The sequence below is a fragment of the Aeromonas sp. FDAARGOS 1411 genome, from assembly GCF_019047125.1.
Lineage (GTDB): Bacteria > Pseudomonadota > Gammaproteobacteria > Enterobacterales > Aeromonadaceae > Aeromonas > Aeromonas veronii.
The window spans coordinates 288,358-345,466 of sequence record NZ_CP077214.1; the positions used below are offsets into that span (position 1 = coordinate 288,358).

A 57,109-nucleotide genomic window follows, 5' to 3' on the forward strand; every position below is an offset into this window, starting at 1 on the left:
GCGTCGCCCTGGTTGGGGGGCGACCTGTTTGCCCAGCACTCCTCCTACAACGCAGAGGTGACCGGCGGCGTTAATCTGGAGAGCGTGGTGGCACTGGGGCAGGAAGGGAATCTGGCGCTCGGTTCCCGCGATATGGGCGGCATGGGCAATGAGGCTGCGATGATCCTCGATATCGATGCTGATAACGAGGCGGCGCGGATCAGGGTCAGCGACGATCTGGGCAGCGTACAGACCCTTGGGCCCGGTCGCCATCTGGTCTCGGTGCCTGCCTTGCAAAGTGGCGCCTTGCAACTGGAGATGGCTGACCACGAGGGGACGCCGCTCACCATCAAGCCCACCGTGCTCCCTTACCACCTTAATCGCGGTGGAGTGGGTTATGGCCAGGTGAATGCCATTAGCACCGTTACAGTGATTGGTCGCCTGCTCGACGAGCAAAATAGGCCGCTGCGTGGTGCCATGGTCAGCAACCCCATAGGGCGGGCGTTTACCGAAAACGATGGCTTCTTTGCGCTGGAGGCGAGTCGACGGCAGCCGGAATTTAGCGTGGAACATAATGGCACTCTCCGTTGCAACAACTCGTCAGGAGAGCAGAGCCACACGGATGCATCGGAGATTATTATGTTGGGAGAGTTAATATGTTCATCTGGTGTGACTGTAAAAAATGAAAAGCATTAAAATATTAGTTCTATTGATGTTTAGTCACTCTTCTTTGGCTGATGTGATTGATATTACGGCAGACTATAAACCGGAGAGTTATGAAGTGAGTGGTGGGCGTTTTATAAACACCACTCCGTGCGATGTCGGCCAACCAAATTCATATTGTGATCCACAGAAGCCTCTAGAGTCATCGGTTATAGTAAAACTCCCGGCGTCGGTAGAAAAAACAATAAATTCGACGAAGGGTAAACAGAACTACCTAAGTTACTATCGACTTTCTGGCCCTAAAAAAGTGACGTTGACGAACAGCAACAATGGAGAACGTCATGAATTAACCTTTATTCCTACCAATATAGGGGCAAAGGTAATCAAAATGACATATCCACTTGTCGATGGTAAAAAGTGGCCCATGGGTGCTATTAGTGGTGACTGTTATAATAGTTTTACAACTTGGGGCTGGTCGTCAGGGTCTGTAGTAACGGGGCAGCTTTTTTTATACTCTGTTAATGATGTGGCTCAAAATGGTCCGTCTGAGTGTTACTACAATAGCCAACTTGGTGATGGAACATCATTAATTACCGATTGGATAAATTATGGTTTTCGCATCAAAGCGCCTAATCCATTGACTATGTCAAACGGAAAGTATACCGGTAGTTTAAAAATAATGGTTGGTCGTAATAAGGATATTGATCTGGGTGATGCAACCTATTCTAGGGGAACAGAGCATGAGCTTAAATTTACACTGACAGTCCGTCACCAATTAAAAGTTGATTTTCCCAAAGGGGATAGCGATGGTCATAGCCAAGTAACCTTGTTGCCACCAGGTGGGTGGATTAATTGGGTCCATAGTGGAAAACGAGAGCCAAATATATTGCAGCAAGACCTTCCTTTTCGGATATGGTTTAGTGCCCCGTTTACAGTCGCACTGCGTTGCCAATATCAATGGAGCGCCAGTAGTGAATGTGCATTAAAAGATAACAAGGGGCGAACAGTGCCATTAAAAACATACTATGTTAACGGACTGAACGACATGATTATGTTGACCACAAACCAACACAGATTTGCACCTCCTGCACAAGCAAAACCATCTATTAATGTGGCCAGAGCAATTCGATTTCAGATTGTGGGTGGGACTGTCTCCGAGATGATGAAATATCCTGGCTCCTCTTTTAAAGGCGATGTCACCCTGATATTTGATGCGGCTATCGATTAGCAGAGCCCGCTGTTTTTGGCATAGTCAAAGAGTGCGCTATCGCTGCTAATGCCCAGTCGAGTCATAGCACTCTTTTTCTGGGTGCTGATGGTTTTGACGCTGCGATGAAGGTAGTCGGCAACCTGAGTGACCGACATGCCACTGGCAAGCAGGCGTACTACTTCACTCTCCTTGGGCGTCAGCGGGTTGTTATTGCCTTGCCCGGAGATACCGGCACTTTCCAGCAGCATCCGTACTGTCGGGCCAATATAGCGATGGCCGAGCAATATCTGGCGAATGGCATCAGCCAATTCATTAATAACCGATTTCTTTAGTATCAGACCCTTTACTCCAACCTGAATAAGGGATTGCAAGATGGCACTGTTCTGGATTTGGGTCAGCACGATAATGGGCAGATTGGGATAATCCCGGCGCAACTGCTGGATCATGACCATGCCATCGCTACGGGTATCTCCCGGCATGCTGAAATCGGTGATCAACAGATCACAATGATGTTGCTGCAGTAAGTTCAGCAAGTCAGATACCTGATATGCCTCGGCGATCACTTCACAATGGGGGGTTATCTGGTCAATCAGGCTGCGGATCCCGGTCAGAATCAAGGGATGGTCATCGGCAAGAATAATCTTGAAGGACATGGATGAGCCTCTTATAAAACGGTGAGTAATATTCAGGCTATCAAAGCTAACATTTCTGTACTACCGTGCGCACCCCATTTTTTAGGAGCATATATCTTTTGACAAATATATGTGAATCGTTATGTCTATGTATTGTTTGCTTATGTCATTAATCAAACGATTCATAATTATTGTCTCTGTTTTTTTCTTGACGCCTGCCGTATTTGCGGCAAAGGGGCCTTCTGTACCCACGATTGAAGTAGGCATATTGGTCGGAGGGTGGGGCCCGTTTCAGCAGTGGGACGGCAAGGTCGCCGCCGGCTTTAGCGTTGAATTGATGGAACAATTAGCCAAAAAGCTGGACTACCGGATTGCCTGGCAGGTCTACCCTGACTGGGAAGCCATGTATACCGATGCCTGCCATGGCAAGCTGGATATCCTGCTCGATGCCTTTAACTCTGAGGTGCGTCAGTGTGTCACCTATAGCCTGCCTTACTACACTTCGCCGACCGTGGTGGTGGTGCGCCAGGACAGCCCCCTGTTTCGGGATGTGAGCCGGTTGCAGTCCGCAAGCATTGCCATCGAAAAAGGCTTTCTGACCGAGAAGCTGGTCAAGCTGCATTATCCCAATGTCACACCGCGACTTTTTGTCGATACGCACCGTGCATTGCAGGCGGTTGAGCAAGGTCGGGCGGATGCCTACATCGGCAATCTCCATGTGGCCAATCTGTTTATCGAGCGTCATCCGGCGTTGGCGGTGGTTGCCCAGTCTCCCTTGTTGATGGAAACCCTGCATCTTGGCGTCGCCAGCCAGAAACACACTCTTGCCATCCGGCTTGATACTGCCATTCAGTCGCTAACGGTCGAGGCGCGCAGTGAACTGGAGAAACGCTGGTTGGGGGAGAGCCTGGAGCCCAACTTTATGGGGCACAGCAATTTCTTGCTTCGGCCTGATGAGCGTGGCTGGCTCTCGACGTTGCCGCCACTCAAGCTGGGGTTGATCCCCGGCTGGGTGCCCTTCTCTTATCACGATCAGGAGGGCAATTCGGTCGGCTTGATAGCGGATTATCTGAAGGTGTTGCAAGAGAAGCTGGGGCTGGCATACAGCAGCGTCCCTCTACAGAGCTGGCCGGAACTGCAACAACTGCTGCTGCATCATGATGTGGATCTGGCGGTATTACCCGCTCGCATTATCGAGCGGCTGGTGGGTTGGCATGCCAGCGAACCCTTCGCATCATTCCCGATGGTGCTGGTGACGGCGCGCGGTAGTATTCCGATCGGGGATCTCTCCGATCTGGCCGGTAAAAAGCTGTTGCTGACCGACAGCATGCTGATCCCCCAGCTGAGGGCAATGGTGCCTGACCTTAAGTTGATCACGACCAAGAGCGCTGGCGAGGGACTCACCCGTGTTGCCGCAGGTGAGGGAGATGCCTATATCGGTAATCTGGTGGTGGTCTCCCGTCTTGTCACCGAGCAGTTTGATGACCGGCTTCATATTGCCGCCCCCACCCCCTTCAAAGATGAGTTGGCCGTTGCGGTGCGTGAGCCTTACGTCCCCTTGTTGCCCCTGGTCAACCGGGTGCTTGCCAGCATGAGCGACAAGGAGAAGCGCCAGATACGCAACAGTTGGCTGGCGCTCAATTACAGCGAAGGTATCCCCAGAGCGAAACTGGTGCGAACCCTGCTGCCCGCCGGGATGGCGATCACGCTCTTTATTCTGGTGCTATCGGTGGCTTACTGGCGGCTGCGTCAGGAGATAGTCCGTCGTCATCAGGTTGAGGCAGCACTCGCCAGAGCCAAGACCAAGGCGGAGTCTGCCGCCACGCAGAAAGGGGAGTTTCTGGCCACCATGAGCCACGAAATTCGCACGCCTATGAATGGCATTATCGGTATGGCGGAACAGCTCACCTTTACCGAATTGACTCAGGATCAGCGCCAGATGGTGGAGGTTATCAACCGCGGTGCCCAGGGGTTGCATGCGCTGATCGACAACGTGCTCGACTTCGCCAAGCTGGAGGCGGGCAAGATGCAGCTCGAAGAGGCCCCTTTTCTCATCCGTGAATTGATCGACAGCGTGCTGACCATGACGGTGAGCGAAGTACATCGCAAGGGATTGCGCGTCTATCTCTGGGCGGATGCCGGTGTGGCGGCTCGGGTTAGTGGTGATGCGCTGCGTCTGCGCCAGATCCTCTTCAACTTTGTCAGCAATGCCATCAAATTTACCGAGCGGGGCTTTATCGAGATCTCGGTGCAACTGCTGTCGCAGGGGGAGGGGCAACAGCAATTGTGCTTCGGTGTGCGCGACAGCGGCATCGGTATGAGCCCAGAGGCGCTTGGCCGGATCTTCAATGCCTTTGAACAGGCAGAGAGCTCCACCACCCGCAGTTATGGTGGTACCGGCTTGGGCCTGAGTATCTGCCAGACCCTGGCCGCCTTGATGGGTGGCGAGATCCGGCTGGAGAGTGCCCCTGGGCTGGGCACTTTCATCAGCCTGACGGTCACGTTGCCAGTGCTGGCACAGCGAGAGCCGGATCTCCGTCTCAATGGCGTGCAAGCCCATATCGATCTCCATGACGAGAAGCTGTGCCACACCCTGCTGTTGCATCTTGATGCCTTGGGGGTAACACGAACGTTGGAGTCTGGTGATGCTCATTTGCGTTTCACAGACCATGAGTTGGCGGGCAACGGGCTTATCCGGGTGCTGCCGCTGGCAACCCCTCTCGGTTATCGTTGTGATGAGGAGGGTTACATCCTCAACAGCAATCCCATGACCTGGCATGCGGTGCGGGAAGTTTGCTATCGCCAGCTTGGCTTGAGCGATGGGACGGCAACGAAAGCGATGCGAAAGAGCGCACCCATGCAGCCCTGCCGGGTATTGCTGGTGGAGGATAATCCCCTCAACCAGTCGCTGGTGATACGCCAGCTCAGGCAACTTGGGATGAACTGCGATGTGGCAGAGCATGGCCAGCAGGCTCTCGAGATGGTCGCGCAGCATCCCTATGAGCTAGTGCTCTGTGACTGTCAGATGCCGGTGATGGATGGTTACGAGTTCACCCGCAGGATACGGGCTGCAGAGAAAGGCGAGCGGCAGCTGATCATCGCCATGACGGCCAATGTGTTACCAGAGCAGGCTCAGCGCTGTTTTGCCGCGGGCATGGACGATCTGTTGGGCAAACCGGTGCTGCTGGATACTCTGCGCCAGATGTTGCAGAAGTGGCGAATCTTACCCGCGCCAACCTTGATTGATATTGCGGCCATGGAGGCATTTTTTGGTCATGGTGACAAGTTGCAGCAGATGTTTCCGCTTTTTCGCCAGGAGCTTGAACAGTCGATGGTGCAGGAGCCACTTGATGACAGTGCATTGGCCAATTGGGTGCATCGTCAGGCGGGGACCATCAGCATGATGATGGCGCCGGAATTGGCTGAACAGGCATGGCGATTGGAAGAAAAAATCCGTCAGTTTGGATCGCCAGCTTGTACCGATGAGCTGACACGCTTTCGTACCCAATTACAGCAAATCATCGATGAATTGACGTTATTGAGCGAAAGAGAGGGGCATTCAGTTATCGAGGGAGAGCTGGAGTAAGGGGAACTGTTCGCTCATAAGATTGCGGGGGCTGTGGCCATTGCCTGCGCTGGCCAGCCATTCCCTGCGCTGGCCAGCCATTCCCAATCCAGTTTTGGCGAGCCCGCTTTGAAGCGTTGATAGGCAACGCCCTGATGAATGGTCAGAAAGAGGGTCGTGGGGAGTCCCAGCTTGTTGCTGTAGCGCACCATCAGATCACCCTGATAGTCGTTGCTGATTCTGACTTTGAGCGCCTGCAATGTCAGACCGGTGGCGTGACCATGCTCGTCCCAGACTTCAAACATGATGTGAACACTCTGATGTCGATGATGCCACGATGAGCAAGATGGGATGCAATTGCAACTGTCAGATCTGACAATGCCGAAAAAGTGTGGGGGGGATAGCAGAAAGCGAAAACCCGGCGCGAGGCCGGGTTTTCTTGAATGATGGTGGAGGGAGAAGGATTCGAACCTTCGAAGGCAGAGCCGTCAGATTTACAGTCTGATCCCTTTGGCCGCTCGGGAACCCCTCCACAGGGGCAAAGCAAATTGTATTCAGCCATTGCAATCAGGGAAATGGTGGAGGGAGAAGGATTCGAACCTTCGAAGGCAGAGCCGTCAGATTTACAGTCTGATCCCTTTGGCCGCTCGGGAACCCCTCCACGGGGTATTTCCTGATTGTCACTACTTTGCACTTGAATGGTGGAGGGAGAAGGATTCGAACCTTCGAAGGCAGAGCCGTCAGATTTACAGTCTGATCCCTTTGGCCGCTCGGGAACCCCTCCCCAAGTGCGAGGCGCATACTATCAGATCCAGAGGCTTTGTGAACCCCTTGATCAGGCATCTGGCAGTAAAAAATGACTGTTCGTCGATTTTTTGATACATCCAGCTCAAAATTCAAGCTTATCAGCAAGTTGTGCGCTGCTTTTCTGCACAAAACAGCATCTGTGCAATTTGACGATCGTGGCGAATACAAGAGAGATAGCAGAAGACCGCCAGTGTCGGCGGTCTTCTCGGGCATCACATCTAGCGCTGGAACGGGTAGACCGAACCCAGTTTCAGGATCTGGGTCAGCTCGTCCAGCGCGCTGCGGGACTCCTGCACCAGTGCCGGATCCCGCAGGTCACCGAGGGTCAGCCGGTCACGGTAGTGGCGATCCACCCAGCCATCGAGGCGGGCAAACTGGCTGTCGTTGATGAGGCAGGCCGGATTGACCGCTGCGAGTTCCTGATCGTTCATGGCAACCCGCAGTCGCAGGCAGGCCGGGCCGCCACCATTGCGCATGCTCTGTTTCACATCCATATAGTGCACCGCCTTGATCGGGGTCTCCTGCGTCAGCAGCTTGTTCAGGTACGCTGACACTGCCGGATTATCGCGGCACTCGGTGGGGGCGATGATGGCCATCTCACCGCTCGGCAGGGTGAGGATCTGGGTGTTGAACAGGTAGGATTTCACCGCATCCAGCACGGATACCTCGGCGGTCGGCACTTCGATAAAGTGCAAATCCCCCTCGCCAAACTTGCCGCGGATTTCGGTCAGCACCGCTTCGGTGTTGAGGAATGCTTGTTGGTGGAAGAAGAGCAGGTTCTGGTTGCCCACCGCGATCACGTCGTTGTGGAATACTCCCTGATCGATCACCTCCGGATTTTGCTGAATAAACACCACGTTCTCCTCGCCAAGGCCATGAAGGCGGGCGATGGCCTGGCTTGCCTCTAGGGTCTGGCGGGCCGGATAGCGCTTCGGCGCCGGGCGGGAGTAGTCAAAGGCACTGCGGCCATAGACAAACAGCTCGACCCCTGCCTCGCCATAGGCGCGGCAGAGGCGGGTGTGGTTGGCTGCCCCCTCGTCGCCGAAGTGGTCATTCTCCGGCAGATGGAGGTGGTGGCTGAAGTGGCGATCATTGTTGAACACGGCTCGCAGGATACGGCCCGTGACGTCGGGCTCCAGAGAGCGGTGAAACTTGTTGGTCAGGTTGGCGGGGGTGAAGTGAATGCGGCCATCCTGGGTATCGGCACTGGGAGAGACGGTGGCGGCATTGGCTGTCCACATGCTGGAGGCCGAATAGCAGGCAGCCAGTACGGCGGGAGCCTGTTTGGCGGCCTGTTCCAGCACTCTGGCATCGTTGCCGGTGAAGCCGAGGCGGCGCAGGGTGGCGAGGTCGGGACGCTCTTGTGGCGCCAGTACCCCCTGGGTCATGCCAAGCTCGGTCAGCGCCTTCATCTTGCGCAGCCCCTGTTTGGCGGCCTCTTTCGGATTGGAAGCCTCATGGGCATTGCTCTGGGAGGCAACGTTGCCGTAGGAGAGGCCAGCATAGTTATGAGTCGGGCCGACCAGACCGTCGAAATTGACCTCGAAGTGCTTCATTGAGTACATCCTTTCGATTTTTATGATGGGTAGCGGTTCCTTCCGCGCACAATGCGTCGGGGTTAGGCCATTATAAAGAGATTTTATGTTTTTGTAACAAGCCGGTAACCAGCAGACGTTTTTATGTCGTTTCAGATATAAAAAGAGGGGCGGTATGGCAGAAAATTGAAAAAGCGGTTGCGTCCGGCCTGTTGCCTTCGCATTAATAAATAAAGAAGCAATAAAAGAAGCCGTGTGGTTCGGGCTGGTCAGGCAAATTTGCTCACAAGATTGCTTTTTCGCGCCAAATCTCTTATACAGCCCCACAAAACCGCACACCAACCCCGTCGGGTGCAATGAGGATAATAGTTACAGCATGGGCAAATCACTGGTCATAGTGGAGTCTCCGGCCAAGGCCAAGACGATCAACAAATATCTGGGCAAGGACTACGTGGTGAAATCCAGCGTTGGTCATGTTCGCGATCTGCCCACCAGCGGCAGCGCCAGCACCGAGCCCAAGAAACCTGTCATTCGCGGCATCAAGTTGAGCGAATCCGAGAAGGCTGCCAAGGATCGCAAGGCCCTGTTTGCCCGGATGGGTATCAATCCGACCGCTGGCTGGAAGGCTAACTACCAGATTTTGCCCGGCAAGGAGAAGGTGGTCAGCGAGTTGCAAAGTCTGGCCGAGAAAGCCGACACCATCTATCTCGCAACCGACTTGGATAGAGAAGGAGAGGCGATCGCCTGGCACCTGCGCGAGATCATCGGTGGCGACGACAGCCGCTACAAGCGCGTGGTGTTTAACGAAATCACCAAGAGCGCCATCAAGGAGGCGTTCGCCCAGCCGTCCGAACTCAATATTGACCGCGTCAATGCCCAGCAGGCCCGTCGTTTCCTCGACCGCGTAGTGGGTTACATGGTCTCCCCACTGCTGTGGAAGAAACTGGCCCGCGGTCTCTCCGCCGGTCGGGTGCAGTCCGTTGCGGTGCGTCTCATCGTCGATAAAGAGCGCGAAATCAAGGCGTTCGTTCCGGTCGAGTTCTGGGATCTCAATGCCGACCTGCTGACTGCCGACAAGAGCGATCTGCGGATGGAAGTGGTCAGCCGCAACGGGGCTGACTTCAAGCCGGTGACCCAGGCCGAGACCTTTGCCGCTGTCGCAGCCCTGGAAGGGGTCGACTACAAGGTGGTGAACCGGGAAGACAAGCCGACCGGCTCCAAACCGTCCGCGCCGTTTATCACCTCCACCCTGCAGCAGGCGGCCTCTACCCGTCTGAGCTTCGGGGTCAAGAAGACCATGATGATGGCCCAGCGTCTCTATGAAGCGGGTTACATCACCTATATGCGTACCGATTCCACCAACCTCAGCAAAGAGGCGGTTGAGGCGGTGCGTGAATATATCGGCGAGCAGTATGGCGCGGCCTATCTGCCAGCCGAGCCGAATTTGTATGGCGCCAAGGCCAATGCCCAGGAAGCGCACGAAGCGATCCGTCCCTCCAACGTACAGGTGACTGCCGAGATGCTGGAAGGGATGGAGCCGGATGCCATGCGTCTGTACGATCTCATCTGGCGTCAGTTCGTTGCTTGCCAGATGACCCCGGCTCAATACGACGCCTCCACTCTGACCGTCAAGGCGGGTGAGTTCGAGCTCAAGGCCCGTGGCCGTACCCTGCGCTTCGCCGGTTGGACCAAGGCACTACCGCCTATGGGTCGCAAGGGCGAAGATAGCCAGCTGCCTGCGGTGACCGTTGGCGAGGTGCTGAAACTGGTCAAGCTGGATCCGCGCCAGCACTTCACCAAGCCGCCTGCCCGTTTCACCGAAGCGGCGCTGGTGCGCGAGCTGGAAAAACGCGGCATCGGCCGTCCGTCTACCTACGCCTCCATCATCTCCACCATCGTCGATCGCGGCTATGTGCGGGTCGAGAGCCGCCGTTTCTTCGCCGAGAAGATGGGCGAGATTGTCACCGATCGTCTGGTGGAGAACTTCGTCGAGCTGATGAACTACGAGTTCACCGCCAAGATGGAAGACAAGCTCGATGGCATCGCCGAAGGGAGCCTTGAGTGGAAGAAGGTGCTGGACGCCTTCTACGCCGAGTTTACCCAGGAGCTGGAGAAGGCTGACAAGGCGCCCGAAGAGGGCGGCATGCGTGCCAACCAGATGGTGATGACCGACATCGACTGCCCGGATTGCGGCCGCAAGATGGGGATTCGTACCGCCACCACCGGCGTGTTCCTCGGCTGCTCCGGTTATGCTTTGCCGCCCAAAGAGCGCTGCAAGAAGACCATCAACCTGGTCTCTGCCGACGAATTTGTCTCCGCCACTGACGGTGAAGAGGCGGAAACCGAAGCGCTGCGCGCCAAGCACCGCTGCGGTGTCTGTGGCACTGCGATGGATGCCTACATCATCGATGACAGCCGCAAGCTGCACGTCTGTGGTCGCAACCCGGACTGCGATGGCTACGAGATCGAGAAGGGCCAGTTCAAGCTCAAGGGCTACGAAGGGCCGAGCATCGAGTGCGACCGTTGCGGAGCCGAGATGCAGCTCAAGAACGGCCGTTTCGGCAAGTACATGGGCTGCACCAACGAGACCTGCAAGAACACCCGCAAGATCCTGAAAAACGGCGACATCGCGCCGCCGAAGGAGGATCCGGTGCCGCTGCCGGAACTCAAGTGCACCCAGTCCGATGCTCACTTTGTGCTGCGCGACGGGGCTGCTGGTCTGTTCCTGGCGGCCAGCAACTTCCCCAAATCCCGCGAGACCCGCGCGCCGCTGGTGGAAGAGCTCAAGCGCTTCAAGGATCGCATCTCCGCCAAGCACAAGTATCTGGCCGGTGCCCCGCTCACCGATCCGGACGGCAACCCCGCCATCGTGCGCTTCAGTCGCAAGACCAAGGAGCAGTACGTGATGAGCGAGGTCAACGGCAAGGCGACCGGTTGGACCGCTCACTACGACAACGGTACCTGGCAAGAGAGTTTGCCAAAGGCTAAAAAAGCGTGATGAAAAGAGGCCCCGACAAGGGGCCTCTTTGCTTATGGATAGCGGTATACTGAGACAGCTGCAAGGAGTGCAGCAGTCGTCAATCGCGAAGTAGACAAGGAGGTTGAGATGGAGATTAACGAGATCCGGCCAGGCATGAGCTGCATGACCCGGGAAGGGGCGGCCTATGTGCTGGAGGTTGACCGGCAGAGCCTGCTGGTGCTGCTGCAGCGAGCGGATGAGACCATACCGGTGCAGGTGCGCAGCGACGAGATCCTGGCGCCGCTGGAGTGATCCGGCTGTGCTCTCCTCAAAACGGCAGTAGAAAAAGCAGCTCGGCCAGATCGGGCTGCCATTGCCACTCCTTCATTCTGACCCTTCCACCAATCACGGGCACGCCCTCTTCCTGCAGCAATCCCGCCTGTCTGTCGAAGTCAGCCGACCCTTTCGGTAACGAGATGGTGCCCGCTGCGCCCAGCACCCGATGCCACGGCAGTACCTTGTCGGTTTCCCGCAGCACCTTGCCCACCAGTCTTGCCCGTCCGGGCAGCCCCGCCAGATCGGCCACCTGACCGTAACTGACCACCCGGCCTGCCGGGATCAGGGCGATGATCGCTTCGATACGGGCTGTTTTGTTCAATGGGGATGGACTTGGTTCAATGCTCATAGACCCGATTCGTCAAAAACAACAGAAGCGCCATTGTGGCGCTTCTGTCATGGGGCTGGCAATGATTCAGCCGAAGGTCTGGCTAAGCCCCTTCAGTTGCTTGGCCCGTTCCAGCAGAGCCTGACTTGAGTGATCGACATCCAGCATCTTCTGACTGTTGGCGTGGGAGTACTCGGAGATCTGGTGGATGCTGCGGCTGATCTCCTCCACGACCGCTTGTTGCTGCTCAGCAGCGGTGGCGATCTGAGTGGAGTGTTCGGTGACCAGCTCTATCTCTGCCAGCACGGTATGGAGGCTGCTGGCGCCCTGGCGGGTCATCTCGGCACATGCGCGGGTCTGTTGCAGGTTCTCCTGCATCATCCCCTTCCAACGTCCCAGCGTGTGCTGGATCTGCTTGATGCTGCCCTGGATCTGCTCGGTCGCTTTGTGGGTGCGGGTCGATAGAGTACGCACCTCGTCTGCGACCACTGCAAAACCACGGCCCTGCTCCCCGGCGCGAGCCGCTTCGATGGCAGCGTTGAGGGCCAGCAGGTTAGTCTGCTCGGCGATGCCCTGGATCTCGCCCATGACACTGCCAATCCGTTCGGATTCACTGGCGAGCTCTACCGCCGAGTTGAACGCCAGCTCAGCCTGTTTGGCGAGCTGTTCGATCTGTTGCTCGGTTTGGTTCAACTGCTGGTTGGTTTGTTCACAACGATTGCGAGCTTCGTTGACCTGACCGTTGGAGTCTTGAATGTTGCGGGCGATCTCGTGAGCTGTGTTGGCCATTTGAGTCATCGCTGTAGCCATCTGCTGGGTCTGGGCATCTTGCTCGTTGATATCGAGACAGGCTTGATGAGAGGCCTGCTTCAGATTGATGGCCAGGGTTTGCAGAGGTGCCGTGGCATCGTTGATCCGCCCCAACACGGTTCGTATGCGGGCCTGCAGCATCTTGATATGAAAATCGGCAATGGCGCCGGGGTTGTCACCGGAGTAGACCAGCCGGGTCAGACTGTCATATTCACGGCCCAGTTGCTGCAGATAGTGGGGCAGGGCAAAGATCTCGCGCCAGTAGGCTCCGCCAAGAAGCAACAGGGGCAGCAGCATCATCAGGACGGTTATGGCCCCTTGGCTGGCGAAGGCCCAGCCCATCATGCCGAGCAGCAGCAGGGTAATGGCCGGGGTGCGCACTCTGGCAAGAGAGGGAAGGTTGCTGCTGTTGCCGCGCTCGGCCTTGAGCAGGGCTTGGTAGGTCTGAGCGGCGATGCGCTTGAATTGGGGCTCGGGCTTGCAGCGTACCGACTGGTAGCCGCTGATCCTGTTGCCTTCATAGATGGGGGTCACATAGGCATCTACCCAGTAGTAACGACCATCCTTGCAGCGATTTTTGACGATGCCGCGCCAGGGTTTGCCCTCCTTGAGGCGGGCCCAGAGATCGGCGAAGGCGGCCTTGGGCATGTCGGGGTGGCGTACCAGATTGTGGTTGTGACCGACCAGCTCGTCGGCGCTATAGCCGGCGATGGTGCAAAAAGCCGGATTGGCGTAGGTGATCACCCCGCGCAGGTCAGTGGTGGAGACCAGTTGTACGTCGGCAGGAAACTCCACTTCGCTGTCCAGGGTATGGACGTCTCTGCGGGTCATAGGAATACGCTCCGATGTTCTTGTTGATAATGTTGTCGTTGTTATTGTGGCAGATCTAGAGGTGGCCGCAGGCTCGCGCCAGCAGGAGGCAGATCAGCTTCGTTGGGGGCTGGATTTTGCCAATAATGGCGGATGAATGGTAGGGGGGAAGTTGATGTTTTGTTGGCTAATCGTAAAAAAGGCGGCCGATTGGCCGCCAAAGTAGAGACAACATTACCTCTGTGGCATCCGGTAGCGCACCTGCAACTGATCGAGGATCTGCAGCTGACCCGGCAGGCGGGCGGCGAAGTGCTCCCAGCCCTTGTGGGCGGGATCGCTCCAGGCCACCTCGGCCGTGGCCAGCATACGCGGGAACAACATGTAGTCGAGACGATCACGGCTGGTGATCAATTCTGACCACAAGGGGCTCAGCACCCCGAGGATGTTATCGTTGGCATGGAAATCGGCTGGGGCAGGGTCACACGAGTAGATCTGCTCCAGATTGAGGGTACCCGCCCAGTAGAGGCCGGGTTCATGAATATCGGCGCTCCAGGCGAGATCCAGATAGAGGAACTGGGCGGGCGCCATTACCACTGGATAACCGGCTGCGGCAGCATCCAGCCCCGCCTGAAAGCTGGTCCAGGCACAGATGGCCGCTTTGCGGCTCACCTTGTCGCCATGCAGGATCTCCTCCCAGCCGATCATCTGTTTGCCTCTGGCGGCCAGATAGCGCTGGCAATGGCGCAGCAGATGGCCCTGCAGCTCACGGCAGTCGGCGTAGCCCTGCTCGGTCATCAGCTGCTGGCAAGTGGGGCTGTCGGTCCAGACCCCGGTCGGCACCTCGTCACCCCCCATGTGGATCTGCGGGCCGGGGAAGAGCTCGCATACCTCGTCCAGCACGGCCTCCAGAAAGCGGTAGGTGCCGGGCAGGGCGGGGTTGAGCACGTTGTCATCGAAATGCTGAACCGAGCGGTAGCGGGAGTGATCCGCCGTTTCGATCAGCAGCTCGGGCAGCGCCTTGATGGCGGCGTGGCAATGGCCCGGAATGTCGATCTCGGGAATGACGGTGATGCCGAGCTCACTGGCATAGCTCACCAGCTCCTTCACCTCGCTCTGGGTGTAGTAGCCGCCATAGGGTTCGGCACCGCCGCTGAGCTGGGGGCCGATCGCCAGATCGTGGCCGCGCCAGGCACCCACGTCGGTCAGCTCTGGGAAGACTTTTATCTCGAGCCGCCACCCCTCGTCATCGGTCAGATGCCAGTGGAAGCGGTTGAACTTGTAGAGGCTCATCAGTTTGAGCAGACGCTTGATGGTGGCCGGGGTGTGGAAGTGGCGGGCGCAGTCGAGAAAAATGCCGCGAAAGCCAAAGCGCGGGGCATCCTCCAGCGTGACGCAGGGCAGGCTCTCCCCATGTTGCAGATACCACTGGGCTAGCGTCACCAGCCCATGGCGCCAGCCCGTTTCGTCGGCGGCGGCAATCACCACCTCCTGCGGCGTGATGGTGAGTTGGTAGGCTTCGGGTGCCAGTTTGGCCTCGGTCAGCCGGATTTCAGCGTCGTGATCCTGCTCCAGCGCCAGCGACGTCAGCTCGTTGAAGTGGGCCAGCAGTTTCGGCACATCGCGGGGAGCGCTGACATGAGCCCGCTCGGCCAGCCGGAAGTTCCCCTCCAGCTGCACCAGATGGGCCGGTTGCGGCACTATGCCGGGCAGGGACTCGACATCCGGCAGGTCGGGGCGGGTTACCGGCGGGTTCTCCAGTCCGAGATCCTGAGCTGCCAGCGTCACCGGCAGCAGTTGGGCACCCGTGGTCGCCTCCGGCAAGCTGAGGAAAAAGCCCTGCGGCATGTCGGAGAGCTTCTTGATGGGCGTCTGGCGGCAGCAAAAGCGCAGCTCGCAGCTGTCAGCGTTCGGGACAATCACCTTGTAGCTGCCGCTCTGGCGCTCCAGCTCGCCCCCTTGCAAGGAGTCGGGGTCGATATGGCGAGCCAGACAGAAGTGCAGCTTCCACCGGGTATCCGGCATGCGGGATAGGGTGAAGGTGAACCAGACATCCTCGCCGTCACGTCGGGCGACCTGGGTGTGGATCAGGGGTGTAGACATGGAAAATCCTCTGATTGGGCAAACAGGATGGCGCCATCGAGCGCATCTGCCTGGGGGGGGATCAGGTTGAGCTGGCCGAGACGGGGAGCGAGGCGGGTGCCAATCCCCCCCAGCAGGGCGATCTGTCTGGCACCGAGCTGGGTCATTCCCTCCAGCAGGATCCGCAGCTGTTCGCAGGTTTCGTCCAGCAGCTGGTTGGCGAGCTCGTCGCCATCGCTGGCGGCATCGAATACCCAGGGGGCAAAGTGGCCATAGTCCGCCGGAATGGCGCGGGCGGCCCAGCGTACCACCTCGGCCTGATCCCGCTTGAAGCGGTCCATCAGGCGGATGGCGAGGGTGCTGGGGGGCAGAATGCCGTCGTGGCAGAGCAGGGATTGCTGGATGGCGCGCAGCCCCAGCCAGGCGCCGCTGCCTATGTCTGAAATGGGGAAGCCGCGGCCGGAGCAGGTGCGGATCTGCCCCTCCTGATAGACCAGCCCCACCGAGCCGGTACCTGCGATCAGAATGGCACCCTCACGGCCGCCAAAGGCGCCGAGGCAGGCACCGAAGGCATCAGAGGTGAGCCTGACGCTGGCAAAGGGGAAGGGCATCTCGAGCAGGGCGTGATAGCAGTCGGCCAGCTCGGCAGAGGCGAGCGCCAGTCCGACCCCCATCTGCTGTTCACTCTCGATGTCGAGCCCGGCGGCAAGGCGGGCGCTGGCGATGGCGGCCAGCACATTGGCGTGGGCATGGGGAATGCCCAGCTCCAGATTGGAGCCGGCCGCGCGCCCCTCGCCGAGCAGCTTGCCCGCCCGATCCCGAATGCGGGCGCGGGTGTGGGTGCCACCGCCATCGACCCCGACCCAGTACTCAATCATGGCGACCTCCTGCGGCATTTTGCCAGCTGATGGCCAGGGTAAACCAGGCGGCGTGGGGGATCCACTGCTCGCCCCAGCGCCAGTTCTGATCCAGCCGTTCCCTGTACTCCTCCGGAATAAAGGCCACCTCATTTTCGTCATCAAACCCTGAGGTGATGCCGTTGCAGATGCCCCCTTGCGCATTGGGATACCCGGCGGTATAGGCGGGATTGTTGATGCCGTGGCCCGCCAGCATGCAGGCGTTGAAGGGGTTTTGCCCGAGGATCCAGTCGAGTTGGCGCTGGCCATAAGTGAGCAGCGGCTGGCTCTGGCGGGGGAAGTGGCGGGCGCCAGCAAAGGCCATGGTCGCCAGAGATGCGAGGCGGGCGTTCTCCCCCTGCCACCAGTAACCGGATTCGTTGTTGTGGGGCATAAAGAAGCTGACGCGCGGCGCTTCATCCACCCCTTTGACATATTGGCGGGCGAGGGAGAAGGGGTTGCCCGCGCGGGCGCAGAGCGCCAGCTCGGCGGCCAGCGCCTGCTCCACCACGGTTTGTACCCTGGCCTTGTATTCCTGATCCGGCTCTACGCCCAGATATTCCAGCAGCGCCAGTACCGGCAGACCCGCCTCAGCGGCGTGGTAGTAGGGGCGCGAGCCATCCTCGTTGGCCGACCAGTAGTGACCCAGCTCAGGATGAGGGCGCTGGCGGGCACAGAGCTTGCTGGCACGGACTCTCGCTTCATTCAGCCACTCGTTGCCGAAGGTGCGGGTCAGCTCCACCGCTGCCAGCAGGGCGCAGTAGTCGTCGATGATGTTCTCGATCCCGTCATCCAGATAGGAGAGGTTGTGTTCACGCAGATGCAGGTAGCCGCGTTTGGCGGCCTCGGCGTAGCGGCTGGCATCGAAGTTGCCGCTGACGCTCTCGCGGGCGGCGCGGGCCAGCGCGGCGATAGCCATGCCGCCCCCTTGGCGAAAACCCGCCTGCCAGTTGGCGGACTTGAGCCCCTGCTGGGTGGCATAGGCGCACAGCTCGCGCTGGGCAGGGTCCTTGCTCCACTTGTCGAACAGGGTTATGTAGAAGAAGCCCGACTCATCCTGCATCCGGCAGAGGAAATCGGCGCCGTGCAGCGCCTCGTCATTGAGCCGCTTGCAGAGGTTCACCCCGTCGATATCGCGGCGCGGGGCCAGCAGTTCCCGGCACTTGAGCAGGGCCCACACCACCATGGGGGTCTGCTGGGGGTTGAGGTAGTTGGCGTAGGAGAGGTGGCTCAGGTACTTGCTCATGTCGCCGCTGGCATCGAACCAACCGCCGTGTACATCTTTGTGCTGGTCGGTGCCAAACAGGCGGGCGTTGCGGTCGGCCCGATCGAAGGTGCCGCTGGCGCGCTGCCCCTTGAAGTAGTGAATGACATCGGAGAGGCAGCGGCTGGCCAGCAGATCCTGGCCGATGGCAAAGCGGGTGGAGCGGACTATGCGCTGCTCTGTAGCGGCTGCGCCTATGGGGACAGTGATCGCCTCCAGCCGATAGTGGCCGGGCTCCTTGAAGGCGGAGAAGTCGGCACGCCAGTAAGCGCGGCCCTGCCAGCCGGGGACGCTGCCAGCCGGTTGCAGCGGGGTTTCAAACAGGATCTGGCCATCATCAAGGCGTTGCAGCCTGACATAGCCGCCGAGATCAGGGGCGGGGGAGGTTTGCAACAGGGCGACCTTGTGTCCGTCGCACTCGTAGCCCACCTGATTGATCAAGAGTTCCATCAAGGTATTACTCCTGTGGTTCACCGCCGGGCGGTGAGGCACATCACGGGGCTGTGGCCGCCCCGTATCGAGGCATGGCCGGACAGGGTTGTCCGGCCGGTATCGGGTTCACCTTCACTCGTAGAGGTAGCAGCGCACGAAGTGGTTGTCGGCAAGCTTGGTGATAGGGGGGAGCGCCTCCTTGCAGCGGGGCATTGCCTGATTGCAGCGCCCGGCAAAGGGGCAACCGCAGGACTCCGGCGTCCAGAGCGGGATCTCCCCCTTGCGGCCGCCCTCAAGCTCGGCGTGGATGCTCTTCTCCGGATCGGGCACCGCCGAGATGAGCAGCTGGGTGTAGGGGTGCTGCGGGTGGTGCAGGATCTCGTCCACCTCGCCCCACTCCACCATGTGACCCACATACATGACTGCCAGATCTTCCGCCACATAGCGGGCGGTGGCGATGTCGTGGGTGATGTAGAGCATGGAGACGCCGAGCTCGTTCTTCATCTGCTCCATCAGGTTGAGGATGCCGATACGAATGGAGACGTCGAGCATGGAAGTCGGCTCGTCCGCCAGCACCACTTCAGCCTCCACCGCCAGATTGCGGGCGATGTTGACCCGTTGGCGCTGGCCGCCGGAGAGCTGGTGCGGATATTTGGCTGCGGTGGCCTTGGCGGGGGTCAGGCCGACCTTCTCCAGCAGGGCGTGGACCATGTCGGGCAAGTCTTTCTTGTCGATCACCTTGCTGTGCAGCAGCAGGGGGCGGGCGATGTGGTGATAGATGGTGTGGGTCGGGTTCAATGAACCGAACGGATCTTGCCACACCATCTGCACGCTCTGGCGATAGTCCAGCAGGGCGGTGCCCTTGTTGAACTCCTCCAGATCGTGGCCGCGATAGAGAATGCGCCCGGCACTGAGTTTGTACATCTTGGCGATGATCTTGGCGATGGTACTCTTGCCGGAGCCCGACTCCCCGACCACCGCCAGGGCGCGGCCCCGGTGCAGGTTGAAGGTGATGTCGGAGAGTGCCCGCATCTTGCCACTCTTGATGGCATTGGAGTTGATGGGGAAGTCCTTGTAGAGGTGCTGGACTTCGATGATGGGTGCATCGGTTTTGGCGATTTGCATGACAGACATCCTTAACAGCCAGCGGCCTTGTCCAGATAGATCACGGAATCTTGTTGCAGTCCCTGCTCCTCATAGAGGTGGCAGGCGGTCTGTTGCCCGGGGCGGATCTCGGCCAATCTGGTGTACTCCTGACGGCAGCGATCGTGCACCTTGCCGCAGCGGGCCTGAAAGCGGCAGCCGACCGGCACCTCCAGCAGGTTGAGCGGTGTGCCCGGGATCCCTTCCAGTACCTTCTTCGGCCCGTGCAGGGGCGGGAAGGAGTTGCCGAGCCCTCTGGTATAGGGGTGTAGCGGCGCGGTCAGGATTGCCTTGGAAGGAGCCACCTCCACCAGCTCACCGGCATACATGATGCCGATGCGATCGCAGAATTCCACCATCAGGGAGAGGTCGTGGGTGATGAACAGAATGGAGAAGTTGAACTTCTCTTTCAGGGCATAGACCTTCTGCAGGATCTCCCGCTGTACCACCACATCGAGTGCCGTGGTTGGCTCATCCATGATGAGCAGCTCGGGGTTGAGCGCCATGGCGATGGCAATCACCAGCCGCTGGCGCATGCCGCCGGAGAACTGGTGCGGGTAGTCCTTGAGCCGGCTCGGGTGGATATCGACAATGGTGAGCAGCTCCTGGGCGCGCTTGATCGCCTCGTAACGGGTCATGCCGGGGTTGTGGGCCAGCAGCACGTCGCAGAACTGCTCCTCCATCCGCAGTACAGGGTTCAGGGCGTTCATGGCGGACTGGAACACCACCGACACCTGTTGCCAGCGATAGGAGCGCAGCCGCTCGTCGTTGTAATGGAGGATGTTCTCCCCCTTGAACAGGATCTCGCCACCGCTGATGTAGGCGGGCGGCTTGTGCAGCCGGGCCACCGAGAAGGCGACGGTGGATTTGCCGCAGCCCGACTCACCGGCGAGACCGAAGATCTCGCCCTGTCTGATATCGAAGCTCACCGAGTTGACGGCGCGCACGTCGCCATTTTCGGTAATGTAGTCGACGCAAAGATTGCGTACTGACAGCAGGGGATGCTTGTTCATGCTGTCTTCTCCTGTGCGGCAGAGAGTGGTGTGGCGACCGGGGTGGCAAGTTTCTTCCAGCGGCTCAGCCCTTTGTGGGAGCGCAGCTGCGGGTTGGCAATCTCGTCGATGGCGAAGTTGAGCAGAGCCAGACCGGCACCCAGGGTGGCGATGGCAAAGCAGGGGGCCAGGATCTCCCACCAGGCGCCGACCAGAATGGCGCTGGAAGTCTGGGCGTTGTAGAGCATGATGCCCCAGCTCACCACGGTCGGGTCGCCAAGCCCCAGGAACTCCAGGGTCGCTTCGGTGACGATGGCGTAGATGATGGAACCGATAAAGCTCACCCCGATGATGGAGATGAGGTTGGGCAGGATCTCCACCAGAATGATGCGCCAGGCCGGCTCGCCCAGCACTTCGGCGGCGATGACGAACTCTTTCTCGCGCAGGGCCAGGGTCTGGGCCCGGATGACCCGCGCGCCATAGGCCCACGAGGTCAACCCTATTATCACGGCAATTACCGCCGGTGACGCCTCCCCGATAAAGCTCGCCAGCACCAGTAGCAAGGGGAGGTTGGGGATCACCAGCACCACGTTCATCAGGAAGGTGAGGCACTCATCCACCAGACCGCCGAAGTAACCGGCGGTGATGCCGATGGCGACGGCCAGGGTGCAGACCAGCAGGCCTGCGCTGAAGCCCACCAGCAGCGAAATACGGGCGCCGTTGGTGAACTGGGCCCAGATGTCGTGGCCCATGCGGGTTGAACCCATCACGAACTCGGCACTGGGCGGCTGGTGCGGGCGAGCCACCCGTTTGGTCGGCTCGTTGCTGGCCAGAATGGGGGCAAAGAGGGCCATCAGTACGAAGGCAACCACGATGGCGAGGCCACAGGCAGCCTTCTTGTTGCCCAGCAGGATTTTGAGAATGGTCGGCATACGCATCTTATTTGCCTCCTGTACGCAGACGGGGATCCAGGAAGACGTAGAGCACGTCGGCCAGGAAGTTGAAGCTGAGCATGGTGATGGTCATGATGAGCAGCTGCCCCTGGATGAGGGGGTAGTCGCGGGCCAGAATGCCCTGATAGAGGGTCAGGCCCAGGCCCGGGTAGTTGAAGATCACTTCGGTGATGAGAGAGCCACCGATAACGAAACCGAGCGCCATGGAGAGGGCGGTGACGCTGGGCAGAATGGCGTTGCGGGCGCCGTAGTTGAAAATCACCCGGTTGCTGGAGAGCCCCTTGGCCTTGGCCATGGTGATGTAATCCTCGCCCAGCAGGTTGATCATGTTGTTGCGCATGGTGATAAGAAAGCCCCCCACCTGCACCACGGCCAGGGTCAGCACCGGCATGATGGCGTGGGTCATGATGCTCTTGATGTGCTCCCAGCCCCAGTCAGCCTTGATCTCCGGGCTGTAGGCGTAGCCGATGGGCAGCCACTCGAGGCTGACCCCGAACAGGAATAGGGCGAGCAGGGAGACCACCACCGGCGGAATGGCCTGCATCACCAGGGTGAGCGGGGAGAGAATGCTGTCCATCCGGCCGCCGCGATACCAGGCGGCGAAGATGCCAACGATGGAACCTATGGAGAAGCTAAGGATGGTGGAGGTGCCGACCAGAAACAGGGTCCAGCCGATGGCACGGCCCAGCACGTCAGAGACCTGCTGCGGGTAGAAGCGCACCGAGGTGCCGAGATCCCAGGTGAATACACTCTTCACATAGGTGAGAAACTGGGTGCCGATGGGGCCGTCGACAAAGCCGAAGGTGGCTTTGAGGGCTTCCAGGGCGGCGGGTTCCATCATGGCGCCAGCGCGGGCAAACATCACGGAGACAGGATCCCCTGGCATGGCACGGGGTAACAGGAAGTTGATGGTGGCGGCTACCAGAAAGGCAACCAGGTAGAAGGAAAAGCGTCTCAGTATGAATCCCATGATAGTACCTTTTACTGCAAGTCTGCCCCGCGTCGGGTATAGCTACCCCAACCCCGGCAAAGTCGGGCAAGAAGGGGATTAACGGGGAAGATGGCCCCCCGCAGGGGGCCGGGATTGTTTAGCTGTTTGGCTTGAGGGACAACACGTGCAGCAGACGCTCAGGGGTGTCCGGGTGGAGCTGAGGTTTGGCTACCGGGTTATCAGCACTGAACCAGCCGTTGAAGCGCTTGGTGCTGTACTCGTACCAGGTCGGGTTGTTGAAGACCGGAATGATGGTCTGGTTGGCTCCAACACGATCCTGGATGGCGAACATGATCTCCTTCTGCTTGGCCGCATCGGCGGTCTGGGTGAAGTCATCGATCAGCTTGTCGAGCTCGGGATCCTTGTAACGGGGCGCGGCGAAGCGGTTGCCACGGTCACCCATGTTGCGGGAGTGGAACGCGGTCTCGAAGTACTTGTGCGGGTTGGCACCGGCAAAGTAACCCTGCAGGGCGACATCGAAGTCACCGGTGATCAGGTTCTCGGTCCAGACGGTCGCTTCCGGGGTCGCGGTCTTGGCGTTCAGGCCCAGCGCCTGCAGCCCTTCTACACCGATCTGAACTGTGTTGACCCAGTCGGTCCAGCCGTTCGGTACCAATACCTTGAACTCGATCTTTTTGCAGCTCGGAGTGTCGAGGAACTTGTCGCCGTCACAATCCTTGTAGCCTGCCTCTTTCAGTAGTGCCTTGGCCCCTTCCAGATCGAACTTGTTGTACTTGCCGTACTTCTTGTCCACTTCCGGGTTGTTCCAGGAGTCAAAGGCTTTGCCCAGACCTGACGGGTACTCGTTGACGGTGGGGTAGCCGTAGCCCGCGATATCCACCATGGACTGGCGGTCCATCGCCATGGAGAAGGCGCGGCGGAAGTTGATGTCGTTGAAGGCTTCGTTATTGCCCGGGTTCTTGGTCTGGAAGTTGACGTTGAACGCCACGGTACCGGAGGCCGGGAACCAGTATTTGTTGTTCTTCGGATCGTTGCCGACGTAGAGGCGCTCGATATCCGGCACGAAGGAGCCGAACCAGTCGATGTCACCCTTCATGACAGCCGCCAGCACCTGGTCGTTGGTGGCCATCTGCGGCATGCGGATACAGTCGATGGCGAGGTTGGCGTTATCCCAGTAGTGCGGGTTGCGGCACTGGGTATAGAGCTGGGCGGAGAAGTTGTCCACTTCGGTGAAGGGGCCAGTACCAACCGGCTTGTCGTTGGTGAAGGCAACCGGATCTTTCACCGATTTCCACTGATGCTCCGGCACGATAGGTACCAGCACCAGATCATTCACCACGTTGGTGTTGACCTCGGTCAGGTCGAATTTGACCTTGTTGGGGGCCAGCTTCTCGACGCTCTTGATCTGGGTCCAGATTGAGCGCTCATCCAGCGCCTTGTTGGCCTTGACCAGATTGAAGGAGAAGATGATGTCATCGGCATCAAACGCTTCGCCGTCAGACCACTTCACGCCGTCACGCAGATCGAAGGTGACGGATTTCAGGTCATCGCTGAACGCATAGTTGGTGGCCAGACGATAGACGGGTTTGCCACCCTGCATATCGTTGAAGATCACCAGCGGTTCATAGATGAAGTGACGGGTTGTGTGCAGCAAGCCCGCTTGCAGGAAGGGGTTGAAGTTCTTGACCCAGGCGGTTTCCTGCTGTGCGACCATGGTCAGCACGGTTTTGTTTTCTGCGGCCATGGCGTTACCGGCGGCACCGGCAAGCATCATGGTTCCCAGCATTACAGCGGTAGAGATTTTGGATACTTTGGCAAGCATATGTTTTCCTTTCTTATTTTTTGGCATTCCCGAGGGTTCGCCTTGTTTTGTGTGAGCACCGGTTTCGCATGCTGATGAAATCGGCCCTCTGTGTTGGTCAGGTGTCTAACCTTTGTCGTTCTGTTTTCCAACGCCCTAAGCAAACCAGAATTAACAGGAAAACAACAACTATTGATTTCGTTGTTTTCGTAAAAATTGACGGTGTTACGTCAATCTCGTCAAAATGCTTTTTTATCTGTTTAAAATCAATGGTTTGCGTTATTCGCTCTCGCGTAAAAAGTGGCTGTGAAAATGGCGTATATGACAAATTTGTGAATTGGATCTGCTCTCGGTTTCGGGGTTGTGCGGGGCTTTGTTTTGCATAAAAAGAAACCAGATTGCCAATTGTGATCCGGCGCCCGTTTAGGGCACCGTGTCACGGCTTGCGGTTGGCGAGTTGACGCAGGGTCTGGGCGCTGTGCTGCAACTGCTGGCGCTGGTGGTCATTGAGCGGGCAGTGGCCCAGCACATACTCGGTGGTGGCCACTACCGTCTTCCAGCGTGGCGACTTGGGCAGGGTGTCCAGACTCAGGTATTTGTCGAGGGTGCGGGTCTGCGGGCTGGATCTGTCCATATAGACCCGCCACAGCTTGCTCTTCTCTGCCAGCACGATTTTGCCCTTGCCGGTCCCCTGCTGCCAGGCATCCAGGGTGAGCTGCATGGTCTCTACCAGCGCCCGGCGCAGCGGCTCGTCATCCTGCTGGCGAATGAGGTCGTCGGCCAGCGAACGGAACTCGCCACCCAGGCGGCTCAGCTCGCCCAGCAGCTGTTCATCTTCGATGATGGCTTGCCGCGAGAGGTTCTTGAGGGCGTTCTCCAGCGCCATTACCCGGTTCTCATCCTGACGCAGTTCGGTACTCAGAGTGAGGGCGAAAGCTGCCTGTCCTCCGAGCGCGATGGGCAGGGCACGGGCGTTGAGCACATCTTTTTGCCCGGCCACCAAAAATTCCAGATTGTGTTCCCGTTCGCTGGCAAGGTCGGGCCACTGATGTTGTAGCGGGGTGGCGAGCCACTCATTGAGGGGCTGCCCCTCCATGGCTTCCGGCTCCTGTCCCAGCAGGCGCGCCAGCACCCGGGAGGCAAACAGCACTGTGCCCTGCTCGTCGATAAAGATCATGGGGTCGGCCCCTTCGCCGAGCAGGGCCAGCAGCCGCTGCTGATCCTGATGCAGTCGATCCTGCAGGGTGAGGCGATGTTCGATCTCCTGCTTCAATAGCCGGTTCTCTACCAGCGAGGCGCGTCCGGCCTTGGCCTCCAGCAGAGCCTTGACCCGGGCAAACAGCTCTTCTTTGCAGAAGGGTTTGACCAGATAGTCGTTGGCACCGGCCCCGAAGCCCTCCTCGATATCCTTGGGCTGGTTGAGGGCGGTGAGCAGCAGCACCGGCAGCATATCTTTCGGGTGTTGCTGGCGCAGGCGACGGCAGACGTCAAAACCGGAAAGGGTCGGCATCATCACATCGAGCAGGATGAGGTCCACCGGCTCCTCGGCCAGCTTGGCCAGCGCATCGTGGCCATCGCTGCTGGGCAGAATGCGGTAGCCGCAGGGCTGCAGCAGATGGCGCAGGATGTGCAGGTTGATGGGCTCGTCATCCACCACCAGAATGAGCGGCGCATCCTCGGGGGGAGGGGGCAGATCGTCGCTCTCCCAGTCCGGCAGGATCAGCGGTTGCTGGCGCACCAGCTGATGCTCGATCTGGCGGCTGTCGAGAGTTAGATTGGCCGCTTTGCCGGTGGCAAGGGGCAGGGTAAAGGCGAAGGTAGAGCCAACGCTCGGCTCGCTCTCGACAAACAGCTCGCCCCCCATCAGGTGCACCAGCTGGCGGGTGATGGAGAGGCCAAGGCCGGCTCCCTGCTTGCTTACCTCCGGGCTCATCTGCACCAGCGGCTCGAAGATATGTTCCAGATGGTCGGGGGCGATGCCGATGCCGGTGTCGGTGACCTTGATGCGCAGGAAGTTGTTCTCGACGATGGCACTGAGCACCACCTTGCCCTGCGGCGTGTACTTGATGGCGTTACCCACCAGGTTGTAGAGCACCTGTTCGAGCCGCTGCTCGTCGGCCAGCACCGGCGGCAGTTCGGCCGGGCTGATATCCACCAGAGTGAGGGGTTTGGCCTGCACAAGATGCTGGCAGAGATCCAGCACCAGCCGGATAACCCCTTTTGATGAGACGGGCTGGGAGTGGATCTCCAGCTGGCCGTAGCGCATCTGGTGGTAGTCCAGCAGATCGTCAACCAGACGGGCCAGGCCGTCGGCGCTCTTGATGATGAGGCCGAGCTGTTTTTGCTGCCCTTCGGTCAAATCCTGCTGGCTGGCGAGCATGGACTCGGCCATCCCCTTGATGCCGTGAATGGGGGTACGCAGCTCGTGGGAGGTGTTGGCCAGCAGTTCATCCTTGAGTTTGTCCGCTTGCTGCAGGCTAAGGTTCTGCTTGTGGGTCAGTTTGACCTGCTGTTGCAGCTCCTGGGTCTGCTGTTCGATCAGTTCGATCTTGTCCTTCACCGAGCGCTGCATATGGCGAAACGCCTCGGCCAGCCGGTCGATATCATCGCCGGTGCGCTCGATGGCGATGGGGTGATCCAGCGCGCCGTCGGCCACCTGCTCGGCCGCTTCGGTCAGGGAGCGCAGCGGCGCCGTGATGGAGTGGGATAGCCAGCGGGAGAAGAGGATCAGCAGCAGTACCGAGCCTGCCCCCAGCACAATCACCAGCGTTTCCAGCTGGCGGATCGGGGCATAGGCTTCCCGGGTGGAGATCTCGGCAATAAACGCCCACTCGGTGTCGAATACCTTCACCTGGGTGTAGGCGGCCAGCACCTCGTCATCCTGATAGGAGTGGAACAGCCCGACCCCCTGCTCGCCGGAGAGCGTCTTGGTGATGAGGGGTGTTTGCAGCGGCCGGAAGTTGGGGCTGAAGCTGTTCTCGACGCTGAACTCCGGCGCCAGCCACGCATCGGCACGCATCCGCTTGTCGGGGCCGATGAGGATGGTCTCGCCGGTTTCGCCCAGCCCCTCCCGCTCCGCCATGATCTGGTTGAGCTTGTCCGGCAGCAGCTCGAAAATCACCACACCGCGCACATAGTCGTACTGCATCACGGGGGCGGCCATGTAGGCGACCACCTGCCCGGTCAGCTCGTTGCGGCCAAAATCGGTGAATTCGAAGATCTGCTGCGGCTTCTGGCCGCCATCAAGGCGGCGTTTGATCTTGGCAAAGGTCTGGCCCAAGCCACTGCCCTGATAAGGTCCGGAGAGCAGATTGGTGGCGAAGTTAGGGTGCTTGGTGACCGAATAGACCACATCACCGTTGAGGTCCACCAGAAAGATGTCGCTGTAGTTGGACTTGCGCACCATGTCGGCATAGCCGCGATGAAAGCGCTGGTGCACCCGGCCATACATCTCGTCGGCGAGGATAAGTGCCGTGATGGAGGGTTCGATCTCCACCTGACTGTCCGGTTTGCGCAGTTGATCCCAGGAGCCGGGCAGATAGCGGGCCTGGGCACGGCTGCGGGCCTCCTGCGGTGTGGTGCCCAACTTCTCGAAGGCGCCGGTAAAGCCATAGAAACGGCCGATACTGTTGCCGGCAAAATCCTGCTGGGAGAAGTTGATGATCTGCTCTTTGAGGTTGTTGAAGTAATCCTCGAGCTGACTCTTCTTGATATTACGAACGGAGACCAGATGGTTGGAGGTCTGGGTGGTGAGATCCTTGCCGTGGCTGTATAGGAAGAAGAGGGTGATGACCAAAAAGGGCACCATGCCCAACATGAAAAAAGCCAGCATTAACTGCGGCCTGAGCCCACGAAGCGTGAAGATCCATTTCATCTTGTGATTTTCAATTGAGAATCCGGTTATTAAGCCGCTCAAGTCTCGAACGAAAGCGTAATCATTTCAACGACTTTATCCCAAATTCGCTTGGTGGGTCACAGCTGGCTGGAGAAAAATGCAGCAAGGCGTTTAAACCCTGAGCAAACAGTCTGCATCAGGGCTTAAATTGCGAAAAAGGGGTTGTGCTGGCGCTCGTGGTACGTATAATGCGCCTCGTTGTCAGGCAACTGGCACGAAAGCAGTAACGCGGGAATAGCTCAGTTGGTAGAGCACGACCTTGCCAAGGTCGGGGTCGCGAGTTCGAGTCTCGTTTCCCGCTCCAATTTTCCATCGCACCAACGATGGACCTCACTTTAAAGACAATCAGTCTTGTCAGCATGGCGCGTTAGCAAAGCGGTTATGCAGCGGATTGCAAATCCGTTTAGTCCGGTTCGACTCCGGAACGTGCCTCCATCTTTTCTCTGTTTATCTCAATCATCACTCTTCGAGTCTGAGCCTTGGTCAGTATCCTTGCTGTACCAGTAACTGTTCGCAGCCAGCCTGTTTCCACTCGCGCTCGAGATAGTGGCTCACATCCGCCATGTTTTGCCCCCGATATTGAAACTGCACCTCGGCACTGTGCTGGTTGAGATCCGCAATCCGTTGCTTCAGTGTGCCGCATTGCCACAGGCTGACGGTGGGCACGCCCCGTTCGGCCAGCACGATGGCATCTTCCCGATTCAGTTGCCACTCCTCCAGTTGTGCCCGTGTCAGGGCAACCATCAGCACCAGCAGTGCCACTTCCGGCAGTTTCATGCGTGTCTCCCTACTGCATGTTTTTCCCCTGATAACTGTGGCAAAGCGCACGATTTTCGCAAGTTTGTTAACTGTTGGTTAATGACGTAACTCGTTTTCAGTATTTCCCGTTTTTCACCATTTTTTTTATAAAAAAATACGTTGGTGATGTAGTAATCCTACATGGAGTGGGGTAATCTTTGCTCAGTGGTCTTACCAGTAAGGAGTTACATCATGTTTCATCCCTTTTCCCTGACTCAGATTATTCTTCGTCGCATTTATGTATTGCTGGTGGGCATTCTGGCTTTCCCCGTGATGCTGTTTCGCAGCGATCGTGCCCGCTTCTACAGCTATCTGCACCGGATCTGGAATAAAACCAGCACCAAACCGGTGTGGCTCAAAATGAGCGAGCGTGGCGAGCGGATCTTCTACTAAACCCCATTCGCACCATGTGCAAAAAGAGACAGCCAAAGCTGTCTCTTTTTTTATCTGCTTGCCGCAACTCCTGGCTCCCAACACCACTCCGATTGTTTATTTCTTGTTTCTTTAAAGTTGCATCCAGCCCTGCCTGTTGGCGGGGCTTTTTTATGTCTGACGCATCTCTTTTGATGGAAGCAGTGAAGAAGATTAACGGGATGAAAGCACCATATGGCACTTTCCTCGTTCATTAATGGGTGGTCGTCGAGAAATTTTCAATGATGAAATAGCTGTTTAAAATCAATTGATTGAGTGTCTGCCTTTGGATTTTTTAACTCTTTTTGTGTTTTTTTTTGAAAGGGAATATCCCGTTTGCCGGTTCTATTGCAGGTACCCGGTTGCGACAAATCGGGGATATCAGCAACATCCAACGACATCAAAAGGAACATGAACATGAATGTTAAAAAAAGCACTGCTATCGCCTCCGCCATGACCGGTCTGCTGGCGCTGGGCGCCCAATTTATCGCGGCACCAGCAATGGCTGCCGATGAAAAGGAGAAGTGCTACGGCGTGGTCAAGGCCAGCAAGAATGACTGTGCGACCAAGAGCAGCTCCTGCGCCGGTACTGCCAAGGAAGATGCTCAGGGTGATGCCTTTGTGGTGATGCCCAAAGGGCTGTGCGAGAAGCTGGTCGGCGGTTCGCTGCAACCCAAGTAAGAGACATCGGGCAGGGGATGGCCAGCGGGCCGTCCCCTGCATCTTCTCTGATTGGCGAAAGCGAGTCTTGCGATGAACCCTTTGATTGGTATCGGATTACGCACTCCCCATTACGATGAGATCCGGCAAACCCTGCCGGCAGTCGGTTGGCTGGAGGTGCATAGTGAAAATTACTTCGAACAGCACAGCCAGTGTTTTCAGGTGCTCGCCGAACTGGCGCAACACTACCCCGTCAGTCTTCACGGCGTTGGCATGTCCCTCGGTTCTGCCGACCCGCTCGATCCGCACCATCTGCAGCAGTTGTCGACACTGGTCGCGGCGATCAGACCGGCACGGATCTCCGAACATCTCAGCTGGGGCAGCATTGGTGGGCGTTACTTCAACGATTTGCTGCCGGTGCCCTATACCCGAGCCTCCCTGCGCAACATGAGCGACAAGATCCAGCAGGTACAACAGACCCTGGGTTGCCGCATGTTGATTGAAAATCCCTCCTCCTATCTGCAACTGCCCGGGGAGATGAGCGAGTGGGAATTTCTGGCCGAGCTGCAGCAGCGCAGTGAGTGCGGCATCCTGCTCGACCTCAACAATCTCTATGTCAGTGCCTTCAATCACGGTTTCTCTTGCGATGAGTATCTGGCGGCGATCGATCTCGCCACCGTCGGGGAGATCCATCTGGCCGGTTATACCGAGAAGCCGCTGCCGGAAGGCTCCCTCTATATCGATACCCACAGCGCCCCTGTGGTGGAGCCGGTCTGGGAACTCTATCGCCAGATCTGCCGCAAGCAGGCCATTCCGACCCTGATTGAGTGGGACCTCGAGATCCCGCCGCTGCCGGTCTTGCTGGCAGAGGCGGCGCAGGCCGGCGCCATTCTGGATGAGGCGCGTGCCATGAGTGCACCACGGGAGGTGGCCCATGGCTGAACTGGCACAGCTGCAACAGCACTTTGTTGACGGTCTGCTGGGGGAGCCTGACGCTATTGCCCCTCACATCAGCTCCCGGCTCTTTTCTGCCGAATCTGTGCTACAGGTCTATCGCAACCACTTCATCCTGAGCCTTGGCGAGGTGCTGGCGATCAGTTATCCCGCCGTCAAGGCTATGGTCGGGGATGACTTTTTTGCAGCGGCGGCCCGTGGCTTCGTATTGGCCGAGCCGCTCAGGGAAGGGAGCGTCATGCACTATGGCGTCGGATTTGGCCAATGGCTGGCCCGCTTGCCAACTACAACCGGACTGCCCTGGCTGGAGGCGCTGGCTCAGTTCGAATGGCAGCTTGAGCGTGCCAGTCTGCTGCCGCTGGAATCACGCTGCTGGCCCGCCGAGCGTCTGGCCGCATTATCGCCGCAACAATGGGAGCGGCTGCGGCTGTTGCCAGCCACGGATCTGCTGCTGGTTGCCAGCGATTATCCGGTGCTGGCCCTGTGGCAGATGGCGCTGCACGGTGGTGAAGCGGTGGAGGTGCTTGATGCCCCCGTCTGGCTGGCATTGAAGAAACAGCCGGATTGCCGGGTTGCCCCCTTGCCCCTGACGGCGGGTGAGTGGGCGCTGTTGCAGGGTTGTCTCGCTGGTACGGCGCTGGTCGATCTGCTGGCGGCCGACCCTGCGGCCAGTGAACATCTCACTCGCCTGATAACCCTTGGTCTGCTGGTGGATATGGAGGTAATGCCATGATGGCAAACAAATGGCTGGCGCTGGCCAGCTCAAGTGGTGATTTGCCGCGCTGGAGCAGCGCTGGTGTGCTGTTGCTGGCGCGGCTGTGGGTTGCCTCGGTTTTTATCACTTCAGGCTGGCTCAAGCTGACGGCGTGGGATTCCACCCTCTATCTGTTTGAATCCGAGTATCAGGTGCCCCTGCTGCCCTGGTTGTGGGCTGCCTATCTGGGGACGGCCGCCGAGCTGCTGTTGCCGCTCTTCCTGCTGATGGGGCTTTTTACTCGCCCAGCCGCCTTGCTGCTGTTTGGCTTCAATATCATGGCGGTGATCTCCTACCCGACCCTCTGGGCGGGCGGCTTTTATGATCACCAGCTGTGGGGCTGGATGCTGCTGACCCTGACCATCTGGGGCGGCGGTGTGCTGAGCCTGGATCACTGGCTGACACGTCGCAACCATTGATTTATAAGTGATTTCCCCCAATCACAAAGAGCGCCACAAGGCGCTCTTTGTCATAATGACGGCCGGCGAAATTTCCCATGAGAGAAAAGGAGCAGCCAATGATTATTCGTCAGGCAAGGGCCGCAGATATTCCCGCACTGGTGGCGCTGCGCATGGAGCTGTTTTGTGAGGTCGGTGAGCTGGTGACGCCGCAGGCAGACCCGGCCTTGTGGCAGGCCACCCTTGACTATTTCACCCGGGCGATGAGTGAAGAGAGTGCTTTATCCTGGCTGGCTGAGGCCGATACGCAGGAGGGCGGCAAACAGATCGTGGCGGCCGGGACGCTGGCACTGTTTGAACGGCCGCCCTATCCCGGCAATCTGGCGGGGATGGAGGGGTATCTGCTCAATATGTATACGCGGCCACAATGGCGCCAGCAGGGGATCGCCACGGCGCTGCTCGATGCCATAACGGCCTTCGCCAGATCGCGTCAGCTGGGCAAGGTGTGGCTCCATGCCAGCGAGCAGGGGCGCCCTCTCTATGAGCGGATCGGCTTTGTCGCCAATCCGGCCTATCTGGAGTGGCAACCGGCGGTGGAATAAGGGTTTCAGCTCTGCATGAGTGGCGTTTGGTCGGTGAATTTGATTTACAGCAATAAATATGGCGTCAGATGGGATCGCGGCAACGCCGCCAACTATGCTGATGGAGCACGCCACCATTATCTTATTGATCCACTGCGTGGTTTGGCCATGGTGGGTGCCAGTCTGGAGGATACGTTTCGATGTTCAATAGCAAACTGAAAGCCGAGTTGCAGCAGTGCCAGGATCAACTTCTGGAACAGCAGGGATTTTTTGACGCAGTGCACGGCAGCGTGGCGACCATCACCTTTACGCCGGATGGCACTGTGCTGGCCGCCAATGATCTCTTTCTCAACGTGGTGGGCTTCAGTGCGCCCGAGGTTATCGGCCAGCATCACCGTATCTTTTGCGACAAGCTCTATGCCCAGAGCAGCGACTATCAGCAGTTTTGGGCGGATCTGAAGCAGGGACGTTCCCGTACCGGGGTATTCCAGCGCTTCAACAAACGGGGCGAGGCGATCTGGCTGGAAGCGACCTATTTTCCGGTCAAGTTGCGGGGCGTAGTGACCAAGGTGATCAAGATCGCGGCCGATATTACCGAGCACCACCTGCAACTGCTCAGCCAGCAGGCGGTGGTGACGGCGCTGGATCGGTCGCTGGCGGTCATCGAGTTCACCCCCGGCGGGGAGGTGATTGTTGCCAATGGCAATTTCCTCCATACCATGGGCTATACCCTGGCGCAGGTGCAGGGCAAGCATCACCGCATCTTCTGCGATGATCAGTTCTATCGAGACCAGCCCCACTTCTGGGATGAGCTGGGCCGTGGTCAGTTCAAGTCCGGTCTCTTCTGTCGTCAGAACAGTCACGGTAGCAAGGTGTGGCTGGAGGCGACCTACAACCCGATCCTTGATGAGCATCGCCAGGTGGTGAAGGTGATCAAGTTCGCTAGCGACATCACCGAGCGGATCAACAAGAGCGATGCGGTGCGGGAAGCGGCCATGTTGGCCCACGATGCGGCCCGGGAGACCCTGAACTGCGCCGAGCGTGGCGCGGGTCTGCTCTCCTCGGTGGTCGATACCTCCAGCCTGATTGCCAGCCAGCTGACTCACAGCATCGGCCTTATCAATCAGCTCAACGAGCAGTCGCGCAGTATCGAGGCGATCGTCTCCACCATCAGCAGCATCGCCGACCAGACCAACCTGCTAGCCCTTAACGCAGCGATTGAGGCGGCGCGGGCGGGGGATCAGGGGCGTGGTTTTGCGGTGGTGGCCGACGAGGTTCGCCAGCTGGCGGCCCGCACGTCTCTCTCTACCGACGAGATAGCCAAGGTGGTACAGAACAACCGGGAGCTGACCGCCAAGGTCACCTCCGAGATGTCCGACGTCGCCAGCAGCGCCGAGCTTGGCAAGCAGCAGGTGGGCGAGGTGAATGAGGTGATGAGCGACATCCGTCGGGAGGCGAACAACGTCTCCAGCACCGTCTCTGATCTGGCCATCTGAACCCCCTGACTTCCTGTCATGGCGGGGCATTGACTCATATTTGAGCAGTCAGTGCCCCAATCTGAACCCCTCCTGTATCGTCCCGCCATTGTGAATTGTCCTCTTCTGGCCCCTTGATTAGGCTTGCCGCCTCATTTATTTCAGAGCAGGAACAGAACACGATGGCATTACAACAGAAGGGGCGGGCAATGGCCCTGCTGGTTATGGTCGCGAGCATGGGTCTGGGCGGCTGTATGGGGCAGATGGGGCTTTCCGGTATGGTCACCAAGGGCAACCTGAGCGTGGTGGATAACCGCTACGCTCGTGCCGGAGTCTTTATGCTGCTCTCCCCTGTCTACGGTCTGGCCGCGACCGCTGACCTGTTCGTCTTCAATACCATCGAGTTCTGGTCTGGCAAGAACCCCATCACCGGCAAATCTCCGGCTGTGGTGGACATGAAAGCCGATCCGGTGATCAAGGTGAACCAGCATCTGGATCCGGCCCTCAAGACGGTGCCGCTGGCCATGCTGCCACAAGGAGTGCGCGAGGTGGAGATCAGCTACCCGAACGAGGGGACTGCCCAGATGGAAGTGCACTATCTGGATGGTCGCAGCAGCATGATGCGCGGCGAGAAGCGTGGCGAGCTGATGGATATCTACTTCGATGGCCGCTTTGTATCTACCCTGAGCCGCGCAGAACTGGAAGAGCGGGTGAATCAGGGCAAGGTTGCAGCCTAAATTCAACTGAATCCAGATCTATCCGGTATCAGATGGGGTATACCTAATCTGCTGGTAAAATCGCCATGATGTCTAAGGGAGTAGACTATGACGGTGAATGGATTGCGATTGGCGGAGTTGATTGGTTCCCTCAGTCATGCGCTCGATATGACCGAGGGGCAACCAAGAGGACACTGCATTCGCTGCTGCTGGATAGGTTCCCGTTTGGGAGAGCGGCTGGGACTGGACGCCCGGCTGCGCCATGATCTCTACTACACGCTTTTGCTTAAAGATTTGGGATGCAGCAGCAATGCCGCCCGTATCTGCGAGCTCTATCTCACCGACGATCTTCACTTCAAACGCGATTTCAAACTGGTGGATGGCTCCCTCTCCGAGGTAGTCAACTTCGTGCTGGGCCACACCGGCTTGCAGGCGGATCTGCTGGGACGTTTTCGCAGCCTGTTTCATATCTTTCGCAACGGCGACCAGATTGCCAACGAACTGATCCAGACTCGCTGTCATCGGGGGGCGGATATCGCTCGCCAGCTCCGTTTCAGTGATGATGTAGCCGATGGCATCCTCTCCCTTGATGAACACTGGAATGGCAAAGGTCGGCCCCTGCAACTGGCAGGCGAAGCGATCCCGCTCTTCTCGCGCATTGCCCTGCTCTGTCAGGTGGTGGATGTGTTTCACGCAGCCGCAGGTCCGGATGCGGCGCTCAAGGAGCTGCGCGAGCGCAGCGGCAGCTGGTTTGATCCGGCACTGGTTCGGGAATTTGAAGCGCTGGCCGACGAGGAGTTCTGGCAAGGACTGGCCGATCCCCGACTGACCGAGTGGGTGCTGGTCCACCCGGCTGGGCAGGGGGAGGTAGCGCTGGATGAGGATTATCTGGACGAAATCGCGGCGGCCTTCGGGCAGGTGGTGGACTCCAAAAGTCCCTACACCGCGGGTCACAGCGGCAGGGTGGCGCTCTATACCGACATTCTTGCCACCCAGATGGGCTTGTCCGAGCCGCGTCGACGCTGGCTCAAGCGGGGTGCCCTGCTCCATGATGTGGGCAAGCTCGGGGTGAGCAACGCCATTCTCGATAAGCCGGGCAAGCTCGATGCGCAGGAGTGGGCGGCGGTGCAGATGCATGCCGCCTATACCGAGGAGATCCTGAGCCGTATCGGCGCCTTCGAGGAGCTGGCGCAAGTGGCGGGTGCCCACCATGAGCGACTCGATGGCAAGGGCTACCCCAAGGGGCTGAAAGGGGACGAGATTACCCTTGAGACGCGCATCATCACCACGGCCGACATCTTCGATGCCATCACCGCCAAGCGCCCTTACCGCGGTGCCATCCCCGTGCCGCAGGCGCTGGAGATGATGGCGGAGAATCTGGACACCGCAATAGACCCTGACTGTTTTGCCGCCCTGCAGGCGGGTATTCAGGATTTCTCCCTCTACCTCACCACCGAGCAGCCGCTGGCCAATGCCAGTTAAGATTTGCTGCCTTCATGGCCCAAACGGCCAGTCAGACAGCAAAACGCCCCGCCACTGCGGGGCGTTTTGCATTGGGTCTAGTCGGGCTGCTTGCGATGGGGCGGGGTGAGGATCAGTCCCAGCAGGCGGCGCAGGTGGGTGAGCTGTTCGGTCAGCTGGACGTTGAGCCAGAGGTAGCCATTGATGGCTGCCTCTGCGTTGGGCGGCAGCGATACCTGGGTCGCCACCTCGTGCAGGCGGGCGATGGCGGCATCTGCGCCGCGACCATCGCCGGTTTGCATCATCAGGGCAAGCTGGTTGATCGCCTCCTCGGTGGCCAGATGGCAGGCTTTCAGCGCAGCCGTGCTCTGCATCAGGAAGTGGCTCTCCCGATCGTTCCAGTAGGTGTTGGCCAGCATCTCAAGAGTGCAGAGGGTGTTGCGCATGGTGACCTGCACCGCATCAAACAGGGCGACGCTGTGGCGTGTCTCCTTGGCCGCAGGGGCCAGCAGGGCCCGCAGTTTGCCGGTCTGGGCCAGCAGTTGGGAGAGATTGTGCTTGAGGCGCGGGCGCTCCAGCACATTGGGGGAGAGGTGAGTGTGATAGAGCCGCCCCGACTGCTGCAGGATTTGGTGCAGTTGCAGCCGCCAGTGGCTGTAGGCACGCTGGGGATAGATGCTGCAAAAGAGCAGCGCCAGCAGGGAGCCCAGTATCACGTCGGCACTGCGCCACAGAGCTGTCTCTATGTCTCCCGGCATGGCCCCCATGGTGACTCCCAGGGTGATGCCGATCAGCAACCCCACATAGGGGCGCTTGCCGAGGGCCAGATAGCCGCAGAGGAACATGATGCAGCCGCACCAGATCAGGGTAAGCGGTAGCGAGTAGATCTCGAGATAGAGCGCTACCACCCCGCAACTGGCGCCGAAGATGGTGCCCACCACTCGCTGCAGGGCGCGGGAGAGCACATTGCCCCAAAACGAGATGGGGCCCATCACCACCACCAAGGTTATCAGCGGCCAGGTGCTCTCCGGCAGTTTCAGCTCGCGGGTCAGCAGAAAGGTGAGCATAAAGGCGAGCGCAATGCGCAGGCCATGGACGATCCGGTAGCGGCCATAGACCAGCAGATCGAGTCGGGAGAGGGGGGCATCAAGACGCACGGTCTGCCTCCTGTCAGGTGGGGGACGGGGCGCCGTGCATCCGGCCGACGCCCCGCCGGGATTTAGGCCAGTCGTCCCTGCAGGGGGTGGATCCAGACCCGCTCGCCAACGGCGATCCCGGGTTGATCCGGTACGATTTCGATCAGGCAGTTGGCCTCGGCCATGGAGCTGAGAATGCCGGAGCCCTGTGGCCCTGTGGTGCGCACCCGCAGCTGGCCGTTACGGTCCTGATGAAAGATGCCGCGCAGAAACTCGGTGCGCCCCGGGCGGCTCTTCATCTTCTCGTCTGCCAGTGCCGAGAGGCGCAGCGGCTGCCACCGCTTGCCTTGCAAGCGGGCGATGGCAGGCTCGACAAACTGCAGCACGCAGATCATCGCCGCGACCGGATTGCCCGGCAGGCCGAAGAAGGGGGTCTGCCCCAGCTTGCCAAAGGCGAGCGGGCGGCCCGGCCGCATCTGGATGCGCCAGAAATCGATCTGGCCGAGCTCTGCCAGCACCAGCTTGATAAAGTCGGCGTTGCCTACCGAGACCCCACCCGAGCTCAGCACCAGATCGGCGCTGGCGGCGGCCTGCTCCAGCTGCTGGCGCAGAATGGTTTTGTCATCGGGAATGATGCCAAGGTCCATCACCTCGCAACCGGCGGCACGGATAAGGGCCATCAGGGTGAAGCGGTTGCTGTCGAAGATGTGGCCGGGGGCGAGCTGCTCGCCCGGTGCCTGCACCTCGTCGCCGGTACTGAACAGCGCCACTTTCAGCGGGGTGCGCACTGTGAGACTGGCTTGACCGAGTGATGCCGCCAGCCCCAGCTGGGGGGCGCCAAGCCAGGTTCCGGCCGGGATGGCGACCGCACCTTTGGCGAGATCTTCGCCGGCGAGGCGCACATTCTGCCCAGCCCGGATCGGGGCGGTGACGGTGACCCACTCACCTTCAATATGTGTCTCTTCCCGCATCACCACAGTATCTACCCCGGGGGGCAGCGGGGCGCCGGTCATGATCTGCACCGCCTGACCGGCCAGCACAGGCTCGTGGCGCTGCTGGCCCGCCAGCACTTCCCCCACCAGCTGCCAGCGACCGGTGGCGAGATCGTCGCTACGAAGGCCAATGCCGTCCATCGCCGAGTTGGCGTGGGGAGGCACATTGATGGGGCTTATCAGATCGGCGGCCAGCACAGCGCCGTGGCACTGGGCCAGCGGTTTGTCGCTGCAGGCAGTGCTCGGGGTGAGGGCCGCCAGAATGGCGTTGCGGGCCGCCTCGACCGAGAGAAAGCCCTTGCCCGCCTCCGGCTCCTTGCTCTGGCAGCCGTCAAGCCAGCGGCAGACGAAGTCGGCGATAGCCGCCAGATCGTTGATATCGAGTTGCGGCAGGGTGGTCTCTGCGGGCTGATCGCTGGCCAGCGCGATGATGTCGCTGTCTTCGGGGAAGAGTAGCGGCTTGCCAATCTCGGCGCGGTGCAGCTCGATTTTCGGGAAGTGTTCGTGCTTGAACCCCTCGACCAAGAGCAGATCGAGCTCTGTTTGATCGAAGCTGGCCAGCAGCTGGCGAAAATCAGCTTCGGCCAGTTCCGTCTCAATGATACGAGCATGACGACGACGGGAGGCGACCATCATCTGCTGGGCACCCGCCTTGCGCAGGCGATAGCTGTCTTTGCCCGGCTGGTCGATATCAAAGTCGTGGTGGGCGTGCTTGAGCACCCCGATGCGCAGGCCGCGATCCACCAGCAGGGGGATCAACTGCTCCAGCAAGGTGGTCTTGCCGGTGCCGCTCCAGGCGGCGAAGCCGAGCAGGGGAAGGGTGGGGGCCGGGGTCATGAGGTGACTCCTTGTTGGGGGGCGATAGCCGGGGCGAGCAGACGGGCCTCGTAGGCGGCCAGCTCGGCAGGGCTATTGAGATTGATAAAGGCATCCGGCTGATCGGCAAAGCTCACCACCGCCATATTGTGGCGGGCAAACCAGATATCGATTTTGCGCTCCCCCTCTGCCAGTGCGGCGGTGAGGGAGGGGAGCAGGGATTTGTGCAGCAGGGCCACCACGGGTTGCAGCCAGTCGCCATCGTGGGCTACCACCAGCTCGGTATCCGGTGTCAGGGCGGTGCGAAAGCGGCTCATCAGATCCAGCGGCAGGGCGGGGCCATCGCAGGGAACGAACAGCACCCAGTCGTGACGGGCGGCCGCAAGACCTGCCTGCATGCCCGCCAGCGGGCCGAGATAGTCGTTGTTGTCATCGCTGATGACCGGGGCCAGCGCCTGATAGCGGGGCTGACTGCGGTTGGCGTTGATCAGCACCTCATCTACCTGGGGGCGCAGGCGCGCCAAAACGTGGTCGATCAGGGGGCGTCCCGCCAGTGCTACCCATCCCTTGTCTTCGCCCCCCATCCGGGTGGCGCGGCCTCCTGCCAGGATCACTGCTGATACGGCAACGGGATCAGAGTGGCTGTCGCTTTTTGAAGTCATGTCGCTCGATGATTTTTAAAGGGGTCGTCTCTTGCAGCTGGCCACGGGCGAGGGTCCATTGCCGCTCGCACAGGTCGGTCAGGGCGTTGCTCTGGTGGCTGATGACGACCAGGCCGCTGCCATGTTCCCGCAGATCTTGCGCCAATGCGGCCATCAGGGCAACCGAATGTGTGTCGAGATTGGCGGTGGGCTCATCCATCAGCAGAAAGGCCGGTTGCAGCGCCCAGGCGCGTGCCATCGCCAGCCGTTGCCGTTCGCCACCCGAGAGAATGCTGATGTGCTCCCGCGCCAGCCCTTCCAGCTCGACCCGGCGCAGCGCCTCGAACACCCGGATCTCGCTGCCGAGCTGTTTATCGAGCGCCCAGGCCACGTTGTCGTGCACCGTGCGATCGAACAGATAGGGGGTCTGGTGCAGATAGGTGACCCGGCCCGGCCCCAGCTCCCGCTTGAGCAACCGGTTGAGCCGCTGTTGCCAGCGCCCCGGCAGATTGGTGTGGCCGCGGGTAGGAGCCAGCAGCCCCGCCAGGATTTTGAGCAGAGTGGTCTTGCCCACCCCGTTGGCTCCATGCAGCCAGATGGCATCCCCCGGTGCGATGGCGAGCCGGTCAATCTCGAACAGCTGGCGCTCGCCAAAGCGCATCGTTAGCTGGTGGGCGGTCAGGGCCATGGGGTACTCCTGTTGGTACACAGTGGGGGCATGGTCAGTTCTTCAGATAGCTGTGGCCGCGGCACGCCGTCAGCAGCAGGTTGAGCAAGAGGGCGAGGGTGAGCAGCACTATGCCGAGCGCCACCCCCTGAGTGAAGGCCCCTTTCTGGGTCTCCAGCGCGATGGCGGTGGGGATATTGCGGGTAAAGTGCAGGATATTGCCCCCCACCATCATGGAGCAGCCCACCTCGGTGACGATGCGGCTGAAGGCGCCGATGATGGCGGCCAGCAGGCCAAAGCGGCACTCGTGCATCAGGCCGATCAGCGCCTTGGGCCAGGAGACCCCCAGGGTCAGGGCGGTCTCCCAGGCGCGCCGATCGCTCTGAACAAACGCCGCGTGGGCCATGGTGGCGATCACCGGAAAGGCGATCAGCATCTGCCCCACTACCATCGCCTGCTGGGTAAAGAGCAGCTTCCAGTCGCCAAAGGGGCCGGCCCGCGACAGCAGCATATAGAGCAAGAGGCCAATCACCACGGTTGGCACCGATTGCAGGGTATTGATGCAGGAGAGCCAGAGCCAGCGGCCGGGCAGCGGCAGATAGGCCAGCGCAAAGCCCAGCAGCAAGGCGGGCAGCAGCACCAGCAGCAGGGCGATGCAGGAGACGGAGAAGGAGACCCCCACCACCTGCCACAGTTCGGTGTCACCACTGAACAGCAGGGCGAGGGCCGCCAATGTCGTGTCGATCAATGTCGGCATCAGACCTCTCTCTCATCGTGCAGGGCGAGGGCCGTCAATAAGGTCGTGTCGAGCAGGGTCGGCATCAGGCGCCTCCCTCAGCGAACCGGGGGAGGGCCATCAAGGTCAGCTCAGCGGTCAGCGTTGCCATTATTTCCCGTTGGCATCCGCTACGAACAGCGCCTGACCGGCTACCTTGAAGTCGCCGATCAGCTTCTGGCCATGCTCGGAGATCAGCCAGTTCTTCAGGGTGCGTGCCCCTTCGGTGTTGAGATCCGGGTAGCGCTTGGGGTTGACCAGGATCACCTGATAGGGGTTGAAGAGGCGCTTGTCACCCTCCAGCAGTACGGCGAGATCCAGCTTGCTCTGGTAGGCGAGCCAGGTGCCGCGGTCGGTCAGGGTGTAGGCACCCAGCTCCGAGGCCATGGTCAGGGTCGGGCCCATCCCCTGGCCGATGGATTTGTAGCCGGCAAACTCGGGTTTGACGTCAGCGGCTTGCCACAGGGTCTTCTCCTTGATGTGGGTACCGGACTCGTCCCCGCGGGAGATAAAGGTCTGGCCCTTATCCTTGATGGCTTGCAGCGCTTTGGCCGCGTCATGCAGTTTGGCCAGACCCGCCGGGTCTTTGGCCGGGCCGACGATGACGAAGTCGTTGTACATCAGGTGTACCGGCTCGATGCCAAAGCCCGCATCGACGAACTTCTTCTCGGCAGAGGGGGCGTGGGTCATCACCAGATCCGCGTCGCCATTTTCGCCCATCTTCAGGCTCTGGCCGGTACCGGCCGCCATTACCTGCACCGGATAACCGGTCTCCTTGGTGAACTGGGGCAGTAGCCAGCCCAGCAGACCGGACTGCTCGGTGCTGGTGGTGGTGGCGAGGCGGATCGGCGCTTTTGTGGCATTGGTATCCGCTTCGGCGTGGGCCGCACCGGCGATCAGCAGGCTGGCGGCGAGGGAGAGGGCAAAACGTTTGAGGTTGGTTTTTATCGTCATCTTGATGCAACTTTTTTCAGGGTGGATGAGGAGAGGGCAAGAGTAAGCAAGCAGGGTGCCAAACTGTTCCTTTGCCGCTGCATTCACGGTTTGCCGTTTAAAAACAGAAGCTTATTAAAATCAATTAGGTGAGCTTGTTATCGCTTTTAATAATTGGTGTTGGTGCTTTTGATACGGTAAGGACAAAATGTCCCACTAAGGTTCCGGTTATCGGGACATTCACCGACCGTACGTGCATCCGAGGTACTTTTTTCCATGACACTCCCTCCCAGCCGCTGGTCTGCCCTCTCCCTGCTTATCGTTGACGATGAGCCCGGCATGCGCAGCTTTCTGGCCAAGGCGCTGGCCAAGCGTTTTGCCCAGATTGAGACTGCCGCCAGCGTGGAGGAGGCGGAAGCCCTGCGCTGCCGCCTTCACTTCGACCTTATCATCGCCGACATCCGGCTACCTGGGCGCTCCGGCATCGAGTGGCACGAGGCCATCGACCCGGCCACTCGCCGCAGCGACATCATCTTCATGACCGGTTTTGGCGATATGGAGACCGCCCTCAAGGCGCTGCGCCTCGGCGCCAGCGACTTTATCCTCAAGCCCTTCAACCTCGATCAGATGGTGCAGGCGGTGGACAGAGTCATCGAGCGCCGTCAGATGGAGCGGGAGAACCTGCTGCTGCGCCGGGAGGTGAGCAAGCTGTTCCCGCCCACCCTGATTGGCGACAGTGCCAAGACCCGCGAGCTCAAGACGCTCATCGCCAGAGTGGCGCCCTCCAATGCCGCCGTATTGGTGGAGGGGGAGTCCGGCACCGGCAAGGAGCTGGTGGCCCGCGCCCTGCATCAACTCTCTGGCCGGATGGGGGCCTTTGTGCCCCTCAACTGCGCCTCCATCGCGCCAGAGCTGCTGGAAAGCGAGCTGTTTGGCCACGTGCAGGGGGCCTTTACCGGCGCCCGCAAGGGGCGCGACGGCCTGTTTCGGGTCGCCCATCAGGGCACCCTGTTTCTCGACGAAATCGGCGAAATGCCCCTTGCCATGCAGGCCTCCCTGCTGCGAGCGCTGGAGCAGAAGGCCATCCGCCCGGTCGGTGCCGAGCGCGAATTGGCGGTGGATGTGCGCATCGTCGCCGCCACCAACCGCAACCTCAAGGCCGAGGTGGAGGCGGGCCGCTTTCGCGAAGATCTCTTCTATCGCCTCAACGTGGTGGCGCTGCCGGTGGCCCCGTTGCGGGAGCGGATCGACGATATCCCCGCGCTGGTACACCACTTTACCCGCCAGCTCACCGCCGAGATGGGGATGGGCTCCTTGAGCTGGACCCACGAGGATGTGGTAGCGATGCAGGCCTACCCCTGGCCCGGCAACGTGCGGGAGCTGCGCAACCTCATCGAACGCTGCCTGCTGCTGGGCAAGCCCCCGGCGGATTACTGGCAGAGTAGCAAGCCCGCCGAACAGGGCACGAGCGAGGAGGGCTACCCGCTGGCATGGCCGCTGGCGGAGGTGGAGAAGGCCCACATTCTGCAAGTGGTGGCCAGCCATGATGGCAACAAGTCGGCTGCCTCCCGGGTGCTCGGGGTGGCGCGCAAGACGCTGGATCGCAAGTTCAAGGAGTGGGCCATCGAATGAGGAAGGCTGACTGGATGGGGTGGCGATGAAACTGACCCTGCTCTCCCACTGCATGCGCGCCCTGTTGCCTCGTTGCGTGCGCACCAAGGTGCGCTGGCGTCTGCTGCTGCTTACTTCGGTGCCCATCATGCTCACCCTGGTGGGCATGATCGCGCTCACCCTCTACTGGACCCTCACCTACAGCTGGCAGAACCTGCTCACCACGGTGCGCAGCGATCTTGGGGTGGCCCACCACGCCATCACGGTGCAGCAGCAGCGCCAGACCGAGCATCTCGAGCATCTGCGCGATGCCTGGGCCTTTCAGCTGCGGCTGCGGGAATCGCCGGATCAGTTGCATGACTGGGTGATGCCGCTGGCGGCCAACTATGGTCTCGATTTTCTGCGCTTGCGCCGTGGCCCCGAGCTGGATCAGCTGACGGCGCAGGAGCGCGCCGCCCTCACGGCCGGGCGCAGCGTCAGTCACTTTGTGGTCTGGTCGCAGCAGGAGATGCTCGCCCTCTCTCCGCAACTGGCCAAACGGGCCGTGCTGTGGCAGCGGGATGGCACCAGGGTGGTGGAGGACAGGGGACTGATCAGCCTGTCACTGACCCCTGTGATGGGCCGCGACGGCTCCCTTTGGGCCGTGCTGGAGGGGGGCGAGCTTGTCAACGGCAGCACCCGGCTGGTGGATGAGCTCAAGGGTCAGGTGTTTGCCAAAAATACCCTGCCAGATGGCAGCGTTGGCACTGTCACCCTGTTTCTCGACGATCTGCGGGTGAGCACCAACGTACCGGTCAGCAGTAGCCGTCAGGTGGGTCGGGCGGTGGGCACCCGGGTCTCGCCGCCGGTGCGCGAGCAAGTACTGGGGCGAGGGGAGATGTGGGTTGACCGCGCCTTCGTCCACGACGCCTGGTATGTCTCTGGCTACGAGCCGCTGCTGGGAGCCAGGGGCGAGCGGCTCGGCATGCTCTATGTTGGCTTTCTCGAGTGGCCCATTATCCGCACCTACCTCACCAATCTGGTGGAGCTGGGCTCTGGTGTGGTGCTGCTGTTGCTGCTCTCCGGCCTACTGGTCTATCGCGGCGCGCGGGATCTCTTCTCCCCCATCGAGCGGATGCACAAGGTAGTGCGGCAGGTGCAGGCCGGGGAGTCGGCTCGCATCGGCCCGCTGGCCCTCGACCCCGACCACGAGCTGGCCCAACTCGGTCGCCAGTTCGACGCCATGCTGGACAGGCAAGAAGCGCACCAGCAGCAGATGGCCCGTAGCGCCGATGAGCTGGAGCAGAAGGTGGCCGAGCGCACCCAAAGTCTCGAGCTCAAGACTGCGGAGCTGGAAGATCATATTCATATGCTGACCGAGGCGCGCCAGCAGCTGCTGATCAGCGAGAAGCTGGCGGCCCTTGGGGAGCTGTCGGCCGGGGTGGCCCACGAGATCAACAACCCGCTGGCGGTGATCCTCGGCAATGTGGAGCTGATGAAGCTGGAGCTGGGGGAGGCGGCCGAGCCGGTCAGCGAGGAGCTGGCACTGGTGCTGGCCCAGATCGAGCGCATTCGTGCCATCACCCGCAGCCTGCTGCAATATTCGCGCCCCGGCGACTACGAGACGGCGCCGGTGTGGCAGCACCTCAACCCCATCATCGAGGAGAGCCTGACTCTGGTGCGTTCCGCCCTGCGCCAGCAGCAGGTGGAGCTGGTGGCCGATCTCAGGGCCCAGCAGCCCATCGAGGCGGATCGCCAGCAGCTATTGCAGGTGCTGATCAACCTCCTGGTCAATGCCAGTCACGCGCTGGGGGAGCAGGGGGAGATCCGGGTCGAGAGCCGCGACTGGGTCGATGAACTGGGTCAGTTGCGCGGGGCCGAGGTGCGGGTGATCGACAACGGTAGCGGCATAGACGCCGCCATCATGGACAAGATCTTCGACCCCTTCTTCACCACCCGCGCCACCGGGACCGGACTGGGGCTGGCCCTGAGTCACCGCATCATCAGCCGCTGGGGCGGCGAGCTCTTGGTGGACTCCACCCCGGGGCAGGGGAGCTGCTTTACCGTGCGGCTGCGCAGCCACGCCCTGCTGCCAAGCGGCAGCGAGCCCGCGAAACTGGAAGGGTGGCGCATCGCCCTCAATGCCGAGGGTCGTGAGACAAGCGATTGATGCTGTTATAAAAAGGCCCGTGATAAAAACAGCCCGTCAACATGGTTGGCGGGCTGTTTTGTCGGTGGGGGAGTGGTTATTTACTGCGGACTCCATACCAGCTTGCCGCTCTGGGTCAGGTCATAGCCGCCGAGGCGAGCCGCCAGCTCGCGCCCCTCGGGGGATTGCAGCCAGCCGATCAGCTGTTGCAGCAGGGTGCGAAAGAAGACCCCCTGCGGCATCACCAGATCGAAGCACTCCTGCGACAGCGGCATAAAGCCGAGGCCAAACTCGGTGGCTGTGCTCTGGGCGCCGGGCCCGACATCCGCATCGCCACGGCTGATGGCGGCGGCCAGCTCCCGCTCGCTGTTGACCTCGAGGGTGCGCTCCAGCCGGGTCAGCGACTCCCCCTGGGTTTGCAGCCACTCCTGCAGGGCGCGCTGGCTGCCAGCCCCCTCCTGACGCATGGCCCAGCGCCAGTCGAGCGCCTCTTTCGCCTCCTTGGGTTGCAGCCCTTGCCGCAGCACCAGCCCCTGCACCCGCCTGAATCCATGAACGATCACCCATTGTCGGTGGCCCTGATACTGCTGCACCAGTGCCGGGTGGCGCAGGTGCGCCTCCTCGGCCTGCCCCCAGTGGATGGCGCAGAGATCCACATGGCCGCGTGCCAGCATCGCCAGCCCCTGACGGGTACCGCACGGGGTGTAGCCCACCAGTGCCTGGGTGCCGAGCTGCTGGGCCAAGCGGCTGCTGGCGTAGTGGAGCAGTACATCGTCCGAGCCTGCCAGCAGCAGCCGGTCGTTCATCACCCCCTCGTGGCAACTGCCGAGCAGCCAGCGATCGAGCAGGGAGCGGGGAAACAGCCACTTGCCGGTCGCCTTGGTGGCGGGGATGCGCGCCTCGTTGGCGAGCTGGTAGACCTTCTTCTCGTTGAGATCGAGGTATTCCGCCACCTGCTTGACGTTCATAAATTCGTTCATTGCTTAGTCCCGCATCCCGCGACCGGCTGAACCGGGCGCCAGCACCGGCGGCTTCTCGTCCAGCACCATATGGTCGTGGCCGCTGAATACCTCGAAATGGCGCCCCTTGGCGCGGGCAATCATGGTGATGCCGAGCTGGCGGGCCAGATCCAGCCCCATCTGGGTGACGCCGGAGCGCGACAGCAGCACCGGAATGCCCATCTGCGCCACCTTGATCACCATCTCCGAGGTGAGCCGCCCGGTGGTGTAGAAGATCTTGTCATGGCCACTCTCGCCGCGCATCCAGAGCTCGCCCGCCAGGGTATCCACCGCATTGTGGCGCCCCACATCCTCGACAAAGGAGAGGATTTCGCTGCCGCGACAGATGGCGCAGCCATGGACGGCACCGGCCATCTTGTAGGTTTCGTTATGGGCCGACAGCGCCTTGAGCAGGGCGTAGAGGGTGCTCTGTTTAAGCTCGGGCGCCGCCAAGACCACCCCTTCGAGCTTCTTCATCACGCTGCCATACATGGTGCCCTGACCGCAGCCGGAGGTGACCGTCTTCTTCTCCAAGGATTTGTCGAGATCGGCGGCCTGCTGGCTGCTCACCACGGCGGCGGCCTCGCTCTCCCAGTCGACGATCACCGACTCGATGGCCGCAATATCCTCGATAAAGCCCTGATTTTTCAGATAACCCAGCACCAGCGCCTCGGGGCGGGCCCCCAGCGTCATCAGGGTTACGATCTCCTTCCAGTTGAGGTAGACCGTCAGTGGCCGCTCGCAGGCGATTTGGCGGGTGTTCATTGTGCCCTGCTCATCCATCACCTCGACGGCCATGGTGAGCTGGGCGGCAGCATTGCTTTTGATAAAGGTCGGTGTCATGGGCCCCTCGCGACCGGTTGCCGGGATCTAAGGGGAGGGATACAGCAAGTTTTGTTCCAGATTGTTAAAAGAAAAATATTGTTGTAGGTAAACATATTGTGTTTTGCAAAAAACGATCAAAATATCACTTTTTATTGGGTTCTGTATGAGTTCGTATGATAAGGTTTATTTATTAGGTTTAAATATTAAATTTGTTTGTGTTTGATTTTACAAAAGCAAGGGTGATAGGTTCGTAATGTTAAGCGAAAATTTATTGAGTTATAGGAAGAGGATTGATGAAGATGCAGGCTTACAGAGTAAAAGGAAATTATTAGTTTTACTATCTGTTTTGATGTTAGCCATTGACTTTACTGGTGCGACATTCAAAGAAGCAAATACATTTATATTCAAAATTGAATTTGAAAATCAGTCTGGCTTGAATGTTTTTTTACTTTTGTCGGTTGTGTACCTTCTAATTCGTTACTACGCATATGCACATAGTTATCATGAAGAGCTTTACAATCTATGGTCTGGTCGAATGCTTGAAGACCGAAATGTGTTTTACTATGACGTTGTTATGGAAGATGTGCGTGGTTTATTAGGGCCTGCTGTGGAGTTTTCTGGGAGCGATGAGCCTGGTATACAAGAATCTAAATATTACGTATCTGGAATATTTAAAAGGGCACTAATATTCCCCTCCTATCACATAGATGAAGATGGCGAGACGCATCAATTTGAAGAGTTGATTAAATTAACAAAGTTTAATGGCAAATGGACGCGTAAAAAATATATTAAGTTGCTTTCGCATGAATTAAAATATCAATCTTCAGCATTTTTTAAGTATCGAGAGAATTTGGATCTTATTGGCCCATATGTGATTGGAAGTTTGGCGATTATGCTGACTTTATGGAAAATGCTATAGGCCACTCTGTGGCGAGCATCTCGTATGTTGGGATGAATTGTAGGTTGGTGCTGAACGAAGTGAAGCCCAACGTTTACCGCGAACAGCCTTATCAAAGCAATAATCGGATAATTCAGAGTTATTCGATTATTGCCATCCCTGCTGATTAGGTTATGGCGGATTGGTCTGACTCCGTATGTTGGGCTTCGCTGCGCTCAGCACCAACCTACGTCCGCGTCGATCCATATCCCGCACAACGCGCCAACCCGCCAACCCGCAGCAATGCCTCCATCAACTACCAAACCTGCCTTGGCCCCACTCTTGCTATGTCTTATCCCATTGATGGCCGTAGCCGCCATAAGTCTCCTGCTGTGATCCGCCCCAAACGGGGTGGCTCACGGGGGAGGGCGGCTCGGCAGAGACCTTCTGATGGGAGCCGTGACAGTGCAAGAGACAACCAATACCTTGCCCCCGCAGCGCTGGCTGCAACTGGAGTTAAAGGCCATCGACAGCCAGGTTGGCCGCTGGCAGAGCCGCCGTTTCGAGATTGTGGCGCTCCATCCCGCCGAGCCCGAGGCTGCCGGTGCCTTGCCCCTTACCCTGTTTCGCGATGAGCGGGGGGATTATCGCTTCAATTTGAGCTCCGGCTCGCCCCGCCTCTTTGTGACCGGAAGCCGCGTGGACAGTGGCTTTGTGGCCGATGGTCTGACCCTGAGCCAGACCGTGGCCGCCGCCTATATGGATGGCGAGCGGCAGGTGCTCTCCTGCCCGCTACCCGAGGCGCTGCAAGCCTGGGTGGAGGCCTTTATCGGCCGCCACGGCGAGCTGCTGGAGGCCCGTCGCAAGGGCAAAAAGGGCAAGGGACGGGCGCAGGATCAGCTCGGTGTCGATACGGTAGATCAAGCCAACTGCGGCGCAGTCAAAGCCACCGGCCCCGATGGCCGCGAGCGTGGCAGTGACAGCGGAAATCGCGCCCATGAGTGAGTTCCTCAAACGCTGGTCGTCTCGCAAGAGTGAGGCGCGCAAGCATCAGGTATTGCGGCCACGGGAAGAGGTTAGCCCCGAGGCTGTTGCCGCCCCCATCGAAGGCTGTGGCGAAGGTAAAACTCCAGATACTGCGCTGGATAGCCCAGTAGTCAGCACTGACAAGGGGAGCTGTGAACCTCTTGCCGTTGAGGGGGCAGAGAGTGGCGAACCGCCGCTAACAACAGCCCAGCCGGGCAAGCCAAAACTTCCTGACAAGGAGGCGCTGCGGGCCATGTTTCGCAGCCATAAACCGGATGGGCTCGACGACTACACCCAGGATTTCAGTCAGCCCGAATTGCTGCCCGCGGCCCTGACCGCCGGGCTGCGTAACTGGCTGGTGGATCAGGTAACCGCCCAGGAGAGCGAATCGGCCAACTCGGCCAGCGGGTCTGCTGAACCGCTGGCGCTTGCCAGCGAACCTGCCGCCGACGAGCTGGCTGATAACCATTCTCAAACCCACACCGACGATCGGGACATTTTGGTTTCCTGTGGTGGACAAAATGTCCCAACCAAAGGTGGGGGAATGGAACCCTCAGGATCCTGACTCCCTGTCAGTCACTTTTTTCCCGGGGGAGTTGGCTCGCCTCTTGCTCTCTCGGCTTACCAACAAGCGCCCATCCCATGAGGTGGCGCGCACAGGAGCGTATGTGAGCACTGAACAAACATTGCCAAATCTGACCCACGAGGCGGGGGAGGCGGGGGCGGCCGCGCATAACGCGCGCGCGCGCGCCTATGCCCTGCAGCATACGGTCAAGACCGATAACCTGATCCCGGCCACTGTCTCTTACCAGAGTCAGGGGCGCCTGCTGCTGGTCGGCCCGGAAGATCGCATTCGCCGCGCCGCCAGCCTGCTGCCCGCCGGGGTGAAGCCCACCCTGCTGGTGAGCGAAGCGGTCCACGATGCCGAGGCGGCCGATCTCGAAGCCATCTTTGATGCCACCGCATCCCTCGCGGCCCTGACCCTGCGCGAACCGAGCCTGACAGGGTATCTGGGGCAGTTCCAGCTCATTGGCCTCAATGGGCAGGGTGAACGGGTTAATCTGGCTGCGCTCTGCTTTCCACAACAAACGGTTGTTGGTAGCGAACCGCGCTTTGATCTGGTGGCCGATCTGGGTCGCGCACCGCTCTTTGCACTGGAGCGCCCGCCGGTCGGTTATCTGCATCTTTCCGATGACCAAGGGCTGGCCGAACGGCTCACCGAGCTCTGTGCGCTGACCGGTATTTTCGACAAGCCGCGCTATTTTCGCCTCGACCCCGAGGCGTGCGCCTTTACCGCCCGCGGCGTGCCCGGTTGCAGCCGCTGCCTCGATGTCTGTCCGACCGATGCCCTCAAGCCCATCAATGGTCGCATCCAGATCGATCCCCATCTCTGTCAGGGCTTCGGTAGCTGTGCCTCGGCCTGTCCGACCGGGGCGATTGCCTATCACCAGCCCGATGCCAACACCAGCGGCGACTACCTGCTGCGATTGCTCAAGCATTATCGGGAGGCGGGCGGCGAAGTGCCTCGACTGCTGATCGCCGGTGAAAACGAGCGCGAATGGGTGGAAGCCGAGATCACCCGCCTGCCCGCCAACTGGCTGCCGGTCTGGGTGGAGGAGAGCGCGAGTTTAGGCATCGAGAGCTGGTTTGCCGCACTCGCCTATGGCGCCAGTGCGGTGCGCATTGCGCTGGGTGACGATGCCCCCGCAAGCGTCCGTGCACTGGTTGAGCGGGAACTGGCGAGCGCCGCCGTGCTGCTGGCGGGCGCCGGTCTCGCTGCCGATCGCATCGCCCTGTTTAACCCGGATGCCGAGCAAGATAAGCCGATCTCCGGCCTGCCAACCGTTGCCCTGCTGGAGAAGCCGCTTAAGGGAGACAAACGGGAAAACCTGTTTGCCGCCTTCGATGCCCTCTGGCAGGCCAACGAAGGGAGCCGCGAGCCGCTGGCGGTGCCTCACGGCGCCCCATACGGCAGTGTGGAGCTGAAAGAATCTGACTGCACCCTCTGCATGGGCTGCGTGGCGGTCTGCCCGAGCCGCGCCCTGCATGCGGTTGGGCACACGCCAGGCCTTAACTTTATCGAGCAGGATTGCATCCAGTGCGGCATGTGCGAAAAGGCGTGCCCCGAGCAGGCCATCGTGCTGATGCCCCGCCTGCAACCCGTGCCCGAGGCGCGCCGCGCCGTGCAGAGCCTGAAAGCCGAAGAGGCCGCCTGCTGCATTCGCTGCTCCAAGCCGTTCGCGCCCGCCTCGATGATCCGCCGCATCCAGCAAAAACTGGCCGGTCACTCCCACTTCCAGAACGAGGCCGCCCAGCGGCTGCTGATGTGTGAGGATTGCCGGGTCAAGGATGTGTTTGCAGCGCTGGCGGCGGATCCCGTCTCCCAGCTCAAGGTGTGAGGGCCAGTGATGAGTGAACAACATAACGAAAAGGCTGGCGAACTGACCATGACCGAACTGGAACAGAGCAGCGCCGATCTCTACGCCCTGCTGGCAAGCCTCTGGCGCGCCGCCCCCCGTGGCGAACAGCTCGCCTGGCTGCAAGGGTTGCAGACCATGCCGGGCCCCTTTGCCAGAGGGCTCGGGCTGGTGCAGCTGGCGGCTAGCAGCCACCACGAAAACGAGCTTGCCGAGGAGTATCAGGAGCTCTTTATCGGGCTGGGGCGCGGTGAAATTGTGCCGTTTGCCTCCTGGTATCTCACCGGCTCATTGATGGAGCTGCCGCTGGCGGTGCTGCGCGCAGATCTGCAGTCGCTTGGTTTCGAGCGCCAGAGCGGGGTGTGCGAGCCGGAAGATCATCTCGCCGCCCTCTGTGAGGTGATGGCTGTACTGATCGCCGAGCAACACCCGGATCGCAACCGCTTCTATGAGCGCCACCTTGCCCCTTGGGTAGTCGCCTGCTGCCGCGATCAGCAACAGGCGAAGGGGGGTAGCTTCTACCGGGCGGTCGGCGCCCTTGCCGAAGATTTCTTCAAGTTGGAAAACGAATTGCGCCTGCCGTTTGGCGCCTGCGTGGTGCCGGGCTGAATGCCCCTATCTGCGCATAACAAGAGCTGCGCATAACAAAACGAGCAGACGAGATATCCCATTGGACGCGAAGCTGGCGCGCAGGCGCCAGCAAGAACAACAACAGAGGTCACAAGAATGAGCGATGAACAGCTGAAAGACCCGTCCCGCCGCAATCTGATCAAGGGAGTTGGCGTGGTCGCCACCATAGGCGTGCTGGCCGGTGCCACCGGTCGGGTAGTGGGCAAAGAGGTGCTGACCCACGACACCGAGCCTGACAAGGGCTATCGGGAGACCCCCCATGTTCACGACTTTTATCGCACCCTGCGCGGCACCGACTGAGCCGGATCAGTGAAGGAGAACTCATGAAACTGACAAAACGTGCCGAGCAGCCCCAGGCGGGTGAGCAGGGCAATCAGGCCATTCGCGGCCAGGGACTGACCCGCCGTGCCTTTATGGTCAACTCAAGTCTGGTGGCCGGTGGCGCCGTGGCGGCCGGTTGGCTGGCCCCAGCCATGATGCAGCGGGCCGAGGCCAAAACCGTGGCGGCCGAGGTGCCGGTCGAGGTGAAGCGCACCATCTGTTCCCACTGCTCGGTGGGCTGCGGCGTCTATGCCGAGGTGCAGAACGGTGTTTGGACCGGTCAGGAGCCAGCTTTCGATCACCCCTTCAACCTTGGCGGTCACTGCGCCAAGGGGGCGGCCCTGCGCGAGCACGGCCACGGTGAGCGTCGCCTCAAGTACCCGATGAAGCTGGTGGGCGGCAAGTGGCAGCGCATCAGCTGGGATCAGGCCATCGAAGAGGTGGGCAACGAAGTGCTGCGCCTTCGCAAGGAGTCCGGCCCCGACAGCGTCTACTGGCTCGGCTCCGCCAAGCACTCCAACGAGCAGGCCTACCTGTTTCGCAAGATGGCGTCCCTGTGGGGCACCAACAACGTGGATCACCAGGCGCGGATCTGCCACTCCACCACGGTCGCTGGCGTCGCCAACACCTGGGGCTACGGCGCCATGACCAACAGCCTGAACGACATGCACAACAGCAAGTCGATCATGTTTATCGGCTCCAACCCGGCGGAGGCCCACCCGGTCGCCATGCAGCACATCCTGCTGGCGAAAGAGCGCAATGGCTGCAAGATCCTGGTGGTTGACCCGCGCCGCACTCGCACTGCCGCCAAGGCGGACATGTACCTCTCCCTGCGTCCGGGCACCGACGTTGCCTTTATCTGGGGCATGCTCTGGCACATCTTCAAGAACGGCTGGGAAGACAAGGAGTTCATCCGCACCCGCGTCTACGGCATGGACGAGGTGCAAAAAGAGGTGGCGCGCTGGACTCCGGCGGAAGTGGAGCGGGTAACCGGCCTCAACGAACAGCAGGTCCATGGCGCCGCCAAGCTGCTGGCCGACAACCGCCCCGGCTGCGTGGTCTGGTGCATGGGCGGTACCCAGCACACCACCGGCAACAACAACACCCGTGCTTACTGCATCCTCGAACTGGCCCTCGGCAACGTGGGCAAGAGCGGGGCGGGCACCAACATCTTCCGCGGTCACGACAACGTGCAGGGCGCCACCGACTTTGGCGTCACCTCCGACTCTCTGCCCGGTTACTACGGGCTGGAAGAGGGCTCCTGGAAGCACTGGGCCCGGGTGTGGGATGTGGATTACGAGTGGATCAAGGCCCGCTTCGACAACAAGGCCTACAACGGCAAGCTGCCGATGAACAACAACGGCATTCCGGTCTCCCGCTGGGTGGACGGGGTGCTGGAGAACGCCGATCTCATCGAGCAGGGATCCAATATCCGCGCCATGTTCTACTGGGGCCATGCGGTCAACTCCCAGACCCGCGGCCCGGAAATGAAGAAGGCGATGCAAAAGCTCGACATGATGGTGATTGTCGACCCGTATCCCACCGTTGCCTCGGTGATGAACGATCGCACCGACGGCGTCTACCTGCTGCCGGCCACCACCCAGTTCGAAACCTATGGTTCCGTTACCGCCACCAACCGCTCCATGCAGTGGCGCGACAAGGTGATAGAACCCCTGTTCGAATCCAAGGTCGATCACGAGATCATGTATCTGCTGAGCAAGAAGCTCGGTTTTGCCGACCAGTTGTTCAAGCACATCAAGGTGGAGAACAACCAGCCGCTCTTGGAAGACATCACCCGCGAGTACAACCGCGGTATGTGGAGTGTGGGTTACACAGGCCAGAGCCCGGAGCGGCTCAAGGCGCACCAGCAGAACTGGCACACCTTCCACAAGACCAACCTCAAGGCCGAGGGTGGCCCGGTTAGTGGCGAAGTGTATGGTCTGCCCTGGCCCTGCTGGGGCACCCCGGAGATGAAACATCCCGGCAGCCATATCCTCTACGACACCAGCATTCCGGTCTCGCAAGGGGGCGGTGGTTTCCGCGCCCGCTTCGGCATCGAGTATCAGGGCGTCTCGCTGCTCGCCGAAGACTCCTGGCCGAAAGGGAGCGAGGTGGAAGACGGTTATCCCGAGATCACTGCCGACCTGATGAAGCAGCTCGGCTGGTGGGATGAGCTGACCGAAGCTGAGAAGAAAGAGGCCGAGGGCAAGAACTGGAAGACCGATCTCTCCGGCGGTATCCAGCGGGTCGCCATCAAGCACGGCTTTGTGCCGTATGGCAACGCCAAGGCGCGCTGCGTGGTGTGGACCTTCCCGGATCAGGTGCCCAAGCACCGCGAGCCGCTCTACACCCCGCGCCGCGACTTGCTGGCCGACTACGCCACCTGGCCTGATTCGAAGAGCCTGTGGCGCCTGCCGACCCAGTACGCCTCGGTGCAGGAGAAGGATGTCAGCAAGGAGTTCCCGATCATCCTCACCTCCGGCCGTCTGGTCGAATACGAGGGGGGCGGCGACGAGACCCGCTCCAACCCCTGGCTGGCTGAATTGCAGCAGGAGATGTTCGTCGAGATGAACCCGGCGGATGCCAACGATGTCGGCGTGCGCGACGGTCAGGATGTGTGGGTCGAGGGGCCGGAAGGGGGCCGGGTCAAGGTGAAGGCGCTGGTGACCCCGCGGGTCAAGCCGGGGCTCGCCTTTATGCCGTTCCACTTCGGCGGCCACTTCGAGGGCAAGGATCTGCGATCCAAATATCCGGAAGGGTCTGACCCCTATGTGCTGGGGGAGTCGGTCAACATAGTCACCACCTATGGTTATGACCCGGTCACCCAGATGCAGGAGACCAAGGTCACCCTGTGCCGTTTTCGCAAAGTAGGAGCCTGATCCCATGGCCAGAATGAAATTCATGTGTGACACCAAGCGCTGCATCGAGTGCAATGGCTGTGTGACGGCGTGCAAGAACGAGAACGACGATGCCCTCGAGTGGGGCATCCAGCGCCGCCGGGTGGTGACCCTCAACGACGGCCTGCCGGGGGAGACCTCCATTTCGGTCGCCTGCATGCACTGCACCGACGCCCCCTGCATGGCGGTCTGCCCGGCCGACTGCTTCTATCACACCGACGACGGCATCGTGCTGCACAACAAGGATCTCTGCATCGGTTGTGGCTACTGCCTGTTTGCCTGCCCGTTCGGGGCGCCCCAGTTCCCGAAGACCGCCGCCTTTGGCGATCGGGGCAAGATGGACAAGTGCACCTTCTGTGCCGGCGGCCCGGAAGAGGATCACAGCGAGGCGGAGCGCCAGAAGTACGGTGCCAACCGCATCGCCGAGGGCAAGCTGCCCATGTGTGCCGAGCTCTGCTCCACCAAGGCACTGCTGGCAGGGGATGCGCAGGTCATCTCCGACATCTTCCGCGAGCGGGTCGCCTATCGCGGTGCCAAGGATGCGGCCTGGGGTAACGGCGATGAGCTGTTCCACGACGCCAGCAAGCTGAACAAGCAGGGAGGGGCGGCATGAAAACCTGGCTAATGGCCCTGTTTGCTGCCCTGCTGCTGGTGAGTACCGCAAGCTTCGCCGATGCCGAGAAAGAGACGGTCGGCTTTGCCGGCGCCGATTACTGGCGGGCGGTGAAGGATGGGCAGGAGGGTGTGACCACCTCCCGCTCGCCGGAGCACGGGGTGCTTATCTCGGTGCCGGGCCAGCTCTGGTTCGAGGTGAAGACCAAGTGGGTGTCGCCGCTGGGTGCCATCGCCATCTTCGGATCGCTTGCCATGTGCGGCCTGATGTATCTGGTAGTGGGGCAGACCAAGCTCTCCAAGCCGCGCACCGGGCGCAAGCTCAAGCGCTGGAGCAGGCTGGATCGAGCGCTGCACTGGACCACGGCGGCCATGTTTCTGACCCTGTCCGGGTCGGGGCTGGCCATCATCTACGGCAAGTACTTCATCAAGCCGGTGGTGAGCCTCGGGGTGTGGGAGAACTGGATCTGGTTTGCCAAGGTGTTCCACAACTATGTGGGGCCGCTCTTCTTCCTCTGCCTGATGGGGGTGCTCATCAAGTGGTTCCGCCACAACATC

The 57,109-nt window shown here is 60.0% G+C and carries 48 protein-coding genes and 5 tRNA genes (2 of these 53 running past the window's edge); 27 read left to right on the forward strand and 26 right to left on the reverse strand.

All coding sequences use genetic code 11. The features are described from left to right. Positions 1–675, forward strand: the 3' end of a protein-coding gene (locus I6L41_RS01270) for a TcfC E-set like domain-containing protein (protein WP_216961413.1). The gene continues 1,743 nt to the left of window position 1, outside the view; 675 of the gene's 2,418 nt are visible here — the last part of the coding sequence; its start codon lies off the left edge, out of view; it ends in the stop codon at positions 673–675. Then, the gene (locus tag I6L41_RS01275) at positions 662–1,870 is read left to right on the forward strand and encodes a hypothetical protein (RefSeq protein ID WP_216961416.1); all 1,209 of its coding nucleotides are present in this window, start codon (positions 662–664) and stop codon (positions 1,868–1,870) included. Before I6L41_RS01270 ends, I6L41_RS01275 begins: the two co-directional genes overlap by 14 nt. Here the strand turns inward: I6L41_RS01275 and I6L41_RS01280 are convergent. Beyond that, the gene (locus I6L41_RS01280; protein ID WP_216961419.1) at positions 1,867–2,505 is read right to left on the reverse strand and encodes a response regulator; all 639 of its coding nucleotides are present in this window, start codon (positions 2,503–2,505) and stop codon (positions 1,867–1,869) included. The two genes, I6L41_RS01275 and I6L41_RS01280, sit on opposite strands and share 4 nt — an antisense overlap. Before the next feature lie 316 nt (positions 2,506–2,821). Between I6L41_RS01280 and I6L41_RS01285 the strand changes: the two genes are divergently transcribed. Next, positions 2,822–6,070, forward strand: a complete 3,249-nt coding sequence (locus I6L41_RS01285) for a transporter substrate-binding domain-containing protein (protein ID WP_367947668.1) — start codon at positions 2,822–2,824, stop codon at positions 6,068–6,070. A 14-nt stretch (positions 6,071–6,084) separates the two neighbouring features. Here the strand turns inward: I6L41_RS01285 and I6L41_RS01290 are convergent, their stop codons facing one another. The 5 genes from I6L41_RS01290 to astB form a co-directional block, all read right to left on the reverse strand. Further along, a complete protein-coding gene (locus I6L41_RS01290; RefSeq protein ID WP_254203368.1) occupies positions 6,085–6,354 on the reverse strand; it encodes a hypothetical protein in 270 nt (89 codons plus the stop codon). 142 nt (positions 6,355–6,496) lie between these two features. After that, a tRNA-Tyr gene (locus I6L41_RS01295) sits at positions 6,497–6,581 on the reverse strand. A 44-nt stretch (positions 6,582–6,625) separates the two neighbouring features. After that, positions 6,626–6,710 (reverse strand) — tRNA-Tyr (locus tag I6L41_RS01300). Between the two features lie 38 nt (positions 6,711–6,748). Continuing rightward, a tRNA-Tyr gene (locus tag I6L41_RS01305) sits at positions 6,749–6,833 on the reverse strand. Positions 6,834–7,074: 241 nt separating this feature from the next. Beyond that, positions 7,075–8,412, reverse strand: coding sequence for an N-succinylarginine dihydrolase (astB, locus tag I6L41_RS01310; protein WP_216961425.1), 1,338 nt, complete (start codon positions 8,410–8,412; stop codon positions 7,075–7,077). A 355-nt stretch (positions 8,413–8,767) separates the two neighbouring features. On the opposite strand from astB, the gene topA reads away from it, so the two are divergent. Beyond that, entirely contained in the window at positions 8,768–11,389 is a 2,622-nt protein-coding gene (gene topA, locus I6L41_RS01315) for a type I DNA topoisomerase (protein WP_216961428.1), read from the forward strand. A gap of 108 nt (positions 11,390–11,497) precedes the next feature. Then, complete coding sequence (locus I6L41_RS01320) at positions 11,498–11,662, forward strand: hypothetical protein (protein ID WP_005334891.1); 165 nt, start codon at positions 11,498–11,500, stop codon at positions 11,660–11,662. A 16-nt stretch (positions 11,663–11,678) separates the two neighbouring features. On the opposite strand, the gene I6L41_RS01325 is transcribed toward I6L41_RS01320, so the two are convergent. The 11 genes from I6L41_RS01325 to I6L41_RS01375 form a co-directional block, all read right to left on the reverse strand. Beyond that, entirely contained in the window at positions 11,679–12,035 is a 357-nt protein-coding gene (locus I6L41_RS01325; RefSeq protein WP_216961431.1) for an MGMT family protein, read from the reverse strand. Between the two features lie 66 nt (positions 12,036–12,101). Further along, complete coding sequence (locus I6L41_RS01330) at positions 12,102–13,655, reverse strand: PAS domain-containing methyl-accepting chemotaxis protein (RefSeq protein WP_216961434.1); 1,554 nt, start codon at positions 13,653–13,655, stop codon at positions 12,102–12,104. Between the two features lie 213 nt (positions 13,656–13,868). Further along, a complete protein-coding gene (locus I6L41_RS01335) occupies positions 13,869–15,734 on the reverse strand; it encodes a beta-N-acetylhexosaminidase (RefSeq protein WP_216961437.1) in 1,866 nt (621 codons plus the stop codon). Further along, the gene (locus tag I6L41_RS01340) at positions 15,719–16,591 is read right to left on the reverse strand and encodes a BadF/BadG/BcrA/BcrD ATPase family protein (RefSeq protein ID WP_216961441.1); all 873 of its coding nucleotides are present in this window, start codon (positions 16,589–16,591) and stop codon (positions 15,719–15,721) included. The genes I6L41_RS01335 and I6L41_RS01340 overlap by 16 nt, the downstream gene beginning before the upstream one ends. After that, the gene (locus I6L41_RS01345; protein ID WP_216961444.1) at positions 16,584–18,323 is read right to left on the reverse strand and encodes a glycoside hydrolase family 9 protein; all 1,740 of its coding nucleotides are present in this window, start codon (positions 18,321–18,323) and stop codon (positions 16,584–16,586) included. Before I6L41_RS01345 ends, I6L41_RS01340 begins: the two co-directional genes overlap by 8 nt. 114 nt (positions 18,324–18,437) lie before the next feature. Beyond that, positions 18,438–19,430 (reverse strand): ABC transporter ATP-binding protein, encoded by a 993-nt coding sequence (locus I6L41_RS01350; RefSeq protein ID WP_111807744.1) that lies wholly within the window; start codon positions 19,428–19,430, stop codon positions 18,438–18,440. A gap of 11 nt (positions 19,431–19,441) precedes the next feature. Further along, on the reverse strand, positions 19,442–20,461 hold the full coding sequence (locus tag I6L41_RS01355; RefSeq protein WP_005334876.1) for an ABC transporter ATP-binding protein: 1,020 nt from the start codon (positions 20,459–20,461) through the stop codon (positions 19,442–19,444). Beyond that, on the reverse strand, positions 20,458–21,378 hold the full coding sequence (locus tag I6L41_RS01360) for an ABC transporter permease (protein ID WP_005353820.1): 921 nt from the start codon (positions 21,376–21,378) through the stop codon (positions 20,458–20,460). The genes I6L41_RS01355 and I6L41_RS01360 overlap by 4 nt, the downstream gene beginning before the upstream one ends. Before the next feature lies 1 nt (position 21,379). Further along, positions 21,380–22,363, reverse strand: a complete 984-nt coding sequence (locus tag I6L41_RS01365; RefSeq protein WP_005353818.1) for an ABC transporter permease — start codon at positions 22,361–22,363, stop codon at positions 21,380–21,382. A 118-nt stretch (positions 22,364–22,481) separates the two neighbouring features. After that, positions 22,482–24,167, reverse strand: a complete 1,686-nt coding sequence (locus I6L41_RS01370) for an ABC transporter substrate-binding protein (protein WP_005353816.1) — start codon at positions 24,165–24,167, stop codon at positions 22,482–22,484. Positions 24,168–24,582: 415 nt separating this feature from the next. Beyond that, the gene (locus tag I6L41_RS01375; protein ID WP_199251920.1) at positions 24,583–28,020 is read right to left on the reverse strand and encodes an ATP-binding protein; all 3,438 of its coding nucleotides are present in this window, start codon (positions 28,018–28,020) and stop codon (positions 24,583–24,585) included. A gap of 249 nt (positions 28,021–28,269) precedes the next feature. On the opposite strand from I6L41_RS01375, the gene I6L41_RS01380 reads away from it, so the two are divergent. Both I6L41_RS01380 and I6L41_RS01385 read left to right on the forward strand, forming a co-directional pair. After that, positions 28,270–28,345: transfer RNA gene (locus I6L41_RS01380), tRNA-Gly, on the forward strand. Positions 28,346–28,402: 57 nt separating this feature from the next. Then, positions 28,403–28,476 (forward strand) — tRNA-Cys (locus I6L41_RS01385). Between the two features lie 48 nt (positions 28,477–28,524). On the opposite strand, the gene I6L41_RS01390 is transcribed toward I6L41_RS01385, so the two are convergent. Next, positions 28,525–28,818 carry a hypothetical protein gene (locus tag I6L41_RS01390; RefSeq protein ID WP_005347702.1) on the reverse strand — a complete coding sequence of 98 codons (294 nt, stop codon included), beginning with the start codon at positions 28,816–28,818 and terminating at the stop codon, positions 28,525–28,527. 213 nt (positions 28,819–29,031) lie between these two features. On the opposite strand from I6L41_RS01390, the gene I6L41_RS01395 reads away from it, so the two are divergent. The 9 genes from I6L41_RS01395 to I6L41_RS01435 all read left to right on the forward strand — a co-directional run bounded on the left by I6L41_RS01395 (position 29,032) and on the right by I6L41_RS01435 (position 36,270). Then, complete coding sequence (locus I6L41_RS01395; protein WP_005334863.1) at positions 29,032–29,232, forward strand: YbfA family protein; 201 nt, start codon at positions 29,032–29,034, stop codon at positions 29,230–29,232. A 435-nt stretch (positions 29,233–29,667) separates the two neighbouring features. Further along, positions 29,668–29,931 (forward strand): DUF2282 domain-containing protein, encoded by a 264-nt coding sequence (locus I6L41_RS01400; protein ID WP_005334862.1) that lies wholly within the window; start codon positions 29,668–29,670, stop codon positions 29,929–29,931. A gap of 72 nt (positions 29,932–30,003) precedes the next feature. Beyond that, a complete protein-coding gene (locus I6L41_RS01405) occupies positions 30,004–30,852 on the forward strand; it encodes a DUF692 domain-containing protein (RefSeq protein WP_216961447.1) in 849 nt (282 codons plus the stop codon). After that, a complete protein-coding gene (locus I6L41_RS01410) occupies positions 30,845–31,597 on the forward strand; it encodes a DNA-binding domain-containing protein (protein ID WP_216961451.1) in 753 nt (250 codons plus the stop codon). The genes I6L41_RS01405 and I6L41_RS01410 overlap by 8 nt, the downstream gene beginning before the upstream one ends. Next, the gene (locus I6L41_RS01415) at positions 31,594–32,037 is read left to right on the forward strand and encodes a DoxX family protein (RefSeq protein ID WP_216961455.1); all 444 of its coding nucleotides are present in this window, start codon (positions 31,594–31,596) and stop codon (positions 32,035–32,037) included. The genes I6L41_RS01410 and I6L41_RS01415 overlap by 4 nt, the downstream gene beginning before the upstream one ends. Before the next feature lie 98 nt (positions 32,038–32,135). Next, a complete protein-coding gene (locus tag I6L41_RS01420) occupies positions 32,136–32,618 on the forward strand; it encodes a GNAT family N-acetyltransferase (RefSeq protein ID WP_103252408.1) in 483 nt (160 codons plus the stop codon). A gap of 179 nt (positions 32,619–32,797) precedes the next feature. Beyond that, positions 32,798–34,093 (forward strand): PAS domain-containing methyl-accepting chemotaxis protein, encoded by a 1,296-nt coding sequence (locus I6L41_RS01425; RefSeq protein WP_216961458.1) that lies wholly within the window; start codon positions 32,798–32,800, stop codon positions 34,091–34,093. A 161-nt stretch (positions 34,094–34,254) separates the two neighbouring features. Continuing rightward, positions 34,255–34,809 carry a DUF3332 domain-containing protein gene (locus I6L41_RS01430; RefSeq protein ID WP_216961460.1) on the forward strand — a complete coding sequence of 185 codons (555 nt, stop codon included), beginning with the start codon at positions 34,255–34,257 and terminating at the stop codon, positions 34,807–34,809. 87 nt (positions 34,810–34,896) lie between these two features. Beyond that, on the forward strand, positions 34,897–36,270 hold the full coding sequence (locus I6L41_RS01435; RefSeq protein WP_216961463.1) for an HD-GYP domain-containing protein: 1,374 nt from the start codon (positions 34,897–34,899) through the stop codon (positions 36,268–36,270). A gap of 77 nt (positions 36,271–36,347) precedes the next feature. Here the strand turns inward: I6L41_RS01435 and I6L41_RS01440 are convergent, their stop codons facing one another. The 6 genes from I6L41_RS01440 to I6L41_RS01465 form a co-directional block, all read right to left on the reverse strand. Beyond that, positions 36,348–37,406: an FUSC family protein gene (locus I6L41_RS01440; protein WP_216961466.1), complete on the reverse strand. Its 1,059-nt coding sequence runs from the start codon at positions 37,404–37,406 to the stop codon at positions 36,348–36,350. 62 nt (positions 37,407–37,468) lie between these two features. Then, complete coding sequence (locus I6L41_RS01445; RefSeq protein ID WP_216961469.1) at positions 37,469–39,214, reverse strand: bifunctional molybdopterin-guanine dinucleotide biosynthesis adaptor protein MobB/molybdopterin molybdotransferase MoeA; 1,746 nt, start codon at positions 39,212–39,214, stop codon at positions 37,469–37,471. Continuing rightward, positions 39,211–39,855, reverse strand: coding sequence for a molybdenum cofactor guanylyltransferase MobA (mobA, locus tag I6L41_RS01450; protein ID WP_139444514.1), 645 nt, complete (start codon positions 39,853–39,855; stop codon positions 39,211–39,213). Before mobA ends, I6L41_RS01445 begins: the two co-directional genes overlap by 4 nt. Beyond that, positions 39,827–40,522: an energy-coupling factor ABC transporter ATP-binding protein gene (locus I6L41_RS01455; protein ID WP_216961472.1), complete on the reverse strand. Its 696-nt coding sequence runs from the start codon at positions 40,520–40,522 to the stop codon at positions 39,827–39,829. The genes mobA and I6L41_RS01455 overlap by 29 nt, the downstream gene beginning before the upstream one ends. 34 nt (positions 40,523–40,556) lie before the next feature. Beyond that, positions 40,557–41,258 carry an ABC transporter permease gene (locus tag I6L41_RS01460; protein WP_019446238.1) on the reverse strand — a complete coding sequence of 234 codons (702 nt, stop codon included), beginning with the start codon at positions 41,256–41,258 and terminating at the stop codon, positions 40,557–40,559. A gap of 129 nt (positions 41,259–41,387) precedes the next feature. Beyond that, on the reverse strand, positions 41,388–42,230 hold the full coding sequence (locus I6L41_RS01465; protein WP_216961475.1) for a substrate-binding domain-containing protein: 843 nt from the start codon (positions 42,228–42,230) through the stop codon (positions 41,388–41,390). Positions 42,231–42,485: 255 nt separating this feature from the next. Here I6L41_RS01465 and I6L41_RS01470 point away from each other — a divergent pair, with 255 nt between their 5' ends. Together I6L41_RS01470 and I6L41_RS01475 are read left to right on the forward strand one after the other, a co-directional pair. Then, complete coding sequence (locus I6L41_RS01470) at positions 42,486–43,841, forward strand: sigma-54 dependent transcriptional regulator (protein ID WP_159144146.1); 1,356 nt, start codon at positions 42,486–42,488, stop codon at positions 43,839–43,841. Between the two features lie 25 nt (positions 43,842–43,866). Beyond that, the gene (locus I6L41_RS01475; protein WP_216961478.1) at positions 43,867–45,969 is read left to right on the forward strand and encodes a HAMP domain-containing sensor histidine kinase; all 2,103 of its coding nucleotides are present in this window, start codon (positions 43,867–43,869) and stop codon (positions 45,967–45,969) included. Between the two features lie 80 nt (positions 45,970–46,049). On the opposite strand, the gene I6L41_RS01480 is transcribed toward I6L41_RS01475, so the two are convergent. After that, entirely contained in the window at positions 46,050–46,916 is an 867-nt protein-coding gene (locus I6L41_RS01480; RefSeq protein WP_013723539.1) for a helix-turn-helix transcriptional regulator, read from the reverse strand. 15 nt (positions 46,917–46,931) lie between these two features. Continuing rightward, positions 46,932–47,789: a formate dehydrogenase accessory sulfurtransferase FdhD gene (locus I6L41_RS01485; RefSeq protein ID WP_107683650.1), complete on the reverse strand. Its 858-nt coding sequence runs from the start codon at positions 47,787–47,789 to the stop codon at positions 46,932–46,934. Between the two features lie 235 nt (positions 47,790–48,024). Here I6L41_RS01485 and I6L41_RS01490 point away from each other — a divergent pair, with 235 nt between their 5' ends. The 9 genes from I6L41_RS01490 to I6L41_RS01530 form a co-directional block, all read left to right on the forward strand. After that, complete coding sequence (locus tag I6L41_RS01490; protein ID WP_216961481.1) at positions 48,025–48,690, forward strand: hypothetical protein; 666 nt, start codon at positions 48,025–48,027, stop codon at positions 48,688–48,690. Positions 48,691–49,098: 408 nt separating this feature from the next. After that, a complete protein-coding gene (locus tag I6L41_RS01495) occupies positions 49,099–49,653 on the forward strand; it encodes a DUF3305 domain-containing protein (RefSeq protein WP_216961484.1) in 555 nt (184 codons plus the stop codon). Continuing rightward, positions 49,646–50,239, forward strand: a complete 594-nt coding sequence (locus I6L41_RS01500; RefSeq protein WP_158112138.1) for a DUF3306 domain-containing protein — start codon at positions 49,646–49,648, stop codon at positions 50,237–50,239. Before I6L41_RS01495 ends, I6L41_RS01500 begins: the two co-directional genes overlap by 8 nt. A gap of 103 nt (positions 50,240–50,342) precedes the next feature. After that, entirely contained in the window at positions 50,343–52,073 is a 1,731-nt protein-coding gene (locus I6L41_RS01505) for a 4Fe-4S binding protein (RefSeq protein ID WP_216961487.1), read from the forward strand. A 9-nt stretch (positions 52,074–52,082) separates the two neighbouring features. After that, positions 52,083–52,700, forward strand: coding sequence for a molecular chaperone (locus I6L41_RS01510; RefSeq protein WP_216961490.1), 618 nt, complete (start codon positions 52,083–52,085; stop codon positions 52,698–52,700). A 117-nt stretch (positions 52,701–52,817) separates the two neighbouring features. Next, on the forward strand, positions 52,818–53,021 hold the full coding sequence (locus tag I6L41_RS01515) for a transcriptional initiation protein Tat (RefSeq protein ID WP_005303194.1): 204 nt from the start codon (positions 52,818–52,820) through the stop codon (positions 53,019–53,021). A gap of 23 nt (positions 53,022–53,044) precedes the next feature. Further along, a complete protein-coding gene (locus I6L41_RS01520; protein ID WP_216961492.1) occupies positions 53,045–55,921 on the forward strand; it encodes a formate dehydrogenase subunit alpha in 2,877 nt (958 codons plus the stop codon). A gap of 4 nt (positions 55,922–55,925) precedes the next feature. Further along, positions 55,926–56,552, forward strand: coding sequence for a formate dehydrogenase FDH3 subunit beta (gene fdh3B, locus I6L41_RS01525; protein WP_005334799.1), 627 nt, complete (start codon positions 55,926–55,928; stop codon positions 56,550–56,552). Then, positions 56,549–57,109, forward strand: partial view of a formate dehydrogenase subunit gamma gene (locus tag I6L41_RS01530; RefSeq protein WP_216961495.1) — the 5' portion only. It continues 411 nt past the right edge of the window; the window shows 561 of its 972 coding nt (coding positions 1–561); its start codon is at positions 56,549–56,551; the stop codon falls past the right edge of the window. The genes fdh3B and I6L41_RS01530 overlap by 4 nt, the downstream gene beginning before the upstream one ends.

Bases quoted from the DNA above. Each gene is read 5' to 3' on its own strand.
- I6L41_RS01275 (WP_216961416.1), top strand. From the start codon at position 662: ATGAAAAGCATTAAAATATTAGTTCTATTGATGTTTAGTCACTCTTCT.
- I6L41_RS01280 (WP_216961419.1), bottom strand. From the start codon at position 2,505: ATGTCCTTCAAGATTATTCTTGCCGATGACCATCCCTTGATTCTGACC.
- I6L41_RS01285 (WP_367947668.1), top strand. From the start codon at position 2,822: ATGGAACAATTAGCCAAAAAGCTGGACTACCGGATTGCCTGGCAGGTC.
- I6L41_RS01290 (WP_254203368.1), bottom strand. From the start codon at position 6,354: ATGTTTGAAGTCTGGGACGAGCATGGTCACGCCACCGGTCTGACATTG.
- astB (WP_216961425.1), bottom strand. From the start codon at position 8,412: ATGAAGCACTTCGAGGTCAATTTCGACGGTCTGGTCGGCCCGACTCAT.
- topA (WP_216961428.1), top strand. From the start codon at position 8,768: ATGGGCAAATCACTGGTCATAGTGGAGTCTCCGGCCAAGGCCAAGACG.
- I6L41_RS01320 (WP_005334891.1), top strand. From the start codon at position 11,498: ATGGAGATTAACGAGATCCGGCCAGGCATGAGCTGCATGACCCGGGAA.
- I6L41_RS01325 (WP_216961431.1), bottom strand. From the start codon at position 12,035: ATGAGCATTGAACCAAGTCCATCCCCATTGAACAAAACAGCCCGTATC.
- I6L41_RS01330 (WP_216961434.1), bottom strand. From the start codon at position 13,655: ATGACCCGCAGAGACGTCCATACCCTGGACAGCGAAGTGGAGTTTCCT.
- I6L41_RS01335 (WP_216961437.1), bottom strand. From the start codon at position 15,734: ATGTCTACACCCCTGATCCACACCCAGGTCGCCCGACGTGACGGCGAG.
- I6L41_RS01340 (WP_216961441.1), bottom strand. From the start codon at position 16,591: ATGATTGAGTACTGGGTCGGGGTCGATGGCGGTGGCACCCACACCCGC.
- I6L41_RS01345 (WP_216961444.1), bottom strand. From the start codon at position 18,323: ATGGAACTCTTGATCAATCAGGTGGGCTACGAGTGCGACGGACACAAG.
- I6L41_RS01350 (WP_111807744.1), bottom strand. From the start codon at position 19,430: ATGCAAATCGCCAAAACCGATGCACCCATCATCGAAGTCCAGCACCTC.
- I6L41_RS01355 (WP_005334876.1), bottom strand. From the start codon at position 20,461: ATGAACAAGCATCCCCTGCTGTCAGTACGCAATCTTTGCGTCGACTAC.
- I6L41_RS01360 (WP_005353820.1), bottom strand. From the start codon at position 21,378: ATGCGTATGCCGACCATTCTCAAAATCCTGCTGGGCAACAAGAAGGCT.
- I6L41_RS01365 (WP_005353818.1), bottom strand. From the start codon at position 22,363: ATGGGATTCATACTGAGACGCTTTTCCTTCTACCTGGTTGCCTTTCTG.
- I6L41_RS01370 (WP_005353816.1), bottom strand. From the start codon at position 24,167: ATGCTTGCCAAAGTATCCAAAATCTCTACCGCTGTAATGCTGGGAACC.
- I6L41_RS01375 (WP_199251920.1), bottom strand. From the start codon at position 28,020: ATGAAATGGATCTTCACGCTTCGTGGGCTCAGGCCGCAGTTAATGCTG.
- I6L41_RS01390 (WP_005347702.1), bottom strand. From the start codon at position 28,818: ATGAAACTGCCGGAAGTGGCACTGCTGGTGCTGATGGTTGCCCTGACA.
- I6L41_RS01395 (WP_005334863.1), top strand. From the start codon at position 29,032: ATGTTTCATCCCTTTTCCCTGACTCAGATTATTCTTCGTCGCATTTAT.
- I6L41_RS01400 (WP_005334862.1), top strand. From the start codon at position 29,668: ATGAATGTTAAAAAAAGCACTGCTATCGCCTCCGCCATGACCGGTCTG.
- I6L41_RS01405 (WP_216961447.1), top strand. From the start codon at position 30,004: ATGAACCCTTTGATTGGTATCGGATTACGCACTCCCCATTACGATGAG.
- I6L41_RS01410 (WP_216961451.1), top strand. From the start codon at position 30,845: ATGGCTGAACTGGCACAGCTGCAACAGCACTTTGTTGACGGTCTGCTG.
- I6L41_RS01415 (WP_216961455.1), top strand. From the start codon at position 31,594: ATGATGGCAAACAAATGGCTGGCGCTGGCCAGCTCAAGTGGTGATTTG.
- I6L41_RS01420 (WP_103252408.1), top strand. From the start codon at position 32,136: ATGATTATTCGTCAGGCAAGGGCCGCAGATATTCCCGCACTGGTGGCG.
- I6L41_RS01425 (WP_216961458.1), top strand. From the start codon at position 32,798: ATGTTCAATAGCAAACTGAAAGCCGAGTTGCAGCAGTGCCAGGATCAA.
- I6L41_RS01430 (WP_216961460.1), top strand. From the start codon at position 34,255: ATGGCATTACAACAGAAGGGGCGGGCAATGGCCCTGCTGGTTATGGTC.
- I6L41_RS01435 (WP_216961463.1), top strand. From the start codon at position 34,897: ATGACGGTGAATGGATTGCGATTGGCGGAGTTGATTGGTTCCCTCAGT.
- I6L41_RS01445 (WP_216961469.1), bottom strand. From the start codon at position 39,214: ATGACCCCGGCCCCCACCCTTCCCCTGCTCGGCTTCGCCGCCTGGAGC.
- mobA (WP_139444514.1), bottom strand. From the start codon at position 39,855: ATGACTTCAAAAAGCGACAGCCACTCTGATCCCGTTGCCGTATCAGCA.
- I6L41_RS01455 (WP_216961472.1), bottom strand. From the start codon at position 40,522: ATGGCCCTGACCGCCCACCAGCTAACGATGCGCTTTGGCGAGCGCCAG.
- I6L41_RS01460 (WP_019446238.1), bottom strand. From the start codon at position 41,258: ATGCCGACATTGATCGACACGACATTGGCGGCCCTCGCCCTGCTGTTC.
- I6L41_RS01465 (WP_216961475.1), bottom strand. From the start codon at position 42,230: ATGACGATAAAAACCAACCTCAAACGTTTTGCCCTCTCCCTCGCCGCC.
- I6L41_RS01470 (WP_159144146.1), top strand. From the start codon at position 42,486: ATGACACTCCCTCCCAGCCGCTGGTCTGCCCTCTCCCTGCTTATCGTT.
- I6L41_RS01475 (WP_216961478.1), top strand. From the start codon at position 43,867: ATGAAACTGACCCTGCTCTCCCACTGCATGCGCGCCCTGTTGCCTCGT.
- I6L41_RS01480 (WP_013723539.1), bottom strand. From the start codon at position 46,916: ATGAACGTCAAGCAGGTGGCGGAATACCTCGATCTCAACGAGAAGAAG.
- I6L41_RS01485 (WP_107683650.1), bottom strand. From the start codon at position 47,789: ATGACACCGACCTTTATCAAAAGCAATGCTGCCGCCCAGCTCACCATG.
- I6L41_RS01490 (WP_216961481.1), top strand. From the start codon at position 48,025: ATGTTAAGCGAAAATTTATTGAGTTATAGGAAGAGGATTGATGAAGAT.
- I6L41_RS01495 (WP_216961484.1), top strand. From the start codon at position 49,099: ATGGGAGCCGTGACAGTGCAAGAGACAACCAATACCTTGCCCCCGCAG.
- I6L41_RS01500 (WP_158112138.1), top strand. From the start codon at position 49,646: ATGAGTGAGTTCCTCAAACGCTGGTCGTCTCGCAAGAGTGAGGCGCGC.
- I6L41_RS01510 (WP_216961490.1), top strand. From the start codon at position 52,083: ATGAGTGAACAACATAACGAAAAGGCTGGCGAACTGACCATGACCGAA.
- I6L41_RS01515 (WP_005303194.1), top strand. From the start codon at position 52,818: ATGAGCGATGAACAGCTGAAAGACCCGTCCCGCCGCAATCTGATCAAG.
- I6L41_RS01520 (WP_216961492.1), top strand. From the start codon at position 53,045: ATGAAACTGACAAAACGTGCCGAGCAGCCCCAGGCGGGTGAGCAGGGC.
- fdh3B (WP_005334799.1), top strand. From the start codon at position 55,926: ATGGCCAGAATGAAATTCATGTGTGACACCAAGCGCTGCATCGAGTGC.